Source organism: Rivihabitans pingtungensis (genome assembly GCF_003201855.1).
GTDB lineage: Bacteria > Pseudomonadota > Gammaproteobacteria > Burkholderiales > Aquaspirillaceae > Rivihabitans > Rivihabitans pingtungensis.
In genome coordinates this window covers 1-57,671 of the sequence record NZ_QJKI01000011.1, presented here as the reverse complement: position 1 = coordinate 57,671, position 57,671 = coordinate 1, and the positions used below count along the sequence as shown (strand labels likewise).

Below are 57,671 nucleotides of genomic sequence, written 5' to 3'. Positions count from 1 at the left end.
GATCAGCATGGCTTCAAAGAACACGTAGAACAGGATCGCATCCAACGCGGCAAACGCGCCGTTGATCAGGCCCGACATGATCAGGAAGGCAGCCATGTACTGCGCCACACGTTGCTGGATCACTTGCCAGCCAGCCAGCACCACCATGACGGTGGTGAAGCTGTTGAGCACCACGAACAGCATCGAGATGCCGTCCACGCCCAGGTAGTAGTGAATGTTCAGGCTGGCAATCCATGGCGCTTTCTCCACGAATTGCATGCCTCCGTTCAGCGACTGGAAGCCGGTAAACAGGGGGATGGAGACGACAAAGCCGGCCAGCGAGCCCAGCAGCGCTACCCAGCGCGCCAGACCGGCATTTTTGTCCCCTCCTGTTGCCAGCACCAGCAACCCGGCCACGATAGGCGTCCAGATTGCCAGACTTAACAGATTCTCAACCATAAGCCCAACCTAACTGTTTTTCTGAATGTATCCGTCGGCATCTCAGTGGGCGATCAGGCCAGAAAACCAGATCGTCATGAGACCAAGAACGCCAATAATCATCGCGGTCGCGTAGCTGTAGATGAAGCCGGTTTGCAGCTTGCGCACCACAGCCGAGAACGCCCCCACCACCTTGGCCGAACCGTTGACCAACAGGCCATCGATCAGCAGCTGGTCGCCCACCTTCCACAGCAGGGTGCCCAGGCCGCGCGAGCCCTTGGCGAACACGCCAAAGTAGATGTCGTCGAGGTAGTATTTGTTTTCCAGCAGGGTGTGGATGGCGCCCAGCTTGGCCTTGAACATCGCCGGAATCTGCGGGGCCTTCATGTAGAACAGCCATGCCGTGGCCACACCGCCCAGCGCCAGCCAGAACGGCAGGGTGCTCAGCGAATGCACGCCCATGCCAACCGCACCGTGGAACTCGTGCGCCAGCTCTTCCATCACCGGATGGGCTTCGTGATTGATGAAGATCACGTTCTTGAAGAAGTCGCCGAACAGCATCGGTTCGATGGCGATGAAGCCAATGATCACCGACGGGATGGCCAGCAGCACCAGCGGCAGGGTCACCACCCACGGCGATTCGTGCGGCACATGGGCATGACCGTGGCCGTGATCGTCGTGATGACCATGATGGTCGTCATGATGCACGTGGCGGAAACGCTCTTCACCGTGGAACACCAGGAAGTACATGCGGAAGGAATAGAAGGCAGTGATGAACACGCCAGCCACCACAGCAAAGTACGCAAAGCTGCTGCCCGGAATATGCGAGGCGGCCACGGCTTCGATGATCGAATCCTTGGAGTAGAAGCCGGCAAAGAACGGGGTGCCAATCAGCGCCAGCGAGCCCAGCAGCGAGGTGAACCAAGTCACCGGCATGTATTTCCACAGACCGCCCATGCGGCGCATGTCTTGTTCATGGTGCATGCCCATGATCACCGAACCGGCGCCAAGGAACAGCAGGGCCTTGAAGAAGGCGTGGGTCATCAGGTGGAACACGGCCACCGGGTAGGCGGACACGCCCAGGGCGACGGTCATGTAGCCCAGCTGCGACAGCGTGGAGTAAGCCACCACACGCTTGATGTCGTTCTGGATGATGCCCAGAAAGCCCATGAACAGCGCGGTGATCGAACCAATCACCAGGATGAAGGACAGCGCGGTGTCGGACAGCTCGAACAGCGGGCTCATGCGCGACACCATGAAGATGCCGGCCGTCACCATGGTGGCGGCGTGGATCAGCGCAGAAATCGGGGTCGGGCCTTCCATCGAGTCCGGCAGCCAGACGTGCAACGGAAACTGTGCGGATTTACCCATCGCGCCGATAAACAGCAGGATGCAGGTCACCGTCATCAGCGACCATTCGACGCCAGGGAAAATCTGCACAGTCTTCGTAGCCAGGCCAGGCGCAGCGGCAAACACGTCGGCGTAGTGCAGCGAGCCGCCGAAGTAGGCCAGCACCATGCCGATGCCCAGCAGGAAGCCAAAGTCACCCACGCGGTTGACCAGGAAAGCCTTGAGGTTGGCGAAAATCGCCGTCGGCTTCTTGAACCAGAAACCAATCAGCAGATAGGACACCAGACCCACCGCTTCCCAGCCGAAGAACAGCTGGATGAAGTTGTTGCTCATCACCAGCATCAGCATCGAGAAGGTGAACAGCGAGATGTAGCTGAAGAACCGCTGATAGCCCGGATCTTCATGCATATAGCCGATGGTGTAGATGTGCACCATCAGCGACACGCTGGTGACCACCACCATCATCATGGCGGTGAGGTTGTCGATCAGGAAACCGACCGAATAATCAATGCCGCCGACCGTCAGCCAGGTGTATACCGGGCCATCGAAAGTGGGCGCCCCGTTGAGCAGACCGTTGAGCACATAGACAGCGCCCACCGCCGACACCGCCACGCCACCAATGGTGACGAGGTGCGCGGCAACGCGGCCGATCGCCCAACCCAATAACCCCGCAATGGCTGAGCCCGCAAGGGGCGCCAGCGCAATCAGCAGGTACAAGCTTTTCATTTCCATGCTTATCGAGCTTCTTTTCTTAGGATTCCGGTTGGTCTTTAGCCTTTGAGGCTGCCTAGGTCTTCAACGTTGATCGTGCGCAGATTGCGGAACAACACCACCAGGATGGCCAGACCAATCGCCGACTCAGCGGCGGCAACGGTCAGGATGAAGAACACGAAGATCTGACCCGCAGTGTCGGACAGATAGTGCGAGAAGGCGATGAAGTTGTAGTTCACGGCGAGCAGCATCAGCTCGATCGCCATCAACAGCACAATCACGTTCTTGCGGTTCAGAAAAATACCCAGCACGCTGATCGCGAACAGAATCGCGGCGAGCACCAGGTAATGCGTCAGAGTCAACACGGTACCCCCTTTGCTTGGATTAGGGCTTGCTGCGGTCAGGCCGCTGCGTTGTCGTTATTGGTGTCGCCGCCGCGATCTTCCACACGCGGTTCGGCAGCCATCTGGATCATGCGCACGCGATCATTGCGACGCACTTTGACCTGTTCGGCCGGATCCACCCACTTGGTGTCCTTGCGCTTGCGCATGGTCAGCGCAATCGCCGCGACAATCGCCAGCAGCAGCAGCACGGCGGCGAGTTCAAACGGATACAGATAGGTGGTGTAAATCTGACGACCCAGGTCCTTGACGTTGCTGTAGTCCGCCGCCAGCGCCGCCGGCTCCTTGAAGCCGTTCAGATTGGACTCCGGACTGGTCAGGATCAGCACCATCTCCGCCACCATGATGGCGGCCACCGTGCCGGCCACCGGCAGATTGCGCCAGAAGCCTTCACGCAGCTGCTCGAAGTCGATGTCGAGCATCATCACCACGAACAGGAACAACACCATCACCGCGCCGACATACACCAGCACCAGCGAGATGGCCAGGAACTCCGACTGCAACAGCAGCCAGTGGCCCGAGGCGGTAAAGAACGCCAGCACCAGGAACAGCGCAGCGTGCACCGGGTTTTTGGCCGTGATCACCCGCACCCCGGCAAACACCAGGATGGCGGAGAGCACGTAGAACACAAATGCTTGGAACGACATGTGGCCCCCTTAACGGTACTTGGCGTCGAGCTCGCGGTTTTTCGCGATCTCGGCTTCATATTGGTCACCGACGGCCAGCAGCATTTGCTTGGTGTAATACAGGTCACCGCGCTTTTCGCCGTGGTATTCGAGGATGTGGGTTTCCACAATCGAATCCACCGGGCAGGACTCCTCACAGAAGCCGCAGAAAATGCATTTGGTCAGGTCGATTTCATAACGCGAAGTGCGGCGGGTGCCATCGTCGCGCTGTTCCGACTCAATGGTGATCGCCATGGCCGGGCAGACCGCCTCGCACAGTTTGCAGGCGATGCAGCGCTCTTCCCCGTTGGGGTAGCGGCGCTGCGCATGCAAACCGCGAAAACGCGGGCTTTGCGGCGTTTTTTCTTCCGGAAACTGCACAGTGATCTTGCGCTGGAAGAAATGACGACCGGTCAACGCCAGGCCCTTGACGAGCTCGACGAGAAGGAATGTCTTGAAGAAATTGCGGATCGTTTCCATGCCACTCACTTACCGGTTATTTCCACAGCGTGTACGGGGACATCATCCAGAAACCGACGACAACCAGCCACACCAGGGTCACAGGAATGAACACTTTCCAGCCCAGACGCATGATCTGGTCATAGCGGTAACGCGGGAAGGTCGCGCGGAACCACAGGAAGCAGAAGAGGATGAACGCAGCCTTGATCGCCAGCCAGTGGAAGCCGCTTTCACCCAGCACCGGCACCGAAGCCGGCAGCGGGGACAGCCAGCCGCCCAGGAACATCAGCGCGGTCATCGAGGCGATCAGGATCATGTTGGCGTATTCGGCCAGGAAGAACACTGCGAACGCCATGCCCGAGTATTCCACGTGGAAGCCGGCCACGATTTCCGATTCGCCTTCGGCTACGTCAAACGGGGCGCGGTTGGTTTCCGCCACACCGGAGATCAGGTAGACCAGGAACATCGGGAACAGCGGCAGCCAGTTCCAGGAGAACACCGAACCACCGGCCAAGCCCTGACCTTGCTGGTTGACGATTTCCACCAGGTTCAGCGAACCGGACAGCATCAACACGCCCACCAGGGCAAAGCCCATGGCGATTTCGTAGGACACGATCTGGGCCGCCGAACGCATGGCGCCCAGGAAGGCGTACTTGGAGTTGGACGCCCAACCGGCGACGATCACGCCGTACACGCCAATCGAGGTCACCGCCATGATGTACAGCAGCGAGGCGTCGATATTGGCCAGCACCAGCTTGGGCATGAACGGCACCACCGCCCAGGCGGCCAGCGCCGGGGCAATCGACAGGATCGGGCCGACCAGGAACAAGGTTTTATTCGCCTTGGCCGGCAGCACGATTTCCTTGAGCATCAGCTTGATGCCGTCAGCAATCGGTTGCAGCAGACCCTTGGGGCCGACCCGGTTCGGGCCGATCCGGATCTGCATATAGCCGATCACCTTACGTTCGGCCAGCGTCAGGTAGGCCACAGCCCCCATCATCGGCCCGACAATTGCCACGATCTTCAGCACGGTCCAAACTGCCAGACCTGCATCCGCTCCGAGGAGATTCTGAAAGAATTCCATGCTTTACCCCTGCGCCAGTTCAATGCTGTTGAACATACCGCCCAGCGCCACGGTTGCCGGGTGGGCAGCGGCCAGACGAACCACGCCAAGCGGCAGGCTGTCATCAGCATCAATGGCGATGCGGATGGCGGCGCCTTCCTGCTTGAGGCTGACTTCCTGACCGGACTGCACGCCAGCGGCGGCCAACACGCTCGAATGCGCGCTGGCGCGCGGGGCGCGGGCATCGGCGGTGGCTTGCAGCGACGGCGCGCGACGGCACAGCGCGTCGGCCTGATACATCGGCACTTCGCCCACGCGCACCAGACCGCTGGCCGAAGACGGCGTCGCCAGCGTCAGGCTGCTCAGGCCATTGTTCAGCTTGCTCTTGAGCTCACCGCCCAAGCCAGCCAGCCATTCCGCGCGAACCTGCTCGGCGGATTCAAACTCGAAGCCCGGCGCGCCAAGCATATTGCCCAGCACGCGCAGCACCTTCCAGGCCGGACGGGCGTCGCCCAGCGGCTTGACCACGCCGTTGAACGCTTGCAGCAAGCCTTCCATATTGACGAAGGCGCCGGACGTTTCGGTGAACGGGGCAATCGGCAGCATCACATCGGCGTATTGCAGCGCGGCGTCCGAACGGAAGGCGGACATCGCCACCACCATCTCGGCTTGCTCCACGGCCTTCAGCGCGCGATGCGGGTTGTGGCTGTCGCAGTCCAGTTCGGTGTTCAGCAGCACATAGGCCTTCTTCGGCACCGAGAACATCTGGCCGGCGTTGGCGCCCTTGCCGCTGGGCTTGAAGGTGAGTTCCGCGCCGACGCTGTTGGCGGCTTCGCCCAGCACGGCCACGCGGCCGCCGGTGAGGCGGGCCAGTTCGTTGGCCAGGGTCAGCAGGTCGCCAAAGTGCGGGCTGTGCTGCGCCAGATTGCCCAGGGCAATCACGGCGTTGTCATTGTTCACCAGACTGTCGGCGATGGCTTCGGCTTGCGCACACGGGGTGATCGACACCACGTCCAGCGTCGAGCTGGCGTCGGCCTTGCGGGCCAGCACGGCCTTGAGCACGGCTTTCAGCGAATCCAGCATGGCCACCGGGCTGACGGTCAGGCGGGCGTGCACATGGCTGAGCAGGTTTTCCTGAATCGGGCTGATCACGCTCAGCGCCATGCCCTTCTTGACCGACTGACGCAGGCGCGCGGCCAGCAGCGGCTGCTCTTTGCGCAGCACCGAGCCGACCACCAGCAGCGCATTGGCGGCGGCCAACTCGACGATGCTGGAGCCCAGCCACAGCGCGCCCTGCTGGGCGGCGTCACGGCTGAAGTCGGCGTGGCGGGTGCGGTAGTCCGTGCTTTCCACGCCCAGCGCGCCGGCCAGTTTCTTGGCCAGGTAGAGTTCTTCCACCGTGCTGTGCGGGGTGGCCAAAAAGCCAATCGCGTCAGCGCCGTGGTCGCGGGTGACGCCGCGCAGGCCCTTGACGATGTATTCCAGCGCGGCTTGCCATTCGGTTTCGATCCACTGGCCGCCTTGCTTGACCATCGGACGGGTCAGACGGGCGTCGCTGGACAGCGCTTCGTAGGAGAAGCGGTCGCGGTCGGCCAGCCAGCATTCGTTGATGGCTTCGTTTTCCAGCGGCAGCGCGCGCATCACGCGGTTGTGCTTGACCTGCACGATCATATTGGCGCCCAGGCCATCGTGCGGGCTCACCGTCTTGCGGCGCGACAGTTCCCACGGACGGGCGCTGTAGCGGAACGGCTTGCTGGTCAGCGCGCCCACCGGGCACAGGTCGATGACATTGCCGGAGATTTCCGAGTCTACGGTTTTGTTCAGGAAGGGCAGAATCTGCGAGTGCTCACCACGGTGAGCCATGCCGATTTCCTGATAGCCGCCAATTTCTTCGGTGAAGCGCACGCAGCGGGTGCAGTGAATGCAGCGGCTCATTTCCGCAGCAGACACCAGCGGGCCCATTTCCTTGGCCGGCACGGCGCGCTTTTCTTCCTGGTAGCGCGAGCTGACGCCGCCATACCCCACGGCCAGATCTTGCAGCTGGCATTCGCCGCCCTGGTCGCAGATCGGGCAATCCAGCGGGTGGTTGATCAGCAGGAATTCCATCACGCCCTGCTGCGCCTTCACCGCGGTGTCGGAGTGGGTGTGCACCTTCATGCCGTCGGTCACCGGCGTGGCGCAGGCGGGCAGCGGTTTGGGCGCTTTTTCCACTTCCACCAGGCACATGCGGCAGTTGGCGGCGATGGACAGTTTTTTGTGGTAACAGAAATGCGGGATGTAGGTGCCATTGGAATGGGCTGCATCCATCACGGTGCTCCCGGTGGGCACCGTCAATTTCTTACCGTCGATTTCGATTTCTAACATAGCGTTGCGCTACCTGTAGCAAGCGATCCCAGGGGATCAGCACCATTTGTGCTCGACCAGACATTTCTTGTGTTCGATGTGGTATTCGAACTCATGGCGGAAATGTTTGGTGAAGCTGCGGACGGGGAAGACAGCGGCATCGGCCAGCGCGCAAATGGTGCGGCCTGCCATGTTGTTGCCCACCGAAGTCAGCAGGTCGAGGTCGTCGGGACGGCCCTGGCCATGCTCGATGCGGTGAATCACCCGATACAGCCAGCCCGTGCCTTCACGGCATGGGGTGCACTGCCCGCAGGATTCTTCGTGGTAGAAGTAGGCCAGACGCTCCAGCGCCTTGACCATGCAGATGTCTTCGTTCATCACGATCACGGCGCCCGAACCCAGCATCGAACCAGCCTTGCTGATGCTGTCGTAGTCCATGGTGCAGTCCATCATGATGTCGCCCGGCAGCACTGGCGCCGACGAGCCGCCCGGAATCACCGCCTTGAGCTTTTTGCCGTTTTTCATGCCACCGGCCATTTCCAGCAGCACCGAGAACGGGGTGCCCAACGGGATTTCGTAGTTGCCCGGACGGTTGACGTGGCCAGACACCGAGAACAGCTTGGTGCCACCATTATTCGGCTTGCCGGCTTCCAGGAATTTCTGGCCGCCGTCGCGAATGATGAACGGCACCGAAGCGAACGACTCGGTGTTGTTGATGGTGGTCGGCTTGCCGTACAGACCAAACGAGGCCGGGAACGGCGGCTTGAAGCGCGGCTGACCTTTTTTGCCTTCCAGCGACTCCAGCAGCGCGGTTTCTTCACCGCAGATGTAGGCGCCGTAGCCGTGGTGGGCGAACAGGTCGAAGGTGAAGCTCGTGCCCAGGATGTTTTCGCCGAGGAAGCCGGCGGCGCGCGCTTCGTCGAGCGCACGCTCGAACAGCACGTAATCCTCGAAGATTTCACCGTGGATGTAGTTGTAGGCGCGCTTCACGCCCATGGCGTAGCCGGCGATGATCATGCCTTCGATCAGCGAATGCGGATTGAAGCGCAGGATGTCGCGGTCCTTGAAGGTGCCCGGCTCGCCTTCATCGGTGTTGCACACCAGATATTTGTCGCCCGGAAAATTGCGCGGCATGAACGACCATTTCAGGCCGGTCGGGAAGCCTGCGCCGCCACGGCCGCGCAGGCTGGAGCCCTTGACTTCAGCAATCACGTCATCTTGCGAGATGCCTTGCTGAAGGATGCGCTTGAGCGCTTCGTAGCCTCCGCGCTTGACGTAGGCGTCCAGCGTCCAGCAATTCGGGTCAGAGGTATCGACGCCTTCGAAAATCACGCCTTGAGTGAACACGGCCATGTTATTTCAACTCCGCCAGTTTCTTGTCGATTGCCTCGTGGCTCATGAAGCTGCACATGCTGTGGTTGTTCACCAGCAGCACCGGCGCATCGCCACATGCCCCCATGCACTCGCCTTCCACCAGGGTGAACTTGCCATCCGGGGTGGTTTCGCCAAAGCCAATGCCCAGCTTGTGCTTGAGGTAGTCCGCGCAATCGACCCCGCCGCCCAGCGCACAGGGCAAATTGGTGCAGACGGTGATCTTGTATTTGCCGACCGGCTTGAGGTCGTACATATTGTAGAAAGTGGCCACTTCATAAGCCGCCACCGGGGGAATGCCCAGGTAGTTGGCGACGAATTCGATGGTCTCGGTGGACAGCCACCCGAGTTCGGTCTGGGCAATGCGCAGGGCGCCCATCACCGCCGACCGCGCCTGATCCGCCGGATATTTGGCGACTTCGCGGTCAATCTGTTTCAGTGCATCTGGCGACAACATCAGCGGTCAATCTCCCCAAACACGATATCTTGCGTCCCGATGATGGACACCACGTCAGCAATCATGTGGCCGCGGGTCATTTCATCCAGACCGGACAGGTGGGCGTAGCCCGGCGCGCGAATCTTCAGGCGGTAAGGCTTGTTGGCGCCGTCGGACACCAGATAGATGCCGAATTCGCCCTTCGGATGCTCGACCGCAGCGTAAGCTTCGCCTTCCGGCACGTGCATGCCTTCGGAGAAGAGCTTGAAATGGTGGATCAGCTCCTCCATATTGCTCTTCATGTTCACCCGCGACGGCGGAGCCACCTTGTGATTGTCAGTGATGACCGGGCCAGGATTCTTTTTCAGCCATTCCACGCATTGCTTGATGATGCGGTTGGCCTGACGCATTTCTTCGACGCGCACCAGGTAGCGGTCGTAGCAATCGCCATTGACGCCCACCGGGATGTCGAAATCGACGCGGTCGTAGACTTCGTACGGCTGCTTCTTGCGCAAGTCCCAGGCAATGCCGGAGCCGCGCAGCATCGGGCCGGTGAAACCCAGCGCCAGCGCGCGCTCGGGGGTGACCACGCCGATGCCGACGGTGCGCTGCTTCCAGATGCGGTTGTCGGTCAGCAGGGTTTCGTATTCGTCAACATAGGTCGGGAAGCGGTTGGCGAAGTCTTCGATGAAGTCCAGCACCGAACCCTGACGGTTTTCGTTGAGCTTGGCCAGCTGGCTGGCGTTCTTGATCTTGGAGACCTTGTACTGCGGCATGGCGTCCGGCAGATCGCGATACACGCCGCCCGGACGGTAGTAGGCCGCGTGCATGCGCGCGCCCGACACCGCTTCGTAGACGTCCATCAGATCTTCCCGCTCGCGGAAGGCGTACAGGAACATGGTCATGGCGCCGATGTCCAGCGCGTGCGCGCCGATCCACAGCAGGTGATTCAGAATGCGGGTGATTTCATCGAACATCACCCGGATGTACTGGGCGCGAATCGGCACTTCCACGCCGACCAGCTTTTCGATGGCCATCACATAGGCGTGCTCGTTGCACATCATCGACACATAGTCGAGACGGTCCATATACGGCACGGATTGCAGGAAGGTCTTGTATTCGGCCAGTTTTTCGGTGCCGCGATGCAGCAGGCCGACGTGCGGGTCGGCGCGCTGAACCACTTCGCCGTCCAGCTCCAGAATCAGGCGCAGCACACCGTGCGCCGCCGGGTGTTGCGGACCAAAGTTCAGCGTGTAGTTACGGATTTCAGCCACCGTAGTTCTCCTCGCGAATGATGCGCGGCGTATTTTCGCGCGGCTCGATGGTTACCGGCTGGTAGATCACGCGCGCCTGAACCGGGTCGTAGCGCATTTCCACGTGGCCGGACAGCGGGAAGTCCTTGCGGAACGGATGGCCCACAAAGCCATAGTCGGTCAGCAGGCGACGCAGGTCGGGGTGACCGTCGAAAATGATGCCGTACAGGTCGAACGCTTCGCGCTCGAACCAGTTGACGCCAGGCCAGACATCGACCAGCGAGGGAACCACCGGAAAATCGTCATCAGTGGCAAAGAAACGCACGCGCACGCGCTGGTTGTTGGCCACCGACAGCAGATGGCAAACCACGGCAAAGCGGGAGCCTTCCCACACGCCGTCGCGATAGGCGCTGTAATCCATGCCGCACAGGTCGACGCACTGCTCGAAACGCAGCGACGGCGTGTCGCGCAGCAGGGTACAGGTTTCGATGATGGTGTCAGCGCGACACACCAGCGTCAGCTCGTGACGGTCGATGGTCGCTGAGAGGATGTTGGCGCCCAGCGCGGCTTCTGCCGCCGACTTGAGCGCTTCCAGCGTGGAGGCCATGGGCTTAACCTTTAGCGGGCGATAGTGTAAGTACGTTTGATCTTGTTCTGCAGCTGGATGATGCCGTAGAGCAGCGCTTCAGCCGTGGGCGGGCAGCCCGGAACATAGACATCAACAGGCACCACCCGGTCACAGCCGCGCACGACGGAGTAAGAGTAGTGATAGTAGCCGCCGCCATTGGCGCAAGAGCCCATCGACAGCACCCAGCGCGGTTCGGCCATCTGGTCGTACACCTTGCGCAGGGCCGGCGCCATCTTGTTGCACAGCGTGCCGGCAACGATCATCAGGTCAGACTGACGCGGACTGGGGCGGAACACGACGCCAAAGCGGTCCAGGTCATAGCGCGAGGCGCCAGCCTGCATCATTTCCACCGCACAGCACGCCAGACCGAAGGTCATCGGCCACAGCGAGCCGGTGCGGGTCCAGTTGATAACCTTGTCAGCCGTGGTGGTGACAAAGCCTTTTTCCAGAATGCCTTCTACTCCCATTCCAGCGCTCCTTTTTTCCACTCGTAGATGAAGCCGACGACGAGAATCGCGAGGAAGACCAGCATGGCGACGAAGCCGAACATGCCGATTTCCTTGAGCACGACTGCCCACGGGAACAAAAAGGCAATTTCGAGGTCGAACAGGATGAAGAGGATGGCAACGAGGTAGTAACGGACGTCAAACTTCATCCGGGCGTCTTCGAACGCCTCAAAACCACACTCGTAGGGAGAAAGTTTCTCAGGATCGGGACGACGAGGCCCCAACAAGAAACCAATCAACATGGGTCCTACACCAACCAGGAGCCCGATGATGACGAACAGCATGATGGGAAAGTAATTCTCCAGCATTTCCCGATTACCCCTAAAAAAAGGAGGCCAGAAGCCTCCTTTGTTTTAAAAATAGGCCGCAGAACACGACCTATTCGAATATGGTGCCGACAGTGAGACTCGAACTCACACAGCTTTCGCCACTACCCCCTCAAGATAGCGTGTCTACCAATTTCACCATGTCGGCTTTATTCTTATCAGTCCGGGATCTGGCCCGGCTTGTTTTGACCATTCGGCTGCGCGGCAGGAGAGGCCGGCGCAACGGTTTCCACTTGCCCGGACATCACGCCCAGCGTGTTGCTGGGGGTCGGCGTGGAGAGAAACACCAACGCCAGGCAAGTCGAAAAGAAAATAGCGGCACACACTGCGGTGGTGCGGCTGAGGAAATTGGCCGAGCCGGATGCGCCAAACAGGCTGCCAGAGGAGCCGCTGCCAAAAGCAGCGCCCATGTCCGCGCCCTTGCCGTGCTGCATCAAGACGAGCACGATCACTGCCAGGGCGGCAGCCATATTCACAATCCAGACCAGCGTTTTGAGAATTTCCATATTTTATCTATTTGGCAGCGCCGTAGCAAACCTTGCTGAATTGCTCCGCAACCAGCGAAGCCCCACCTACCAGCACGCCATCTACTTCGCTCAAAGCGAGGATGTCCGCCGCGTTATCTGCCTTCACGCTGCCGCCGTAAAGAACCAGAATAGTACACGAGGAAGCCAATTTTTCCAAGAGGCAGGCCCGAATCTTTTCGTGCATTGCGACAATTTGTCCCAAGGAAGCGGTCAGCCCGGTGCCAATCGCCCAGACCGGCTCATACGCCACCACCACCCGCTCACTGCCTTGCAATGCAGCAATCACGCCGTCGATCTGCGCAGCCACCACTGCCTCGTGCTCGCCCGCCTCACGCGCGGCCAGGCCCTCTCCCACGCACACCACCGGCAGCAAGCCGGCCTCGCGCGCATGACGGATTTGCGCCGACAAGACTTCGTCGCTTTCCGCAAAATACTGGCGGCGTTCGGAATGCCCGACCAGGGTAAAGCTCGCGCCCAGATCAGCCAGCATGGCGGCGTTGACCTCGCCGGTGTAGGCGCCGTCGGCGGCAAAGCGGCTGACCGCCTGCCCGCCCCACGCCATCGGCTGTCCAGACAAGGTCTGCGCCACCTGCGCCATATACACGGTCGGCACGGCCAGGCCAACATGGGCGACGTTCACCTGGGCGTCAGTCAGCAAGGCCGCCAGCAGGGCCTGATTGCTGGCCAGCCGGCCATTCATTTTCCAGTTGCCCAGCACCCATTTGGTTCCGGTCGCGACATTCAGCATGAAGCACTCTCTAAAACGTGAAGATTTTCTGCCGCCACACCCCATTGCGCAACAGCAGACACCGAGCGGCATTATAGGTATGCGCCGCGTCTGGTCAAGCCATCGTCGCCCAGTCAGGGCAAAGATGAAACCGTGTTGTAATATATCTGCAATTTTGAAGCGCTACGATGGCTACCGCTTTGCAATAACTCATTCATCCCCTGGGAGCACCGCATGAAATCCACCATTCGCCTGGTTGCCACCATGACGCTGAGCAGCGCCATGTTCTCCGGCTACGCCGCTGCCGCCGACATCACCGGCGCAGGCGCGACCTTCCCGTATCCGCTGTACGCCAAATGGGCGGAAACCTACAAGGCCAAGAGCGGCGTGGGCATGAACTACCAGTCGATCGGTTCGGGTGGCGGCATCAAGCAAATTCAGGCCAAGACGGTGGATTTCGGCGCTTCTGACAAACCGCTGACCCTGGATGAGCTGAACAAGGCCGGCCTGACCCAGTTCCCGGCTGTGATGGGTGGCGTGGTGCCGGTGGTCAACCTGCCGGGCGTGGCGCCGGGCCAGCTGAAAGTCACCGGCCCGCTGCTGGCTGACATCTACCTGGGCAAGGTCACCAAATGGAACGACCCGGCCATCACCAGCATCAACCCCGGCGTGAACCTGCCGGCACAGAACATCACCGTGGTGCGCCGCTCGGACGGCTCGGGCACCACCTTCATCTGGACCAACTACCTGTCGCGCGTCTCCGAAGAATGGAAGACCAAAGTGGGTGAAAACTCCGCCGTCAACTGGCCGACCGGGGTGGGTGGCAAGGGCAACGAAGGCGTGGCCAACTACGTGACCCGCATCAAGGGCGCCATCGGCTACGTGGAATACGCCTACGCCAAGCAAAACAAGATTGCCCACGCTGCGGTGAAAAACCAGGCTGGCAGCTTTGTGCAGCCGGATGACCTGACCTTCAAGGCCGCCGCCGCCAACGCCAGCTGGAAAGCCGCTGATGGCTTTTATCAAATCCTGACCAATCAACCGGGCAAGGACAGCTGGCCGATCACGGGCGCCACCTTCATCCTGATGCACAAAAAGGCAGACAAGCCGGAACAATCGCTGGAAAGCCTGAAGTTCTTCGACTGGGCCTACAGCCAGGGTGACAAGCTGGCCTCCGACATGGACTACGTGCCGATGCCGGACAACGTCAAGAAGGTGATTCGCGACAGCTGGAAGCAAATCACCGACACCAGCGGCAAGCCGGTTTGGAAGTAATCCCGGCTGGCGCAAGTCCGGCCTGATACCGGGCTTGACCTGTCGACATTCAGAAGCCGGGGCGCCACCCCGGCTTTCGCATCATCAGGATAAGACGCTTTTATGAGCACTCAACTGTCTAGCTCGACGCAAAAGCCGCGCACCAACCTGGATCCGCTGTTCCGGCTGATCACGCGCTGCTTTGCCTTTCTGGTGCTGGCCCTGCTGGCCGCCATCCTGCTCTCGCTGATCCAGGGCGCCACGCCGGCCATCAAGCACTTTGGCCTTGGCTTTCTCACCAATGCCTCCTGGGACCCGGTGGCGCAGGAGTTTGGCGCACTGGTGCCGATTTTCGGCACGCTGATTACCGCCACCATCGCCCTGATCATCGGCGTGCCAGTCAGCTTTGGCATCGCCATGTTCCTCACTGAACTATGCCCACTGCAACTGCGCCGTCCGTTGGGCGTGGCCATTGAGCTGCTGGCCGGCATCCCGTCGATCATTTACGGCATGTGGGGCTTGTTCGTGTTTGCCCCGTGGTTTGCCGACCATGTGCAGCCGTGGATGATGGAAACCCTGGGCGCCATCCCTGGCATTGGCCTGCTGTTTCAGGGCCTGCCGATGGGCATTGGCGTGTTCACCGCCGGCCTGATTCTGGGCATCATGGTGATTCCGTTCATCGCCTCGGTGATGCGCGACGTGTTTGAAGTGGTGCCGCCGATGCTGAAAGAATCCGCCTACGGCCTGGGCGCCACCACCTGGGAAGTGGTGCGCCATGTGGTGCTGCCCTACACCAAAACCGGTGTAGTCGGCGGCATCATGCTCGGCCTGGGCCGCGCGCTGGGCGAAACCATGGCGGTGACTTTCGTCATCGGCAACGCCTACCAAATCTCCGCTGGTCTGTTCAACCCGTCCAACTCGATTGCCTCGTCGCTGGCCAATGAATTTGCCGAAGCGGAAGGCGAACTCTACCTGTCGGCCCTGATTGAATTGGGCCTGATCCTGTTCTTCATCACCTTTGTCGTGCTGGCCTGCTCCAAGCTGCTGCTGCTGCGTCTGAAGGCTGGCGAAGGCAAGGAATCCTGAGCCAAAGAAGAACAAAGGACCTGAACCATGGATAACGCACTGTACCGCCGTCGCCGGCTGGTAAACAGCTTCAACAAAACCATGTCCTTCCTGACCGTGGCCTTTGGCCTGTTCTGGTTGGTGTGGATTCTTTACACCCTGCTCAAACTTGGCCTGGGCGGCCTGAGCCTGGACGTGTTCACCCAGATCACCCCGCCGCCGGGCAGTCAGGGCGGCCTGGCCAACGCCATTTACGGCAGCCTGCTGATGACGCTGTTTGGCACGCTGATCGGCACCCCGGTGGGCATTCTGGCCGGCGTTTACCTGGCGGAATTTGGCAACCGTGGCTGGCTGGCGCCGACCACGCGCTTTATCAACGACATCCTGCTGTCGGCCCCGTCCATCGTGATTGGCCTGTTCATTTACGAAGTGTACGTGGTGTCGGTGGGGCACTTCTCCGGCTGGGCGGGTTCGCTGGCCCTGTCGCTGCTGGTGATTCCGGTGGTGGTGCGCACCACGGAAAACATGCTGCGCCTGGTGCCCAACAGCCTGCGCGAAGCCGCCTCCGCCCTGGGCGCGCCGCAATGGAAGGTGATCATGTCGGTCACCCTGCGCGCCTCCAAGGCCGGCGTGATCACCGGCATCCTGCTGGCGGTGGCGCGGATTTCCGGCGAAACCGCCCCGCTGCTGTTCACCGCGCTGAACAACCAGTTCTGGAACTCCAATATGAATGCGCCGATGGCCAACTTGCCCATTGTGATCTTCCAGTTCGCCATGAGTCCGTATGAAGACTGGCACACCCTGGCCTGGGCAGGCTCGCTGCTGATCACCTTCAGCGTGCTGACCCTCAACATCCTCGCCCGCTGGTTCGGCAGCCAGCAAACTTCTTCGCACTAAGGCGTGAACACCATGACAGACTCCATCAAGCTCCAGGTCAAGAATCTGAACTTTTACTACGGCGCTTTCCACGCCCTGAAGAACATCAACATGAACATCCCGGCCGGCAAGGTGACTGCGTTCATCGGCCCGTCCGGTTGCGGCAAATCCACCCTGCTGCGCATCTTCAACCGCATGTTCGAGCTGTACCCGAACCTGCGCGCGGAAGGCGAGCTGCTGCTGGACGGCAAAAACATCCTCGGCCGCGACATCGACGTCAACCTGCTGCGCGCCAAGGTGGGCATGGTGTTCCAGAAACCCACCCCGTTCCCGATGTCGATCTACGACAACATCGCCTTTGGCATCAAGCTGTACGAGCGTCTGCCCAAGAGCGAAATGGACGACCGCATCGAATGGGCGCTGAAAAAAGCCGCGCTGTGGGAAGAAGTCAAAAACAAGCTCAAGCAATCCGGCCACTCGCTGTCCGGCGGCCAGCAACAGCGTCTGTGCATCGCCCGCGCCGTGGCCAACCGCCCGGAAGTGCTGCTGCTGGACGAACCGACCTCGGCGCTGGACCCGATTTCCACCGCCCAGATCGAAGAACTGGTGCATGAGCTGAAAGAGAACTACACCATCGCCATCGTCACCCACAATATGCAGCAGGCGGCGCGGGTGTCTGACTACACCGCCTATATGTACCTGGGCGACCTGATCGAATTTGGCGAAACCGACGCAATCTTCACCGCGCCCAAGCAAAAGGCCACCGAAGACTACATCACCGGCAAATTCGGCTGATCCCGCGCGATCCGCTCCCCGCAAAGCACAAACGCCCAGGGCTCACACCCTGGGCGTTTTGTCTGGCGACGGCGGCGCCGAGCATTCAGCGCGTCAGCGCAACGCGCGCGAGCAGGCCCACGAAACATGGCCAGGAGGGTTGTGTAAATCGCGCTTAAGAGCAGCTCACAAAACCCAGCGCAGCGGTCCTGGCGAGGCGCACGACCGCAGACAGTACAAGAACGCCAGGCGGGTTTTGTGGGCCGCGCTTAGCCCGGCAAATGCCCCATGCGCGCCTGCTTGGTGGCCAGGTACGCGGCATTATCCGTCACCTCCTCGCCCCAGAACGGCACGCGCCCCACCACCGACACCCACGGCGCCAGCGCATCCAGCTTGCCCGGATTATTGGTCAGCACCCGCACCGACTTCACCCCCAGATAGGCCAGCATCGGCTGGCACACCGCGTATTCGCGGGCGTCGCCCTGATGGCCCAAGGCCAGATTGGCGTCCAGCGTATCCAGGCCGGATTCCTGCAAGATATACGCCTTGACCTTCTCCAACAGGCCAATGCCGCGCCCTTCCTGGCGCAGGTACAAAATCACCCCACGCCCCGCCTCGGCCAGCACCGCCATGGCGCGTTCCAATTGGTCGCCGCAATCGCAGCGGCGGCTGTGAAAGGCATCGCCGGTCAGGCATTCAGAATGCACGCGCAGCAACACTGGCTCGTCGCTGTCCAGATCATCGCCCACCACCAGCATGGCGTGCTCCTTGCCGGTATGCGGCTCGCTGACTGCGTACATGCGGAACTCGCCCCAACGGGTGGGCAAACGGGCCGGGCCGGCAAACGCCAGCGCCTCATCGGCAACTGCGGAAATAGACATGGCGGTCATCATACAAAAGCGCCCTCGCGGGCAGGATCAACAGAACCTGCCCACCAGGGCGCATGGCCGGGGAGAACAGGCAATCAGGCGGTCAGCAGGGCAATCTGCTGTTCAGCCGCCGCCAGCGCGGCAGCGCGATTGGCGTCGCCCATATTCAAACCTTCGGCGTAGACAAAAGTCACGTCATCAATGCCGATGAACGACAGAAAATCCTTCAGGTAAGCCGTCTGGCTATCCTTGGCCGTGCCCTGATACATGCCGCCGCGCGCCGCCAGCACATAGGCTTTCTTGCCGCTCAGCAGGCCCACCGGGCCGGTTTCGGTGTATTTGAACGTCACCCCGGCGCGCGCCACGCGGTCGAAATAGGCTTTCAAGGTGGACGGAATGCCAAAATTGTACATCGGCACAGCCAGCACCAGCACATCCGCTGCCGCCAGCTCGGCCACCAGACCATCCGACACCGCCACCAGCGCCTGCTGCTCGGCGCTGCGCGACTCAGCCGGCGTGAAAAACGCCCCGACCTCAGCCGCATCCAGATGCGGCAGCGGCTGGGCCGCCAGATCGCGCACCGTCAGCTTGGCGTCCGGCTGCTTGGCCAGCAAGGCGGCAACCAAGCGGTTGGCGAGTTGGTCGGACTGCCCTTGCGGGCTCAGGCTGGCGTTCAGTTGCAGGATGGTGGTCATGGTCAAATCTCCTGTACAACGCCGCAGACGCCCCATACGCCAGCAACGTGTGTATTACTTGATGACCATCAGGATATACCGCCGCTGCATCCAACCATATCGGAATGTTCTGTCAGGTTTGTTCAGTTTTTTTGAATTCAAGCCCCGGCCACAAAACACCCGCATGGCATCGCTGTAAAAACGACAAGCCCGCCAAAGGCGGGCTTGTCGTTTATAGGGTAGGCAACAAAAAACAGGTAGTGTTTAGCCATCTTTTGCCAAGACGTCAGGGCTTTGCGCTTAGCCGGGTTTGGGGCCCCATAAAGCCCGCTGAGCATCGCAGGAAACCGGGGAGAAGTCCGCCACGGCTAAGCGGCGGCGCAGCCGACGCGCCATTCCGTGGCGGCCCCGGTTTTCGAGAAGCGCAAGGAACCACCGACGCCGTAGGCGGCGGACGGGCGGGCGTCCTGGGGTCGCCTTTCTTTGCCTACTTTCTTTGGCGAAGCAAAGAAAGTAGGTCGGCCGCGGGACGAACTCCCGCCCAAAATCAAACCCCAGCCCCTGCGCGCCGCAGGCGCGGCACACATCACTGGCAGCCCAATCGGCTTACCGGCTTACCACACCCCCAAATACCCCAACATCCCTTCCGCGGCCTGACGGCCTTCATACACCGCGCGCACCACCAGATCCGCGCCGCGCACCTGATCGCCGCCGGCAAAAATCTTCGGGTTGCTGGTCTGGTGCTTGAACGCCTGGCTGGCCGAGGCCACCGTGCGGCCGCGCTCGTCGGTCTTGATGCCGGCGGCTTCAAACCAGTTTTCCGGCTTCACCTGGAAACCAAACGCCACGATCACCCGATCGCACTCGATGATCTCTTCCGAACCCGGCACCACTTCCGGCGCACGACGACCCTTGGCGTCCGGCGCGCCCAGCTGGGTGGTCACCAGCTTCACGCCCAGCGCGCCATTGTGCTCCAGGATTTCCACCGGCTGGCGGTTCCACAGGAACTCGACGCCTTCTTCCTTGGCGTTGGCCACTTCGCGCTTGGAGCCCGGCATATTGGCCTCGTCACGACGATAGGCGCACACCACGCGCGCCGCGCCCTGACGAATCGAAGTGCGGTTGCAGTCCATGGCGGTGTCGCCGCCGCCCAGCACCACCACGCGCTGACCTGCCGCGCTGTCGAACGGCTGGTCGCCCAGCGTGCCCATGCTGTTGCGCACATTGTTGATCAGGAAAGGCAGCGCCTCGCTGACGCCCGGCAGGTTTTCGCCGGGGAAGCCGCCCTTCATGTACTGATAGGCGCCCATGCCCATGAACACGGCGTCGTATTCGCCCAGCAGTTGGCCGATGGTGATGTCGCGGCCGACTTCGGTGTTCAGGCGGAACTCAACGCCCATGCCTTCCATCAGCTCGCGGCGGCGCTTGACCACCGATTTTTCCAGCTTGAATTCGGGGATGCCAAAGGTCAGCAGGCCGCCGATTTCTTCGTAACGGTCAAACACCACCGGCTTGACGCCGTTGCGCGCCAGCACGTCGGCACAGCCCAGGCCAGCCGGGCCAGCGCCGATAATGGCGACTTTTTTGTCGGTCCACACCACTTTGGACACGTCCGGACGCCAGCCGGCCTTGTAGGCCTCGTCGGTGATGTATTTTTCCACCGAGCCGATGGTCACGGCGCCAAAACCGCCCTGGTTCAGCGTGCACGAGCCTTCGCACAGCCGGTCTTGCGGGCAGACGCGACCGCAGATTTCCGGCAGGCTGTTGGTCTTGTGCGACAGCTCGGCGGCTTCAAACAGCTTGCCTTCCTTGACCAGCTTCAGCCAGTTGGGGATGTAGTTGTGCACCGGGCATTCCCACTCGCAGTAGGGATTGCCGCAGCCCAGACAGCGGCCAGCCTGCTCGCCGGCTTCGCCGGTGTTGAGCGGCTGGTAGATTTCAAAAAACTGCTGCTTGCGCACCTCGGCGGCGATTTTTTCGCCGGGGTTGCGCTGCAGATTCATAAACTGGAATACGTCACCCATCATGTTCCTCGCAAACGCCGCGCCAGCTGGGGGGCGGGCGGCGCGCTAATGCGTTGTCGGCCGGGCGGCGGCGTGCGCCGCCCGTCGTCATCAGTCCTTGAGCAGGCTGTCGAGCTTGGCGGCCTTCGGCTTGACCAGCCAGAAGTAATCCACGTAATCGTCAAAATTGCTCACCATCTCGGCGGCCAGCGCGCTGCCGGTCAGCTCGGCGTGGCGGCTGAGCTTGTCCAGCAGGAAGGCGCGGTACTGGCCCATCGCCTCGCCGTTGATGAGGTTGATGTCGATCAGCTCGTTGTTGTAGCGGTAGGCGAATTTTTCTTCGCGGTCGTACACGAAGCCAAAGCCGCCGGTCATGCCTGCGCCAAAGTTATAGCCGGTTTCGCCCAGCACGATCACACAACCGCCGGTCATGTATTCGCAGCAGTGGTCACCCGCGCCTTCAATCACCGCCAGCGCGCCAGAGTTGCGCACGCCAAAACGCTCGCCGGCCAGGCCAGCGGCGTAGAGCTCGCCGCCCGTGGCGCCGTACAGGCAGGTGTTGCCGACGATGATGGCTTCGTTGCTGGCGAAGGCCGAGTTTTTCGGCGGGTAGATCACCAGCGAACCGCCGGCCATGCCCTTGCCCACGTAATCGTTGGCGTCGCCTTCCAGCTCCAGCGCCAGGCCCTTGGCGTTCCACACGCCAAAGCTCTGACCGGCCGAACCGGTGAACTTGACCTTCAGCATGCCGTCCGGCAGGCCGTCGGCGCCGTGGCGGCGGGCGATTTCGCCGGACAGGCGCGCGCCAATCGAGCGGTTGATGTTGCGGATCGGGTATTCCAGCACCTGGGCTTGCGTGCAGGACAGCGCCGGCTCGGCGTCCACCACCATTTGCTCGGCCAGCTCGCCCTTGTCAAAGCTCGGGTTGCCGGCGGTCACGCAGAAGCGCGGTTCGTCAGCCGGGATATTGCCCTGGGTGAGCAGCGCGCTCAGGTTCAGGCCTTGTTGCTTGCTGGTCACTGCGCCGTCGATGCTCAACAGATCCAGGCGGCCGATCAGCTCTTCCATGCTGCGCACGCCCAGCTTGGCCATCCACTCGCGGGTTTCGCGGGCGATGAAGGTGAAGTAATTCATCACCATTTCCGGCAAGCCGATGAAGTGCTTCTGACGCAGCTTGACTTCCTGGGTGGCCACGCCAGTGGCGCAGTTGTTCAGGTGGCAGATGCGCAGGAATTTGCAACCCAGCGCCACCATCGGGCCGGTGCCAAAGCCAAAGCTTTCGGCGCCCAGGATGGCGGCCTTGATCACGTCCAGGCCGGTTTTCAGGCCGCCGTCGGTCTGCATGCGGACGCGGCCGCGCAGGCCGTTGGCGCGCAGCACCTGCTGGGCTTCGGTCAGGCCGAGCTCCCACGGGGTGCCGGCGTACTTGACCGAGGTCAGCGGCGAAGCGCCAGTGCCGCCATCGTAGCCCGAGATGGTGATCAGGTCGGCGTAGGCCTTGGCCACGCCAGCAGCGATGGTGCCCACGCCTGGGCCAGCCACCAGCTTGACCGACACCAGCGCGGTCGGGTTGACCTGCTTCAGGTCAAAAATCAGCTGGGCCAGATCTTCGATCGAGTAGATGTCGTGGTGCGGCGGCGGCGAAATCAGGCTGATGCCCGGCTTGGAACAGCGCAGCTTGGCGATCAGCGGGCTGACCTTGTCGCCCGGCAGCTGGCCGCCTTCGCCCGGCTTGGCGCCTTGGGCCACCTTGATTTGCAGCACTTCGGCGTTGACCAGATAGTGCGGGGTGACGCCAAAACGGCCAGATGCCACCTGCTTGATCTTGGACATCTTCACCGTGCCGTAACGGGCCGGGTCTTCGCCGCCTTCACCGGAGTTGGAGCGGCCGCCCAGGCGGTTCATCGCCTCGGCCAGCGCTTCGTGCGCCTCCGGCGACAACGCGCCCAGCGACATGCCGGCAGAGTCAAAGCGCTTGAGGATGGCTTCCACCGGCTCGACTTCTTCCAGCGGAATGGCGTTGCCGGCGTTCAGCTTGAGCAGGTCGCGCAGCATGGCCACCGGGCGGGTGTTCACCAGGTGCGCGTAAGTCTGGTAGGCGTCGTAGTCGCTGTTCTGCACCGCCTTTTGCAGCATCATCACCACGTCCGGGTTGTAGGCGTGGTATTCCTCGCCGTGGACGTATTTGAGCAGGCCGCCCTGGGCAATCGGGCGCATCGGATTGAAGGCCAGACGCGCTTGTTTTTTCTGGTCGGCTTCAAAGTCGCTGAAGCGCGAGCCGGACACGCGCGACACGGTGCCGCGCAGACACAGCTCGACCACTTCATCGTGCATGCCGACCACTTCAAACAGCTGAGCGCCACGGTAGCTGGCGATGGTGGAAATCCCCATCTTGGACAGCACCTTCAACAGGCCCTTGTTGATGCCCTTGCGGTAGTTGCGCAGCGCGTCCACCGGGTCGGCCTGGATCAGGCCGGCGTTGATCATGTCCAGAATGGTCTGGTAAGCCAGGTACGGATACACGGCGGTGGCGCCGTAGCCCACCAGGCTGGCGATCTGGTGCGGGTCGCGGGCCGAGCCGGTTTCGATCACCAAGTTGGCGCGACAGCGCAGGCCGGCGTCGATCAGCGCATGGTGCACGGCGCCCGTGGCGAACAGCGCGTGAATCGGCAGGCGGCCTTCGGCGATACAGCGGTCAGACAGCACCACAATCACCACGCCATCCTTGACGGCGGCGATGACGTCGGCGGTCAGCTTGCGGATGGCCTGCTCCAGATCCAGGCTGGCCGGATCGTAGTTCAGGTCAAAGCGCGCGGCGCGGAATTGCGATTCAGCCTGCGACACCACAAAGGTGAACTTCTCGTAGGACAGCAGCGGCGAGCGCACTTCCAGGCGCTTGGCGTGTTCCGGCGACTCCTGGAACATGCTGCGTTCCGGGCCAAAGCAGGTGTTCAGCGACATCACCACCGCTTCGCGGATCGGGTCGATCGGCGGGTTGGTCACCTGGGCAAACTGCTGGCGCAGGTAGTCAAACGGCGAACGCACCTGTTGCGACAGCACCGCCATCGGCGTGTCGTCGCCCATCGAACCCACCGCTTCCTGGGCGTCTTCGGCCAGCACGCGGATGATCTGGTCGCGCTCTTCAAAGCTCAGGCCAAACAGCTTTTGCTGGCGGGCCAGCTCGTCGCTGGCCATGGTCGGCATGGTGGAATCTTCTTCCAGCGAGATTTCCAGATGGCGCGCGTTATGGCGAATCCACTGGCGATACGGCTGGGCGTTTTTCAGGATGGCGTCGATGTCTTCCGGCAGCAGCAGCTCGCCGTTGTGCAGGTCCACAGCAACGATCTGGCCCGGCTTGACCCGGCCCTTTTTCACCACGTCTTCCGGCTTGTAGTCCCACACGCCGACTTCAGACGAGATGGTCAGGATGCGGTCTTTGGTGACCACATAGCGCGCCGGACGCAGGCCGTTGCGGTCCAGCAGACAGCCGGCGTAGCGGCCATCGGTCAGCACGATGCCGGCCGGGCCGTCCCACGGCTCCATGTGCATCGAATTGAATTCGTAGAAGGCGCGCAGATCCTTGTCGGTGCTGTCCACATTCTGCCAGGCCGGCGGCACCAGCATGCGCAAGGCGCGGAACAGCGGCACGCCGCCCATCAGCAGGCCTTCCAGCATGTTGTCCAGGCTCATCGAATCCGAGCCATTGGTCTGCACGATGGGGCGCACGGCGTCCATGTCCAGCAACTCGGACTGCATGATCTGTTCGCGCGCGCGCGCCCAGTTGCGGTTGCCCTGCACGGTGTTGATTTCACCGTTGTGCGCCAGGAAGCGGAACGGCTGCGCCAGCTTCCATTGCGGCCAGGTGTTGGTCGAGAAACGCTGGTGGAACACCGCCAGGCTGGATTCGAAGCGCTCGTCCTGCAAGTCCTTGAAGAACACCGGCAGGTTATCCGGCGTCACCAGACCCTTGTACGACAGGGTGTGCGGCGACAGCGTCGGAATGTAGAAGAACGGATCGTCGGCGTTGGCCTTTTCCGCCATGCGCCGGCCCATGTACAGGCCGAGCTGGAAGCGGGTTTCGTCCATGCCGAACGGGCAATTGACGAACACCTGGCGAATCGCCGGCAAGGTCTTGAGCGCGTATTCGCCACAGGCGGACACATCAATCGGCACCTCGCGATAGCCGGCGACTTCCAGACCCTGGGCGGTCAAGGCCTCGGTCAGGCGGGTCAGCGACACACGTTCGCCGTCCTGCGCGTTGGAAAACACCAGACCGGCCGCGTACACCGATTTCAGCGCAATGCCGGCCTCAGCCGCCACCTCACGCAGAAAACCATCTGGCTTGCGGAACAGCAAGCCGCAACCGTCGCCGGACTTGCCATCGGCAGCCACAGCGCCACGGTGGGTCAACTGGGCCAAGGAGCTGATGGCGGTTTTGACCAGCCAATGGCTGGGCTTGTCGTCCATATGGGCGATCAGGCCAAAGCCGCAGCTGTCCTGTTCAAAGTCCGGGCGGTAGAGCGTGCCCTGCAACCACTGCTGTCTTTCCATGCTTCGTAGCCTACAGAACTGATAAAGAAAATGTTTCGATTGTAAGACTTCACCCCCCATGCGGCAAATGGAATTTGTGCAACGCGTTATAGGAGCAAAATCAAACACTTGGGCAATATTTTAAACATCCATTCAGCATGTGCCGCGCACGGAAACCACCAACTTGTACAAAAACGCGCCAAAATTGTTCGCCAAAGCGACGATTTGACCCCACCGCCCGCGCCATGCGCGTTGCGCACTGCGGGCCGGCATCAGCAAATTTTGTACAAATCCGCCGCAAAACTGGCTGCACAAGATTCGACTATCGGATAGTGCGCGCATCACCCGGTGCGCACAAGGACAGTGGCAGACAAGGGATGGCGGATTGTGGCCGTTGCACGCAACACCGGACAGCAGCAGACAATCAGGCTGTGCTGGGGCCATAAAAACAGCCCATGTCCGTCTATGCGTACATGGGCCATCCATTCCATCAGTCATTCGGTCATGAGAGGTGGCTACCGGCCTCACCCTCACACCCAATCCTTCTCCACCAAAAACTCGCTCATCAGCCGCGCTTCGGCGCTGCCGGCTTCGGGTTGCCAGTTGTAGCGCCATTTCACCACCGGCGGCATCGACATCAGGATGGATTCGGTGCGGCCGCCGGATTGCAGGCCGAACAGGGTGCCACGGTCGAACACCAGGTTGAATTCCACATAGCGGCCACGGCGGTAGGCTTGCCAGTCGCGCTCGTGCTCGCCGTAGGGGCGTTGGCAGCGGCGTTCGACGATGGGCAGGTAGGCGGGCACAAAGTGTTCGCCCACCGCCTGGGTGAGGGCAAAGCAGTGGTCAAAGCCGCCTTCATTCAGGTCGTCAAAGAAAATCCCGCCCACGCCGCGCGGTTCGTCGCGGTGCTTGAGGTAAAAATAGCGGTCGCACCAGGCTTTGTATTGCGGGTGGTAGTGCTCGCCAAATGGGTGCAGCGCCTGTTGGCAGGTGCGGTGAAAATGCACGGCGTCGTCCACCTCGCCGTAATACGGGGTGAGGTCCATGCCGCCGCCAAACCACCATACCGGCTCCTGGCCTTCGGCGGTGGCGACAAAGTAGCGCACATTCATGTGGGCGGTGGGGGCGTAGGGGTTGCGCGGGTGCAGCACCAGCGACACGCCCATGGCTTCAAAGGCGCGGCCGGCCAGCTCGGGGCGGGCAGCGGTGGCCGAGGGCGGCAGCGCCGGGCCGGTGACGTGCGAGAAATTCACGCCGCCGCGCTCGAACACGCCACCGTTTTCGATCACGCAGGACAGCCCGCCGCCGCCGGTGGGGCGGGTCCAGCCGTCGCGGACAAAAGGCTGGCCGTCAACGGCTTCCAGCGCGGCGACAATCTTGGTTTGCAAGTCCTGTAGCCAGGTTTTGACAAGTTCGGGACGCATGACAGGCTCCAGTCAGGGGGGATTGGGCGGCCATTGTAGCGCGTGGCGGCCCCTGGATCACCGCAACCGGCGGACCATGCCGGCCAGGCGGGCAACCATCGCCATTCGCCGGGAGCGGCGAGACAGAAATTCACCCACGGCACTTGCTTTTTACCGCACGCCCCTCACACTGCACCGCATTCTGTTGCTGAGAACACATCATGCCGTCTATGCGTATGGCGCCGCGCCGGCGCGGCTGGGTCACCGCCCTGTTGACGGTGCTGGCGGTGCTGCTGTTTGCCCTGGAGCGCCTGATTGTCGATGACTTGCGCGCGCTGGGGCGCTGGCTGGCGCGCCGTGACTGGGTGGCGCGCGCCGAGGCCTGGGTGGGGCGCTTGTCGCCGTATCCGGCCTTGCTGTGCTTTGCGCTGCCGGGGCTGGCGATTTTGCCGGTGAAACTGCTGGCGGTGGCCCTGCTGTCGCAGGGTCATGTGCTGGCGGGGGTGGGGGTGCTGCTGGCGGCCAAGGCGGCAGGCACGCTGGCGGTCACGCGGATTTACCACGCGGCCGAGCCGGCGCTGCTCAGCCTGGCCTGGTTTGCCAGGGTGCGCGCCACGCTATTGCACTGGCGCAAGGTGGTGTACGACAGCGTGCGCCAGCAATACGCCTGGCGGCTGGCCCGCGTACAGTGGCGTGCCTGGCGGCACCGGTTGCGCGGCTGGCGCCAGCAGGGAGGCCAGCGCTGGCGACGGCGCTGGGCGGCCATCCGTCGCCGGCTGCGTCAGCTTAACGGCTGAACAAAAACCCGGAATCCCCCACCGACAAATTGCGCACCGGCTCGGAATAAATAAACGGCCCTTTCGGCTCGCCCGGCCCGCTTGGCGGGCGCAGCCGCGCCAGTTGGGCGCGCTGCGGCGGGCTCAGGCTGGCCTGAATGCGGGCAAAGGCCATGCCATAGCGCCAGGACAGGCGGCCATCCAATTCGCCATAGCGGCGCGAGGCCGCCAGCACCTTGGCCTGGTCGGCCGGCTCGCCGTTCAGCAGCTTGCGCAGCTCGCTGGCGATTTGTCGGCGCAGGCGCACAATCTCGGCCAGGTCGGCGCGCTGGGCGGCGGGCAGCTCGGTCAGCGCGCCGCGTTGCTCGGGGGTGAGCAGGGCCAGCAGCGCCTGGCCGCTGTCGCCGGTCAGCGCGGTGCTGATGGCGTAATCCGGGCGGCCGATGGCCGGGGCGGTTTTCATGCCAAAGCCGCCAAAATACATGCCGTGGCGCTCGGGGCAAAAATACACATCCGCCTCCAGCGAGCCGGCCGCCCAGGAGAACATCTCGCTGGCGTAGGTCATCACCAGCACATGCACATCGTGCGAAAACTGGCGCTTGTCCAATACTTCCGGCGCATTGGGCCAGGTGCGCGAATCGCCAAACTTCATGCGCGCCAGCGCCTGGCGCTGCTGGGCGTCCAGGCTGCGCACAATATGCGCCATCACCTTGGCGCGCTGATAGGCCAGCTTGCCGTCCAGCTCGTACAGCTCGGCGGAGTATTTCATCACCGCCGCCTGCGACAAAGCCCCCGGCCCGGACAACGGCCGGCCGTCCAGCTGCTGGCGAAACGCCTGAATCAAGGGCAAGCGGCGCTCGGCAAAGCGGCGCACCTCGGGCTGTTGCAGCCGCGCCAGCTCAATCAACAGCGTGCGCTGCTCAGGAGTGAGCAAGGCCAGCATGGCGTGGGCAATGCGGGTGAGAAACGCGCCTTGATGGCCGCCGCTGGCGGTGTCGATGTCGCGCATATACTGAAAGCCAAAATAATCCGACACCTTGCCCGGCGGCAAAAAAGTGTCGTTGGCAAAGTCCCCGGTCAAAAAGGCCAGGCCGCTGAAGGCGATGGTGTGCAGCTGCGCCTGGTCGGACAGCGCCTGCTCCAGCGAATAGCGCTGCGGACCCGGCGCGCCAGGCGGCGGGCCGCCAGCCGGGCCGCCCGGCGGCGGCGGCGGTGGGGTTTGCGCCAGGGCGGCGGTGGACAGCAACGAGGACAACAACAGGGCCAGCAGGGTGGGGCGCATGGGCACGCTTTCGGGATTAGTCAGGGCGAATATTTTGCTATCGGCATGCGCGCCCGGCGCTTGATGGGCTGATCAGCCGCCAGCGGGCGGCTGGCTGGCGCCCACCGCCCGAAAAAAATCTTCCAGCGTGCGCCCGGCTTGCGGGGTGAAGGTGTCGGTCTGCGGCGTGCAGGCCAGCATGCGGTCGATGCGAAAATTGCGGAACTCATCGCGCGCCTCGCACCAGGCGGCCAGCGTCCAGCTCACCCCCCAAAAAAACAGCCCCAGCGGGCGCACCCGCCGACGGCTGAGCGCGCCATCGGCGCGGCAATAATCCAGCTCGACATACTGGCGCGCGGCAATCGCCCGGCGCAGCGGCGTCAGCCGCGCCACCGGGTAATCGTGCAAATCCGGCACAAACAGCTGCGCCGCCGGCTGGCGCGCGGCGCTGGGCGGCAGCACGGCGTTGATCTTGGCCTGGGCATTGGCTGCCAGCTCGGCCAGCGCCGGGTCGCCCCAAGTGGACACCATGGCCATGCCCAGCCGCAGCGCGGCCAGCTCGTCGGCGCTGAACATCAGCGGCGGCAGGTGATGATGGCGCGACAGCCGGTAGCCGACGCCAGCCTCGCCTTCAATCGGCACGCCGCTGGCCATCAAGTCGCGCACATCGCGGTACACCGTGCGCTCGGAGACTTCCAGCCATTGCGCCAGCTGGGCGGCGGTGACGCAACGCCGCCCGCGCAGATGATCCACCAGCCGATACAGGCGGTCAGCGCGGCGCATGCTCGGCCTCGTTTGCCGCCAGCCAGCGCGCGGCCTCAGTCAGTTGCTGTTCATCAAACAGTGTCACCCCGGCCGTCGCCAGCGCGGCGGCGGCCACGCCCTGGCCGGCGCGCAATTGGCCGTCAAACTGGCCGCTGTACACCTGCCGACAGCCGCAGGACGGGCTGCGCGCCTTGAGGATGGCCAGCCGCACGCCGTGTTGTGCGGCCAGCGCGCAGGCGGCGCGGGCGCCAGCGCAAAACGCTGCGCTGAGATCCTCACCCGTTGCCGTGCGCACCTGCGCGGCGCCGGCCCACAGCGCGTGGCCGTCGCCGCCGCACAGCTCGGCCGGCGGGCGCGGGGTGGGCAGGCCGCCGGCCACTTCCGGGCAGATAGGCAATAGCCGGCCGGCGTCGGCCAGCGCGCGCAGCCAGGGGTGATCCTGGCGGCAGTGCTCGCCGTCGTAGCGCACCGGCGCGCCCAGCAAACAGGCGCTGATCAGGATGGGGGTGGACATGGCAGGGGCTTTCTTGTGGCGCGGGGTCGACGGCGGCCAGCATACCCGCGCAGCCAGCAGCGAGGCAAAAAAACGGCGCACCCAACAGGGCGCGCCGTTTCAGGCTCACGGGGTCACACAGGAAAGATCAAACGGGTGCTCACCAAACTCAGCGCAGCGTGCCTGCCAGGCACACGAGCAGACAGTACACGCAACACGGCTTGGTCAGCAGCGCTTAGCGGTCCAGACCACCGACCAGCAGGTATTTGATTTCCAGATAGTCGTCCATGCCGTAGTGCGAGCCTTCGCGGCCGAGGCCGGATTGCTTCACCCCGCCAAACGGCGCGGCTTCGTTGGAGATGATCCCGGTGTTGATGCCGATCATGCCGTATTCCAGCTGCTCGGCCACCCGCCAGACGCGGCCGATGTCGCGGCTGTAGAAGTAGCTGGCCAGGCCGAATTCGGTGTCATTGGCCATGGCCACCACATCGGCTTCGGTGTCGAACTTGAACAGCGGGGCCAGCGGGCCGAAGGTTTCTTCCTTGGCCACTTTCATCGCCTGGGTCACGCCAGTGATGATGGTCGGCTCAAAGAAGCTGCCGCCCAGGGCATGGCGCTTGCCGCCGGCCACCAGCTTGCCGCCCTTGGCCAGGGCGTCAGCGATGTGTTCTTCCACTTTGCCGACGGCTTTTTCGTCGATCATCGGGCCCTGGGTGACGCCGGCTTCAAAGCCGTTGCCGACCTTGAGCTGGGCCACGGCGGCGGCGAATTTTTCGGCGAAGGCGTCGTATACGCCGGCCTGCACGTACAGGCGGTTGGCGCAGACGCAGGTTTGCCCGGCATTGCGGTATTTGGAGATCATCGCGCCTTCAACCGCCGCGTCCAGGTCGGCGTCGTCAAACACGATGAACGGCGCATTGCCGCCCAGCTCCATCGACACTTTTTTCACCGTCGGCGCGCACTGGGCAATCAGTTCGCGGCCGATTTCGGTCGAGCCGGTGAACGAGAATTTGCGCACAATCGGGCTGGCGGTCAGCTCGCCGCCAATCGCGGCAGCGGAACCGGTCAGCACGCTGAACACGCCAGCCGGCACGCCAGCACGCTCGGCCAGCACGGCAATCGCCAGCGCCGACAGCGGGGTTTGCGAGGCGGGCTTGACCACAATCGGGCAGCCGGCGGCCAGCGCCGGGCCAGCCTTGCGGGTGATCATGGCGTTGGGGAAGTTCCACGGGGTGACGGCAGCGCACACGCCAATCGGGTCTTTCAGCACCACCACGCGCTTGTCGCCCTGATGGGTGGGGATGGTGTCGCCGTACACGCGCTTGGCTTCTTCGGCGTACCACTCGAAGTAGCTGGCGCCGTAGGCGATTTCGCCCTTGGCTTCGGCCAGCGGCTTGCCTTGTTCGGCGGTGAGGATGGCGGCCAGGTCGTCCTGGGCGGCCATCATCAGTTCAAACCAGCGGCGCAGGATGGCGCTGCGTTCTTTGGCGGTTTTGCGCTTCCAGGCCGGCCAGGCGCGTTCGGCGGCCTCGATGGCGCGACGGGTTTCGGCGGCGCCCATTTTCGGCACGCGCGCCACCAGTTCGCCAGTGGCCGGATTGGTCACATCCAGGGTGGCGCCATTGTCGGCATCCACCCAGGCGCCGTCGATATAGCACTGCTGACGCAGCAGCTCGGGGTCTTTCAGATTCAGCATGTCGGGCTTTCCGGTGATGACAGGCAAACGGCCCACCCAGTGGGTGGGCCGGCGGGCGGCAGAATCAGGCGGCGGCGTGGCGCAGCGCGGCTTCCATGATGCCCATGGCTTCATCGAACACGGCGTCTTCGATGGTCAGCGGGAACAGGAAGCGCATCACGTTGTAGTACATGCCGCAGGTCAGCAGGATCAAGCCGTGTTGCAGTGCGTATTGCTGGGCTTTCTTGGCAAAGTCGGCATCCGGGGTGTTGGTGCCCGGCTTCATGAATTCCACCGCCACCATGGCGCCCAGGCCACGGGCTTGGGCGATGTGCGGAATGTCAGCCTTCAGGCTGTCCAGCTTGGCCTTGAGCTTGTCGCCCAGCAGTTGCGCGCGTTCGCACAGCTTGTCTTCGGCAATCACGTCCATCACTGCTTCGGCGGCGGCCAGGGCCAGCGGGCTGCCGGCGTAGGTGCCGCCCAGGCCGCCAGCGGCCGGGGCGTCCATCACTTCGGCGCGGCCGGTGACGGCGGACAGCGGGTAGCCGCCAGCCAGCGACTTGGCCATGGTCATCAGGTCGGGGATCACGCCAGTGTGGTCCATGGCGAACATCTTGCCGGTGCGGGCAAAGCCGGATTGCACTTCGTCGGCGATCAGCAGGATGCCGTGTTCATCACAGATGGCGCGCAGCGCGGCCAAGAAGCTGTTCGGGGTGACATTAAAACCGCCTTCGCCTTGCACCGGCTCGATGATGATGGCCGCCACGCGCTTGGGATCGATGTCACACTTGAAAATCTTTTCCAGGCCCTTGAGCGCTTCTTCTTCGCTCACGCCGTGCATCGGGTTCGGGTAGGGGGCGTGGAACACTTCGCCCGGGAAGGGGCCAAAGCCCAGCTTGTACGGGGCCACTTTGCCGGTCAGGCCCAGGGTCATATTGGTGCGACCGTGGTAGCCGCCAAAGAAGGCGATCACGCCCGGACGGCCGGTGTGGCTGCGGGCGATCTTGATGGCGTTTTCCACCGCTTCAGCGCCGGAGGTGAAAAAGCAGGTTTTCTTGGCGTGGTCGCCCGGGGTGATGGCGTTGAGTTTTTCCGCCACCGACACATACAGCTCGTAGGGCACCACTTGATAGCAGGTGTGGCTGAATTTCTCGGCTTGGGCGGCCACGGCGGCGGCCACTTTGTCGTTCAGGTGGCCGGTGTTCAGCACGCCAATGCCGCCGGCAAAGTCGATGTAGCGGCGACCTTCGATGTCCCAGAGTTCAGCGTTTTTGGCGCGGTCGATGTAAAAACCGCACATCACGCCGACCCCGCGCGGGGTTGCGGCTTCTTTGCGTTGTTGCAAGCTGGCGTTGGTGGTGGTGCTCATTGTATGGGTTCTCCCGTGCGGCGGCGGCGCCGCCCCGTGTGTTGGGTCAAGACATCATGATGACAACGCGCGCGGCCACCCGGCTCGCGCGTGGGTTCCGGAGCCTTGCTGCTGGCTCATGCCGCCTGTGGCGGTCTACGGATACGCGCCGACCAGTTGGCCGGCGATTCCCTCTACAAAAAACCGACAAAAACAGTAAAACAACACTGGCTGCCCGGCGTCAGCGGCCCGCCACGATCCGGGCATAATCCTTGGCCCAGGTAGCATAGGGCACACAACGCGGCTGGCTGGCGCAATTGGCCTGTGGCGTGCGCCAGAAGTGCAAATCGGCAAACCGCTTGTGCTGGCTGTCGTCGCACACCGACTCACCCGCCGGCCCGCGCAAGGCGCACGCCTGGGCATTGGCCGGATTGGCGCCATACCATTCAGCCACCATGGCCTGCACACGCGGGCGCAGGGTATAGGCCATCCACTGATAGGCGCACACCGGGTGTGCGGCCTGACTGTGCAACATCCAGCTGTCCACCCAGCCAGTGGCGCCTTCGCGCGGAATCACTGCCCGCACGCTGATGCCCTGGCGCTGCAAGGCACGCGCCGTATACCCCCAGCCCGTGCTCAACGCCAGGGTCTGCTGGCGAAAATCATGCACCTGCTGTTCCGGGTCCTGCCAGTATTGCCACACCCAGTTGCGCTGCTGGCGCAACAGCGCCAGCACTTGGGCATACTGGGTGGGCGACAATTCGTATGGATCGACAATACCCAGTGCCGGGCGCTGTTTCATCAGATACAGCGCAGCTTCGGCAATGGCCATCGGCCCACGGTGCATCTGCACACGCCCCTGACTGGGCTGGCCATCAGCCAGGGTTTGCGGCTCAAACACGGCCGACCAGCCCGGCGCCTGCCGAAACTGCCGACTGTCGTACAACAGCATATTGGCGCCCCAGACAAAGGGCACACCATAGGTGGCGCCAGCCACCTGCAAGCCGCTGCCCTGCCGCAGGCGTGGCTCGATCTGCTCCCAGCCGGGCACACGCGCCGGATCCAGGGCGGCCACCTTGCGGGCAAAGATCAGGCGCAGGCTGGCGTCGCCTGAGGCGCTGACCAGATCAAAGCCCCCCTGATTCATCAGGTTGACCATCTCGTCAGAATTCAATGCCACCCGCACACTGACCTTGCAGCCGGTTTCCCGTTCAAACGGCGTCACCCAGTCGTAGCGCAGGTCGGTTTGCCCACGCTCGGCATAACCAGGCCAGACAATCAGTTTGAGCTGGCCTTCAGCCGGTTCGGCACGGGCCGCACCACACACACACAGCGCCAGCAGGGCAAGGCCAGCGCATGCATTCCAGTTCATGGCGATCTTTCATGGCTTCACTGGCGCCTACTATCGGGGAATTGCCGGTGGCTGCCAAGCAGGAATGTCCATGGAATCACGCCAGGGCGCGAGCACCAAGCCCACGCAGCCATCCGGGCGAGGATGAACGTATTTGATTGTAGGCGTGCGTTTAAGAAAATACCACAGGAAATCGCAAAAATTTAAACACTCTGCGGTAGAGGTGTTGAATTTTTTTGACACCCGATTGCACACAAGCCCGGCGCTCAGCCGTGCGCTTTCAAGTGGCTCGCAGAAGTGCGCAACTGCGCGCGAAACACCCCTTCACGCAGCGACAGGGACAATTCCAGCCCACACAGCCGTGCGGCGCGGCGGGCAATCGACAAGCCCAGGCCGCTGCCGCTGGCGCTTTGCCCGGCCGGCCGAAAAAATCGCTCGCCCAGGCGCGCCAATGTCTCGGCATCCAGCGTCTCCGGTGCGTCATTGGCCAGTGTCAGCCAGCCTTGGCCGGCGTCTTCCAGCCACACCCGCCCGCCAGCGGGGGTGTAGCGCACGGCGTTATCCACCAGATTACGCAGCAAAACGTCCGGCAGGGCCGGATTCACCGGATGCGGCCAGACAGGCAGGCTGTCTGGCCATTCGCAGCGCACATTGCGCGCGGTGGCGTCGTCGCTGGCGTCCAGCAAATGCTGACGGGCCAGCGCCACCAGCTCGGCATCGCCAGCCAGCGCCTGCGGATTATGGTCCAGACGCGCCAGGGTCAGCAGTTGGCTGACCAAGCGGGTGGCGCGGTCAATACCGGCCAACACCTGGCCCAAGGCTTTGCGCCGCGCCTCGGGGCCGTTGGCCAGTTGGGCGACTTCCACTTGCACGCGCAGCGCTGCCAGTGGCGTGCGCAGCTCGTGGGCGGCGTCGGCGGTAAAGCGCCGCTCGCTGTCCAGCGCTTCGTCCAAGCGTGCCAGCAAGGCATTCAGGGCGTGAACCAGTGGCGCGATTTCATCCGGCACCTGCCCGGCCGCCAGCGGCGTCAGCCGGGTAGGCTGCTGGCTGGCGATCTGGTCGGTGAGACTGCGCAAAGGACGCAAGCCCTGGCGCACGCCCCACCAGATCCAGCCCAACACCAGCGGCATGGTCAACAGCCAGGGGGTAAGCTGGCCCAGCGCCAGCACCCGCGCCAGACTGGTGCGCTCCTTGAGCTTTTGGCCCACGGCAATCGACAAATCCCTGGCGCGGTCGTTCAGGTAGTACACCCGCCACACAGTCTTGTCGATTTTCACATCGGCAAAGCCGGTGTAATCCATGCGCGCCGGCAGGGGCGTTTGCCGCACATCACTCAAGCGCAGATGCCCTTGGGCATCACGCAGCTGAAAGGCAAAATCATCAGCATCGATCTCGCCGCCGCTGTGATCATCGTCGAACAGGTCTTTGATTTCTTGTGGGCGATGCGGCAGGATTTCTGCCCCGGCCTGACGGGCGCGCAAATCCACCGAGGCCAGAAACTGGGCAAACAGCACCTGTTCGGTGTCGAAGAGTTCGTTGACTTCGTAGCGTGCAGTCATATAGGCCAGCCCGGCGCTGGCCAGCCACAACAGTGGCAGGCCCAGTGCCAGCAAGGCCAGCAGGCGGCGGTGGATGGAACGGTTCAGCCAGTTGATCAGGCGTCGGAACATGGGACAGGCTTTCGGCAGGATAAAACACAGGCAGAACCGCAATGATGCCAGCCCCACCCGTGCTCATACCATCACGGCCGACCGCCGGACGTCAGGCGCCCAGTTGATAGCCGACACCGCGATGGGTGCGGATGAAGTGCGCGCCCAGCTTTTTGCGCAGGTGGTGGATGTGAACTTCCACGGCGTTGCTGGCGACTTCTTGATTCCAGCCGTAGAGTTTTTCTTCGATTTGCTGGCGCGATAGCACTTTATTGCGGTTATCCAGAAACAGCTCAAGCAGCTGGAATTCTTTACCGGTCAGCTCGATGTCCTGCCCCTGATAACACGCCTTGTGTGCGCCAGGGTCCAGGCTCAGGCCGGCGTATTCCAGCGTTGGGCTGGCGCGGCCATGGGCGCGGCGCACCACGGCGCGCAAACGCGCCACCAGCTCGCCCAAGGCAAACGGCTTGACCAGATAATCATCTGCCCCGGCGTCCAGCCCCAGGATGCGGTCTTCCACCGTATCGCGGGCGGTGAGCAGCAGCACCGGCAAGGCATTGCCGGCGCGGCGGATTTCGCTTAACAGGTCGAGCCCGGACAGGCGCGGCAGGTTGATGTCCAGCACCATGCCGTCATAATCCACCACCTCCAGCGCCGAGCGCGCCGACACGCCGTCTTTGATCCAGTCTACCGTGAAGCCGGTCTGGCGCAGGCCGGCTTCGACCCCGTCGCCCAGCAAGAGGTCATCTTCTACCAGCAGGATGCGCATGGCGGCCTCCGACGCACCCACCGCCGGATCCGGCGAAAAGCGCGAACAAACAGTCAACAAAAGCTTTCATGCGGGCACTCTACGTGAAACGCAAGCGTCATGACTTGAGGCTGCGCAAGGTTTTGCCATCCTCTGCCACGCCAGATGCCAGGCGGCGGCAATGACAGAATTGCGCAGGATAGCGCGCCAAGATGAATCATGGCTTAAGACTCAAACGCCATCCAATGCATGAGGGGACACATCGTGTACGGCAGCGCAACGCACGTACTGCGGCGGGGTAAGACCGCAGGCTACGCGTGGCACGCGTCCGCACAGCGGCTGTCGGCGTAGAAAACGAAGAAGTGAGAGGCAAAAGGACGGTCGGCGACACACGGCGAGACCCGCACACAGGCCCCGCCGCGCCGCTACCGAATCTGCCCGATATGCAGCCGCCGCCAAGTGGCGGCCACTTCGTCCACGCTGATGTCGGCCACGGTCTGGCTGGCCGGCTGCAGGATTTTGAACGGCGCGCTGCCGCACGGCGCCCACACCTTGGCGTCGCTGTTGCCGAACAGGCACACCATCGGCTTGCCCAGTCCGGCAGCCAGGTGCATGGCGCCGCCGTCGCTGCAAATCACCGACTGACACACCGACAGGCCGCCAATCAGTTGCTCCAGCCGTTCGGTCGGGTAGGGCAACAGCGGCAGGTTGCGCTCCTGGCAGGCGGCGATGATCTCGCGCGCCTTGCGGTCGTCGCCGGGGTGTTGCGGGTGGTCTTCGTCGCCGGGTGACCAGAACAGCATGAAGGCCGCACCAGTGGCTTTGTTCAGCCGGGCGGCCAGTTCGACAAAGCGCTCGGCCGGCCAGCGCTGGCGGGGTTTGCGCGCGCTGATGTGCAGGCCGATCAGCGGTTTGCGCGGGCCGGGCTCGATATTGGCTTGCACCAGCGCCATGCGCGCGGCGGCGCGTTCTTCGTTGCGGGCAAAGGTGCTGGCCGGCGACAGCTTGCCGCGGCGCAGGCCCAGCGCCGGCAGCAGCTTGAGGATGCGCTCGGCTTCCAGCTGCGGCTTGTTGTCGGCCGGTACGGTGACATCCAGGCCCTTGGTCGGCGCAAAGCCGGCCACCTTGCCGGGCTTGATCATCCGCGCCAGCTTCAGCGCGTGCGCCTGGTCGCCGCCCGAGGGCAGCAGCACCAGGTCAAACTGCTTGGCGCGCAGGCTGCGCATCAAGCGCCAGGTGTCCCACCACACGCGCAGTTTCGAGCGTTCGCTGTGCTTGGCCTTGGTGTAGACAAACACATCGTCCAGCACCGGGTTGTCGTGCAGCGCTTCGGCGTTGTAGCTGTTCACCAGCGCCGCCAGATAGGCATTGGGCAAGGCTTCGCGCAGCGCCGAGAACAAAGGCGTGGTGCACACCAGGTCGCCAATATTGTCGCGGCGGATAATCAGCACCCGCTTCACGCAGTGGCTCCAAACAGTTGCGCATACCACGGTGCGGCGATATCCAGCCCTTCGGCCACGCGGTGTGTCGGCGCGTAGCCCAGCAGGCTGGCGGCCTTGCTGATGTCGGCTTGTGAGTGGCGCACGTCACCGGCGCGAAAATCGCGGTACACCGGCTGGCACTGCGCTGCCTCGGGCCGCCAACGCGCCACTTGCTCGCGGATGGCGGCGTACAGCTCGTTCAGCGTGGTGCGGTCGCCGACGGCGACGTTGAACACTTCGTGGCCCTCGGGCAGCGACGGCGCAGTGGCGGCCAGCAGATTGGCCTGCACGGCGTTGCCGACAAAGCAGAAGTCGCGGCTGGTTTCGCCATCGCCGTTGATGTACACGGTGTCGTTGTTCAGCAGCGCGGCAAACCACATCGGCATCACTGCAGCGTAGGCGCCGTTCGGGTCCTGGCGCGGGCCAAACACATTGAAGTAGCGCAGGCCCACCGCCGACACGCCGTAGGCGCGGGCAAACACATCGCCGTACAGCTCGTTGACGTATTTGGTCACTGCATACGGCGACAGCGGCTTGCCGATTTGCTCTTCCACCTTGGGCAGGCCGGGGTGGTCGCCGTAAGTCGAGCTGGACGCGGCGTAAACAAAGCGCTTGACGCCAGCGTCGCGGCTGGCGATCAGCAGGCGCAAAAAGCCGTTGATATTGTTGTCGTGGGTGTTCCACGGGTCGTCCAGCGAGCGCGGCACGCTGCCCAGCGCGGCTTGATGCAGCACGTAGTCCACGCCGTTCACAGCGCGCGCGCAGGCGTCGGCGTCGCGGATGTCGCCTTGGATAAAGGTAAAGCGCGCCCAGGCGGCGTCGCCCACCAGCTGACGCACTTCGTCCAGATTGCCTTGATGGCCGGTGGAGAAGTTATCCAGGCCAATCACCGTCTGGCCCAGGCGCAGCAGGGCTTCCAGCAGATTGCTGCCGATAAAGCCGGCGCAGCCGGTCACCAGCCAGGTGCGCGGCTGGGCGCTGAGTTGTTCACGCAGGGTGTCGTAAGCGGTCATGGTCATGCCGCCTCACAGACGCCAGAAGCGCAGGCCGGCGGCCTGGGCGGCGGCTTTGTCCACCACGCCCTTGACGTCGATCAGCACGCGGGCGTCGGGCTTGAGCAGCTTCTGGTAGCCGGCGATGTCCAGCGCGGCAAATTCGCTGTGCGCCACGCAGACAATCACCGCGTCGGCCGGGGCCAACTCGGCAAACGGGGTCAGCGACACGCCGTATTCTTCTTCGGCTTCGTCGTGTTCGGCCTGCGGGTCGCACACTTGCACTTGCACGCCAAATTCGCGCAGTTCCTGAATCACGTCGATTACCCGCGAGTTGCGCAGGTCAGGGCAGTTTTCTTTGAAGGTCAGGCCCAGCACGGTGACCACGCTGCCCGCCACCAGGCTGCCGCCGTGGATCATTTCCTTGATGGCGCGCTGGGCGATGAATTTGCCCATGCTGTCGTTGATGCGCCGGCCAGCCAGGATCACTTGCGGGATGTAACCGAGTTTTTCTGCTTTGTGGGTCAGGTAGTACGGGTCCACGCCGATGCAGTGGCCGCCGACCAGGCCCGGCTTGAACTTGAGGAAGTTCCACTTGGTGCCGGCGGCTTCCAGCACGTCCAAGGTGTCGATGCCCATTTTTTCAAACAGGATGGCCAGCTCGTTCATCAGGGCGATGTTGAGGTCGCGCTGGGTGTTTTCGATCACCTTGGCGGCTTCGGCCACCTTGATCGATGCAGCCTTGTGCACGCCAGCAGTCACCACCGAGGCGTAGACGGCGGCGACGATGTCCAGCGTGGCGGCGTCCTGGCCGGACACCACTTTTTTGATCTTGGTGAAGGTGTGTTCCTTGTCGCCCGGATTGATGCGCTCGGGGCTGTAGCCAACGGTGAAATCTTCACCGCAGCGCAGGCCGGAGAGTTTTTCCAGAATCGGTACGCAGATGTCTTCGGTGACGCCCGGATACACCGTGGATTCATACACCACGATATCGCCTTTTTTCAGCGCGCGCGCCACGGTTTCGCTGGCTTTTTCCACCGGGGTGAGGTCGGGCTGGTGGGCGTCGTCTACCGGGGTGGGCACGGCCACAATGTGAAAATCGGCTTCGCGCAGCACGTCGAATTGGTCGGTGTAGACAATCTGGGCGGCGGCCAGGTCGGCGTCTTCCACTTCGCCAGTGCGGTCGTGGCCGGTTTTCAGTTCGGCAATGCGGGTGGCGTTGATGTCAAAGCCGATGGTGCGCGCGTGCTTGCCAAAGGCGACGGCCACCGGCAGGCCCACATAGCCCAGGCCAACCACGGAGATGGTGCGATTGTGTGTCATGCTGAATCATCCTGGCGCAAGCACCGGTTTTGCCAGCGCCACGCCCACTGCGATTGAGAGAAAAAAACAAAAAATCGGGCCGGCGTTAAGGCCGGCGGTGTTGGCGCTATTGTGGCGTGAATCCGCCAGCCACGCCAGTTATGTCATCAGGGTTTTTACTGATCAAAACGGCAGCGGGCAGACCAGCGCCGTGCTGTTCTCGCCATTCACGCCATCGACAAATTGCGCGCCACGTGCCTGCCAGACGCCGTCTACCGCCACTTTGCTATGCTGAAACGCCAAATGTTTGCCCAGTGCGGCCTGCACTTCCAGCGGCGAGCCGCTAAGTTCAATGGCAAACTCGCCCCCCGGCTCGCTCAGGCTGAGCGTGCGCGTCAGCGCGGTGACTGCCACACCGTGCCAGTCGCCACGGGCAGCCACCCCCAGCAGCCAGGTGTCCTCGTTGATGGCCACCCGGTCCGGCGCGGCAAACGCCTCGCGCAGCTCGGCCGGAGCGGCCACCTGCTCGGGCTGGCGCACTTGCGCCGGCTCGCCCTCGCGCTGCCCCAGCGATTGCAGCAATGTCACCAGGGCCGGGCTGGCCTGGCAGGCGCTGGCCACGCTATCCAGCAGGCCATCCAGAGAATGCGCTTGTGCTAAACCACTGAGCATTGCGGCCGATAATAATAAAGTTCGCCATGCGCGCATCACTGGCCTGCCTTGTGCTTATTGGCCAGGCGCACATAGTGTGCGGCGGAATAGCGCAAAAATTCGCGCTCTTCGGCAGTCAATTCGCGCGCCTGCTTCACCGGCGAGCCCACATACAAATACCCCGACGCCAGGCGTTTGCCCGGCGGCACCAGGCTGCCGGCGCCGATGATCACGTCGGACTCCACCACGGCCTTGTCCAGCACGATAGCGCCCATGCCAACCAGCACGCGGTCGCCAATGGTGCAGCCGTGCAGATTGACATGGTGGCCAATGGTGACATCCTCGCCGATGGTCAGCGGCGCGCCGTTGGGGTCTTTGTCGTTCTTGTGCGATTCGTGCAGCATGCAAAAATCCTGCACATTGCTGCGCGCGCCGATGCGCACCGAATTGACGTCGGCGCGGATCACCGCCATCGGCCACACCGAGCAATCCTCGCCCAGCACGGCATCGCCGATGATCAGCGCGGTGTCGTCAACAAAACAGGATTCGGGCAGCTGCGGGTGGATGCCGTCAAACGGGCGAAGATTGCGTTTCATTCAGAAAGACCCCATATCAAAGCGTGGCGTGAACATTCGCTATCATAACCCGAAGCGCATGACGCCGCGCGCCGCCGCGCCGACCGGCGCGGCAATTGTGCCAAACGACTGATTTATTGAAGGATGCCTGAGGATGGATAACCCGCTGCTCGACTTTACCGCACTGCCCCGCTTTGCCGATGTCCGTCCCGACCATATCACCCCGGCGGTGGACCAGGTGCTGGCGAATGCCCGCGCCGTGGTGGCCGCCGTCACCCAGCCCGACACCCCGGCCAGCTGGGACGCCCTGATGGCGCCGCTGGCCGACGCCACCGAAAAAATCAGCTGGGTGTGGGACCCGGTGTCGCACCTGAACGCCGTGATCAACACCCCGGAGCTGCGCGAGGCCTACAACAGCAATCTGGCCAAACTCTCCGAGTTTTACACCGAGCTTGGGCAAAACCTGGCGCTGTTCGCCAAGGTCAAGGCGCTGGCCGCCAGCGCCGACTACGCCGGGCTGAGCGCGGCGCGCCGCCAGATCATCGAGCACCAGCTGCGCGACTTCCGCCTGTCGGGCGCCGAATTGCCCGACGCCGAAAAAACCCGCTTTGCCGAGATTCAGGCGCGGCTGTCCGAGCTGTCGGCGCGCTTTAGCCAGAATGTGCTGGACGCCACCGACGGCTTTGCCCGCTATATCGACGACGTGGCCGAGCTGGATGGCCTGCCGGATGATGTGCTGGAGATGATGCGCGCCGCCGCCGAAGCCGACGGCAAGCCCGGCTACAAGCTCAAGCTGCACTTTCCGTTTTATTTCCCGGTGATGCAGTACGCCAATAACCGCACGCTGCGCGAATCGATGTACCGCGACAACGTCACCCGCGCCTCCGAGTTTGGCCCGGCCGAGCTGGACAACACGCTGTTGATCAGCGAAATCCTGGCGCTGCGCGCCGAAGAAGCCAGCCTTCTGGGCTTTGAGAATTACGCCCAAGTGTCGCTGGCGCCCAAGATGGCCGACAGCCCCAGCCAGGTGATTGGCTTTTTGCGCGACATGGCCGCGCGCGCCAAGCCGTTTGCCGAGCGCGATCGCGCCGAGCTGGAAGCCTTTGCCCGCGAAGAACTGGAGCTGGACGAGCTGCACGCCTGGGATCTGGCCTGGGCCAGCGAAAAACTGCGCGTGGCGCGCTATGACTTTTCGGAACAAGAAGTGAAAGCCTACTTCAGCGAGGCGCGCGTGCTGGACGGGCTGTTTGGCATCATCGGCAAGCTGTTTGGCGTGACCATCGAGCCGACGCCGGCCACGCTGTGGCACGCCGATGCGCGCTTTTGGACGGTGCGCCGCCATGGCCAGCCGGTGGCGCAGTTCTACACCGACCTGTACGCCCGCGAAGGCAAGCGCGGCGGCGCCTGGATGGCCGACATCCGCGCCCGCCGCCAGTTGGCCGACGGCAGCGTGCAAATCCCGGTGGCGCTGCTGACCTGCAACTTCACCGCCCCGGTGGGCGACAAGCCGGCCTTGTTCACCCACGACGAAGTCATCACCCTGTTCCATGAGTTTGGCCACGGCCTGCACCATATGCTGACCGAGGTGGACGAGCTGGGCGTGTCCGGCATCAATGGCGTGGAGTGGGACGCCGTCGAGCTGCCCAGCCAGTTCATGGAGAACTTCTGCTGGGAGTGGGATGTGCTGTCGCACATGACCGCCCATGTGGACAGCGGCGAGCCGCTGCCGCACGAGCTGTTCGACAAGATGCTGGCGGCCAAGAATTTCCAGTCCGGCATGATGACCGTGCGTCAGGTGGAGTTCGGCCTGTTTGACATGCTGTTGCACGCCGAGCTGCAAGCCAAGGGCGAGTTTATGGCGGTGCTGGAGGCGGTGCGCGCCGAAGTGGCGGTCAATCCGACCCCGGCTTACAACCGCATGGCGCACACCTTCAGCCATATCTTTGCCGGCGGCTACGCGGCGGGCTACTACAGCTACAAGTGGGCGGAAGTGCTGTCGGCCGATGCCTACGCGGCGTTTGAAGAAACCGGCCACGCCAACCCGGCGGTGGGCGAGGCCTTCCGCCGCGAAATTCTGGCCGTGGGCGGCTCGCGCCCGGCGATTGAGTCTTTCCGCGCTTTCCGCGGCCGCGACCCGCAAATCGACGCCCTGCTGCGCCACAGCGGCCTGGTCGCCGAGCAGGCATAAGGCGGCCATCAGGCCGCGTGGCGATGTGGGCGCACCAGAAACCGGGGCGCCCACTTTCTATCCATCGACAGGCGCACCTGGTGGCGCAAGGCGCCTTCCTTGCCTGTGTCTACCGAGGTTTTTGTCTCTGGCAACGCGACGCGCCCCTTGAGGGTCACGCGTGCCGACAGCGACATGCTGCCCCCGGAGCAGGAAACGGCTTCAGGCGCGGGCGCGCCGGGGCGTGTGCTCACGGGCGGCATGCAGCGTGCCGACAGTTTCACGAATCACGTCCACCACCTGCTCGCGAAACCAGCGGCCTTCTTCGCCGTGGTGGGCGCGGTCGTGCCACAGCAGATAAAAGCGCACCTTGGGGAACTCCAGCGGTGATTCAGCCATGCACAGCTCACCCAGCGAACAGCAATGTTCGGCAAACAAGCGCGGCGCCGAGAACAAAATATCGTTTTGCAGCAGCACATACGGCGCCAGGCTGAAGTAGGGCACGCTGGCCACTACCTTGCGCTTGAGCCGCTCGCGCGCCAATTGCAGGTCGATCACCCCACGCTGGCCAACGGCATACGGGGTGGGCACCAGATGGTCGGCGTCCAGATAGTCTTGCGGGGTCAGCGTCCGGCCAGCCAGCGGGTGGCTTTTGCGCATCAGGCACACCACATCGTCCTCAAACAGCGGCGCCAGGCGCAGATGCTCGGGCGGGTTGGGCCAGTTGCCAATCACCACGTCCAGCTCGCCGGATTCCAGCGCGCGAGCGTAGTCGTGATCTGGGCCAAACGAGTGCAGCGCCACCTGGGCATGCGGCGCCAGCGCGCGCAGACGCGCCACCAGCCGGCCAATCAGAATGGCGTTGAGGTAATCCGGGGTGGCGATATTGAACACCCGTTGGGAGACGGCCGGGTCAAAGCGTTGCTGGCGCACGCCAATGGCTTCGATATGCGCCAGCGCCTCTTTGACCGGTTCCAGCAGCGCCTGACCGCGTTCGGTGGGAGTCATGCCGTTGCGGCTGCGCACCAGCAGCGGATCGCCGGTGATGTCGCGCAGGCGGCGCAGCGCAGTGCTGACGGCCGGTTGTGATTGATTCAGCCGGCGGGCGGCGTTAGAGACACTGCATTCGGTGAGCAGGGCGTGCAGCACCTGCAAGAGATGCACGTCGATGGATTCCCAGGAGCAGCTGACGGCCATGTTTCCCTCGTGTGGCGCTAATTCGGACGTCTGGGACAAGCAATAAGCGGGCCTTGTCTTTGGGCGCGGGCGGGCGTAACCGCTCACCAAACCTTCCGGACGTCGTTGCGCTGCTTGTATTGGCTGCGGCCGCACGCCTTACCAGAATCGCGGCGCGGGGTTGTGTGAGCGACGCTCAGCCCAGCAGCACGGCGCGCGGCTGGCGGGCCTGGCTGATGCGTTCGGCTACCGCGCCGATGTCGTATTCGGCCATCCAGCGCTCCAGCTCGGCAGCCGGCATGGATTTGGCCAGCCACCAGCCTTGCACATAGCCGCAACCCTTGGCCGCCAGGAAGGCAAACTGGGCGTCGGTTTCCACGCCTTCGGCCACTACGCTCAGGCCCAGCGAATGCGCCATGGCCAGGATGGCCTCGACAATCGGCGCGGCGTGCGGGTCGGTTTCCAGGTCTTTGACAAACGAGCGGTCGATTTTCAGCTCGCCAATCGGCAGGTGACGCAGATAGGCCAGGCTGGAGTAACCGGTGCCAAAGTCGTCGATGGAGAGTTGCACGCCCAGCTCGTCGAATTCGCGCAGGGTGTCGAGCATGGCGTCGATGTTTTCCATCAGCGCGCTCTCGGTCAGCTCCAGCTCCAGAAAAGCGGCCTCTACGCCGGATTGCGCCAGCGCCTGATACACATCGTTGAACAGCCCGGCGTGGCGCAGTTGCAGGGCAGACAGGTTCACCGCCACGGTCAGCGGCAGATCGCGGGCGTGCCAGTCGGCCATCTGCCGGCAGGCTTCTTTCAGCACCCATTGGCCAATCGGCTGGATCAGGCCGGTTTCTTCGGCCAGCGGAATGAATTTGGCGGGTGAAATCCAGCCCAGTGTCGGGTGACGCCAGCGCAACAGGGCTTCCACAGCGCTGACTTCCCGAGTGTCCAGATTCAGTTGCGGCTGATATTCCAGCAAGAGGTCGCCGCGCTCGATGGCGCGGCGCAGGTCTTGCTCCAGCGCGTGGCGTTCTTCTTCGCCTTCCTGCATGTTCGGGTCGTAGCACAGCGCGCGGCTGCCGCCGGTGCGTTTGGCCTGGCTCATGGCCAGCTCGGCGTGCTTGAGCAGGCGCGAGGCGCTCAGGCCGTGTTCGGGGTAGCAGCTGACCCCAACCGAGGCAGCAATTGACAGCTCGTAAGGGCCTACCCGGTATGGCTGGGCCAGCATGCCCACCATCATTTGCCCCAGCTGCTCGGCTTCGCCTGCGGAAACCTCCGGGGCAAACAGGATAAATTCATCTGCCGATTGCCGCGCCACCACCGCCAGTTCGCCCATCACTTCGGTAATGCGTTCGGCTACCCGGCGCAGCAGATCGTCGCCGACTTTATGGCCCATCATGTCGTTGATCGGCTTGAAGCGATCCAGATCGACAAACATCACCGCCAGCTGGCTGTCCGGGGCTGCGCTGTCCAGCCGCGCCTCCAGCCCTTGCATAAAGGCAAAGCGGTTGGCCAGGCCGGTGAGTTCGTCGTGTTCGGCCAGATAGCGCATGCGCTGCTCAGTGGCGATGCGCTCGCTGATGTCGGAGAACAGCGCGATATAGTGGCTGACCTGGCCGTCATCGCCCAGCGCGGGTGCGCAAGACAGCCACACCGGGAAGGTTTCGCCATTGCCCCGGCTCATCCAGTGTTCGCCCTGCCAGCGGCCATCGCGTTGCAGGGCATTGAGCATGGCGCTGTTGCGCGGGTCGCGGCCGCGCTCGAAGGCGGGGAGCACGCTGCCGGCCAGCGTCACCGTATCCTGGCCGGTATGCTGCACAAAGGCCGGATTGACCATGCACACCCGGAAATCCGGATCGGTGACCAAAATGGCCTCGGAGCTGCTGTCGTACACCGCCGCCGCCAGTCGCTGCTCGATGGCCGCTTGCTTGCGCTCGGATAAATCGCGCAGCAGGCACCAGCCGCCGCGCCGCACGCCCCGGCTGTCGGCCAGACGCATGCATTTGGTTGCCACGGCCGCTGGCTCGCCGGCAACGGTGAGCAGCTTGAGTTCGAATTCGTCGGTGTAGCCACGGCTTTCCAGCTGTTCACGCATCGGGCCGTTCCAGTCGGCGCGGCTGTCGTCATCCAGCAGGCGATGAAATGCCCGACCCACCAGCACATCCTGGCTCAGTCCGGCCAGCCGCCGGAAGGTGGGATTGGCGTCCACCACATCGCCCATTTCGTCGATCAGCACAATGCCGTCCAGGCTGGATTCAAACAGGGCGCGGTAGCGGGCGGAGGATTCCGCCATGGCCATTTGCTGGGCAGCCAGTTCGCGCTGGTGAGTGGCCAACTGGCCGGCCATGTCGTCCACCGCATGCGCCACTTGCGCCAGCTCGTCACGGCCGGGCAGCGCCATCCGGGTGGACAAATCGCCATCGCGCAGGCGGCCAATGCCGGTCAGCAGGCGCTGGATGCGGCGATTGAAAGAAAAATGGAACAGCAAATAAATCACACTGGCCATCAGGGCAATGGCCAGCCAGTCGGTGAGCGCCGACAGCAGGGAATCCCGCCCGGCCATCTGCTTGGCGCGCTCCAGATCGTAAAGCATCAGCAATACGCCTACCTGGCTGGAGCGCAGCTCGCCGGGTTCTGGGGCAAACAGCAGGCGGGTTTGCGCCACCACCCAGCGGCCACCGGGCGCCAGCCGGATGCGGCTGACGTCAGAAGTGCGGGCATAGCTCAATGCCTCGGGCAGCGCGCCGGGCACTTGCGAGAAAGGCGAGCCCACCCACTCGAAGCGGTTGGCGGCACGCACCACACCGTCGCCATCCACCACCAGCAGCATGCGCACGTCGGCGTCGGCGCTGGCCATGGATACCATGTGCTGCACGGCGGGCAAATCGTCGGTCAGCAGGCTGTCGGCAATCAGGCCGTGCAGTTGATCCAGTTTTTGGGTGACTTGCCCGATGGCCTGCTGTTCGATGCGTTGTCGGCCCTGATAAAGATTGTGTCCCACCGTCAACGCCAACGTGCCGGTCAGCATGACCAGCAGCGTCAGCGGCAGCGCCAGCCGCAGCGAGAAGCGGTGAAACACATTCATCCTGGCAAATCCTCGACAATCCTGCTATCTAGATGGTTGACCGGCTCAAGTGGCCGGTTGATCAGGCCCAGCTCGCGCATCCCCAGGCTCAGCCGGCCAAATACCGGCGCCAGCCCGGGATGTGCGCCCAGCAAGGCGCTACGGTTGCGGGTGATGTCTTGAAACTCCAGCAGGCCCAGCGCCTCGTCCAGCATGCGTGGAGACAGTTTTTGCCGGTGGGCCATGGTCAGCATGGCCAGCGGCTGCCGATCGGCTACGCGGCCAACGCCGTCAAACCAGGCCAGCGCCAGCGCCTGCAAGGCCTTGCCATGCTGCTTATGCTGCTCTTCGCGGTACACCAGCACATCGACAATCTCGCCGGGCATGGCACGACTGTCGAACAATACCTCTCCACCGCGCTCGCGCAGATGCGCCAGCACCGGATAAAACGTCACCACGGCATCCACTTCGGCACGAGAAAACGCACTTTCGTGTTGATCCAGCGGGGTGGGGACGATGCGGACGTCGTGCACCGACAAATCAGCACGTTGCAGCGCCCTCCCCAGCAAATACGCGCCAACCGCCAGGCTTTCCACACCGATGGTTCGCCCCTTGAGTTCGCTCAGCCGGCGGATGCCCGGGCGCGCCACCAGCGCATCCGCACCATCCGAGGTATCCAGCACCAGGCCAATGCGCAGGCTGTTGTCGTTTTCGGCCAGACTGATGGCTTCATCCAGCGTGACGGCGGCGGCTTCGATGGCCCGGCTGCGAAAGGCGCTGAGCACCTCGCTGGCCGAAGCATATTCCACCAGCCGAACGTTCTCGGGCAGGCTGCCAGCCTGACGTGCCACATAAAAGGGCTCATAGCCCAGCCAGATATTGGTGCCCACCCGTAGCGGCGCTTCGCCGCCAGGGGCGCAGGCCACACACAGCAGACACAGGCACAGCAACAGCCAGCCGCGCAGGGGTTGCAACATGAGGGGAGCGCCAATCGCAGTGTAGTCTGCGGGATTCTACTGTAGTCTTTGGCCGAATTTCCAATATTTAAGCCAGTTTGGCGTGCAGGGGTCCACACATTTCATGCAGTATGAGTGCCTTGCCGCGCACGGCATCCATCCAGACGCCAGGCCGGCCACGCGGGCCGGATGCATCCGGCCAGTGGCCTAACGCCGGCGCTGCCCCCAGCGCCACACCCGCCAGCCCAGCAACACCGCCAGCGCCAGCGCGTACAGCAGCGGCTGGGTGAGGTCTTTTTTCACCAGCCAAAAATAATGCAGCACCGCCAGTGCCGCCGCCGGATACACCAGCTGGTGCAACTGCCCCCAGCGCCGCTTGAGCCGGCGCATCCAGCCATCAGTTGAAGTGATGGCCAGCGGAAGCAGCAGCACAAACGCCGCCATGCCGACGGTGACAAACGGCCGCTTGAGCACATCGCGCCAGATCGCCGCCGCCTCCAGCCCCTGATCCAGCCAGACATACAATACGAAATGCGCCACGGCATAGGCAAAAGCCGATAACCCCAACAAACGACGCACACGCAGCCACGCCGCCCAGCCGCTGAGCTGCCGCAAGGGGCTGACCGCCAGCGTCGCCAACAGCCCCGCCAGCGCCCACGTGCCCGTGCCTCGGGTCAGAAACTCCACCGGGTTCACCGCCTGCGGCAAGCGCCAGCACAGCGACACCGCCGGCAGCGCGCACCCCACCGCCACTGTGGCTTTCAGCGCCCAAACACGCCAATCACGCGCCGCCATCAAAAAAACTTCCGCAAATCCATGCCGCGATACAGCCCCGCCACCTGCTCGGCGTAGCCATTGAACATCAGTGTTTTGCGCTTGAGAAACTCGCCAATCCGCCGCTCGCTGGCCTGGCTCCAGCGTGGATGATCCACCTCCGGATTCACATTGCTGAAAAAGCCATACTCGCGCGGATTGGCCTGCATCCAGCTGGTCAGCGGGGCTTTTTCCACCAGCCGGATGGCGACAATCGACTTGATGCTCTTGAAGCCATACTTCCACGGCACCACCAAGCGCACCGGCGCGCCATTCTGCCGAGGCAACACCTCGCCATACAAACCAAAGGTCAGCAAAGTCAGCGGATGCATCGCCTCGTCAATGCGCAGCCCCTCGCGATACGGCCACTCCAACACGGGCTGGCGCTGGCCAGGCATCTGCTTGGGGTCGTGCAGGGTGACGAACTCGACAAACTTGCCCGCCGCCGTCGGCAGCACCTGCTTGAGCAAGGCCGCCAGCGGAAAGCCAATCCACGGAATCACCATCGACCACCCCTCAACACAGCGCAGCCGGTAAACCCGCTCCTCCATCGGCGCCAGCTTCATCAGCGCATCCAGATCAAACGTGCGCGGCGACTGCACTGCCCCCTCCACCCGCACCGTCCACGGCGAAGTGCGCAAACTGCCGACATTCACCGCCGGATCCGCCTTGTCCACGCCAAACTCGTAAAAATTGTTGTAGCGGGTGATGTCCGACAACTTGTTCAGCGGCTCGTCAGTAGACAGCGGGCTTTTCTGCGCAGCCAAACCCGCCTGCGCCGACTCCGCCAACCACGGCAAAGTCGCCAGAGCCAGCCCGGCCTGCATGAAACGCCGACGGTCACGGTAAACCTCCGGCGGGGTGATCTCGGAAGGAAGCGGGGCGGAAGGATCGGGGAGATGGATGAGGGGCATGATCGGGCTCCAGAAGCACGGCGGCGCGGCAGAAGAGGACAATGCCATTCTGTCGCGCCAACCAGACAAAACCTTACGCGCCGCCATGGCACGTAAGGTTACGTTTGGAGAATAGCCCACACGCAAGGTTCCGCTTATCTGCTTACCACCACCAGAACATCCACCCCCAGGCCATGCCCACCCAGGCCAGCGCCGCCAGTATCGGCAGGCAGGCCAGGGCGCGCCGGGCCCCGTGGCTCCATTGGCCGAGGATGCGCCAGGCCAGCCAGGCGGACCAGGCGCTGGCGGCGGTGAGCAGGGTCAGGCGCAGGGTGTTGGCCCAGTGCATGTCCACGCCTTCGGCCTTGAGCAGGGTGACGGTCAGCGCCGACAGGCCGAGAAACACGCCGCAGCCGGCCAGCGGAATCAGGCTTTGCGCCAGGTGATGCAGGCGCTGGCGACGCCAGCCGCCGGCCAGCGCGACAGCCGCCGCCAGGCACAGCAGCAGGCCGCCGCCCATGGCCAGTGCGGTCAGCGCCACGTAGGCCAGCAGGCTGGCGCCGTCCAGCCAGGAGAATACGTCGTTGTATTGCGGGTAATGGGTGAGCAGCCACCAGGGGATGTCGGTGTCCAGCGGCCAGAGGATGTCGTGTTCGATCAGCCATTCCGCTGCGCCCTGCTTGAGGGCGACAAACCACGGGCTGACCGTCCAGTGAAACGCGCCGATGGCCACGCCCAGCAGGCCAAACACAATCAGCGCGGTTTGCCAGCCGTCGGCTTCTTTGGCGGCCACCCGCAGCACTTCGTCGGCGGGCGAGCGGGCTTGCAGCTGGATGGCGTCGCGGTGGTCGCTACAGCGGCCGCACATATGACAGCCGCTGCCGCCCTGCATATGGCGCAGGGGTTGCAGCGGCGCGCAGTTGACCGCGCTGTGCGTGTGGTGGGCAGAGGCGGCCCAGCGGGCTTCGTCCACCCGGTAGGCCATCGGCGCCAGTTTGGCCAACAGGGCGAACACGCCATTCACCGGGCACAGATGCCGGCACCAGGCGCGCTTGCCCTTGGTGTACACCCAGCCCACCGCCACAGCGGCAACGGTGGAGCCGCCCAACACCAGCAGCGCCGCTTGCGGGTATTGATAGACGCTGACCATCTGGCCATACACCGTGGTCAGCACAAAGGCGACAAACGGCCAGCCGCCCCAGCGCATCCAGCGCGGAATCGGCCGGCCCAGGCCTTTTTGCGCCGCCCATTCGGTCAGCGCGCCTTCCGGGCACAGCACGCCGCACCAGATGCGGCCAAACAACACCATCGACAGCAACACAAACGGCCACCAGATTCCCCAGAACACAAACTGGGCGAAGATGGTCAGGTTGTTCAGCATGCGCGCGCTGTCGTCCGGCAGCGGCAACAGCGCCGGAATCACCAGCAAGGCGGCGTACACCAGCACCACCGCCCATTGCAGCCGACGCAGCAGCGTGGCGTGGTCGCGCAGCCAGCGGCCCACCGTCGCCAGCCGCCCGGTGGATGGGGCTGGGGCGGCGGGCATGGCCAGGATGGGGATGACCGTGCGCGCTTTCATCGCGTTGCCGCCTGCCGTTTGCCGCGCGCCATCAGCGTCGCCATGGCCAGCCAGAAGCCGGCGTAGGCCAGCACGCTGGTCAGTGCCGGCTGGGCGCGATAGCCCACCAGCGCCGCCAGCACGCCGCCGGCGGGGGACATATCATCAATCAGCGCGCTGCTGTCCCACACCGGGTCGAGCAGGGCGGGCAGGTAGTCCATGGAAATCAGTTTTTCTACGCCAGACAGAAACAGCGAAGCGCCCAGCAGCAAGAGCAAAATCTCTGTCACCCGGAAAAACAGCCGCCACGACAGCACACGCCCCCCCAGTTGCAGCACATAAAAGGTCAGCAAGGCCAGCGCCAGCCCGCCCAGGCCGGCCAAGGCCAGCGGGGCGCTGTCGGCGGCGCTGGCGTTGCTCAGGCTGCCATACAGAAACACCACGGTTTCGCTACCTTCGCGGGCAATGGCGATGGCCGCCAGCGCGGTTACCCCCCACCAGTTGGCCTGTTCGGCGCGCGCGGCCAGGCCGCTTTCCAGCTCGCGCTTGAGCGTGCGGCCATGGGCCCGCATCCACAACACCATCTGCACAATCAGCGCCGAGGCGACAAACACCATGCCCGCCTGAAACGCATCCTGCGCCGCGCCCATCCAGCCGCTGGCGACAAACAGCAACACCGCCAGCGCCACTGCCAGCAACAGGCCCAGCGCCACCCCGCCCCACAAATAGGGTTTGCCAGAACGCCCTTGCGGGTTCTGGTTCATCCAGGCGTGCAGAATGCCCACCACCAACAATGCCTCGACGCTTTCACGCCAGACGATAAACAAAACCTGTTCCATGCTTGCGCCCTACCTGCTGCGCGCTCAGCGTCGCTGACACACCCCATTTTGCTGTCGCTTGCCCGTCAGGCAAGCGGCGCCGGGTGGCGGGCGGCGCTTATTTGGCGACGATCACGCCTTGCGCGGTGTTCATGTGAAATTCGTCAAAAAACTTGTATTCGCCCGGCGTCAGCGGCTGGATCACCACCGACGATTGCGCGCCGGGGGCCAGCACTTTTTCTTTGCGCAGCTGAGTGCTTTCAAACTCCACCGGCGTCTTGCCGGTGTTGACGATCTCCAGCCGGAACTTCACCCCGGCCGGGGCCTGGATGCGCGCCGGGTTGAGCACGCCGTCCTTGAGCTCCAGCCGCAGGGTGGGCATGTCCGCCGCCTGTGCGCCCAGACAGGCCGCGAGGCCCAGGCCGCCAATCAATAAGGATGCAAATTTCATTTGTGTGCCCTCCGGTGCGGCGCATCAGGGCGCGCCGCGCGGCGTCAAGCGGTCAATCGAAACTCAGGCTTACCCACACCGGCGCAGCGCCCCTGGCTGGGCGCGCTGCCGCAGACAGTCGCCCCAACACGCCAGGATGCGGTGCTGAATAGCGCCTTAGTAGCCGCCTTTTTTGCCAATGCCGGCAAACGCAAACTCATAGCTCAGCTCAAACGGCTTGAACCACGGGCCCACGCCAGTTTCCTTGTCCACATGACGGCCAAAGTGGCCGTGCGGGTTTTGCGAGGGTGGCAGCACGGTGAGCTTGAGCTGATACTTGCCCGGCCCTTGCAACTTGATGTTGTCGCCGTAGTGCGGGCCATCGTTGGCCACCATCGGCATCATGTCGCCCTTGATCACTTCCTTGCCGCCCACCTTGCTGATTTCGTACTTGATCAGCAAATACGGCATCCAGGCGCCTTCTTCAAAGCCGTTGGGGTTGTTTTTCACCGCGTGGATGTCGGCTTCCAGATGGATGTCGGAATCTTCCGCCTTGCGCATCATGCCTTCCGGTTCCATTTTGGTTGGCTGCAAATACACCGCGCCGATTTCCATGCCGTTCTTGATGGCCGGTTTGCCGATCGGGTATTCCTTGGCCAGTGCGCTGGCGCCAGCCGAAGCCAGCAGCGCGCCCAGAATGAGTTGACTTGCAAAGTGACGCATGGCGTAGCCTTTCTTGGACAAGATAAAAATCATCATCTGACGCATGTGGCGCGGCGCGTGGGCGCGCATGCTGACAACGCAGTCAGTAAACATGAAAATCATTCTCGTGTATCTTACTTGATAAGTATTTTGCTTTTCAATATAAGACGCACTCTCAATAACTAGAAAAACTAGCTCCTTGCTGCACAGGCTGTGTCGGAAACCGTCTCATGTTGCACAGCAGCAATTTACGCGCCAGGCGCACAAGCGCGCTCTGGCGTGTCCCCAGCCAACCGATTTGGCGGATGATGTCTGCTTTGCCACAGCCGCTAAGCCACAAACCGACAACGCCGCCCGGCAATGCCATCGGTGGCCCACGCGCAAAAAAGCGGCAGGAATGCGCCCGCCGCTGTGTTTTGTCCGTCTGTTTGCCTGACTCACATCGCCGGCACAAACACCCGCAAGCGATGGCCGTCCGGGTCGGCGGCGGTCATGGTCAGGCCAAAGTCCATCTGCGTCGGCGGCTGAATCACCTCCACACCCAGGCCACGCCAGCGCGCCCAGCAATCGCGCAGCGCGGCTTCGTCGGCCAGCGCCGCCGCCAGCTCAACGCTGCCGGGCTCGGCCGTTACCGCCGGGGCCACGCCTTCGCGCTGCCACAGGCCCAGCTTCAGGCCGGACGGCAGCACAAACATGGCGAAGGTGGCTTGGCATTCCACCGGCTCGATACCCAGCAGCGATTGATAAAACCGTGCGCTCACCAGCGGGTCGGCAACGGCCAGGATGGTCATGTCGGGGGACAGCATGGGCAAACTCCTTGTCACAGTCAGGTTCAGAATCATCCGCGTCAAACACCGCCACACGGCTGTGTTTGATGTCGTGACTGTGATGGTAATACCCCCCTACTGACAGCATGGTGTCAGGAGTGTGCCAAGCCCCCATCTGACATGCCGCCGCACACAACTCACGCCGCCCGGCAACACCTCACACACGGCGCGCCGCCAGCCGCGCCTTGCCGCCGTGGGCGCATATACTCGCTATTCCGATTACCGATGCGTCGCCACCGCCAGCTTGTTGCATACTTGCCAGCGCGCACACCCTGCCACCCAGCCGCGTATGGCCGCAGACACGACAACGCCCCAAGCCCAGCCGGAGCGGCTGAGCCACGCCCCATCTTGAGGAACCCCCATGACCCCCGCCATCGACCCCGCCCTGCACCTGGCGCTGACCATGCCCAAGGCCGAACTGCACGTGCATATCGAAGGCACGCTGGAGCCCGAGCTGGCCTTTGCCCTGGCCCAACGCAATGGCATTAGCCTGCCCTACGCCGACCAAGCCGCGCTGGCCGCCGCCTACAACTTTGACAGCCTGCAATCGTTTCTGGATCTCTACTACGCCTGCGCCGACGTGCTGCGCACCGCCGACGATTTTCGGGATTTGATGCTCGCCTACCTTGAGCGCGCCGCCGCCGACCATATCATCCACACCGAAATCTTTTTCGACCCGCAAACCCACACCGCGCGCGGCATCCCCTTCGCCACCGTGCTGGACGGCCTGGAAGACGGCCTCAAACAAGGCCGGGCGCGCTGGGGCATCAGCGGCCGGCTGATCTTGTGCTTTTTGCGCCACCTGAGCGAAGAAGACGCCCTGGCCACCCTGGCCGAAGCCGAACCGCACCTGGCGCGCATCGACGGCTTTGGCCTGGATTCCTCAGAACAAGGCAACCCGCCCAGCAAATTTCAGCACCTGTTCGCCCGCTGCCGCGCACTGGGCAAGCCGGTGGTGGCGCATGCCGGCGAAGAAGGCCCGCCGGACTACATCATCCAGGCGCTGGACCTGCTGGGCGTCAAGCGCATCGACCACGGCGTGCGCGCCAGCGAAGACCCCGCCCTGCTCGCCCGCCTGGCCGCCGACGGCGTGGCGCTGACCGTCTGCCCGCTCTCTAACCTGAAACTGCGCGTCTTTCCCGACATGCACGCCCACACCCTGGGCCAACTGCTCGCCGCCGGGGTGAAAGTCACCCTCAACAGCGACGACCCCGCCTATTTTGGCGGCTACCTGAACGACAACATCCGCGCAGTGCAAGCCGCGTTTCAATTTGACGCCGCCACCTGGAAACAACTGGCGAAAAACAGCTTTGAGGCGAGCTTTGCCAGCAAGGCGAAGAAGGCGGGGTGGGTGGAGAGGGTGGAGGTGTGGTTTGGGGGGAGGGAAGGACATGATGGGCAAATTTTATGCCAATGAACCACTTGGAAGTGCATGAGCATATCTCTAGAGAAAAGTTTGAATAGCAGTTTTCTCATTCTGTGAAAGCAAGCAATCGACAAAGTCTTGATTTGCATATTTCTGACGGTTGAACGGCAGCTTTCAGGCTGGAGTAGTTGCCAATGAACTAATCCCTGCGGCAGAGCATCGGCTCGAGCGGAAGTTAATGCCCATGTGCTATTATCATTACTGCTGGCTAGCAACGAATGGTCAATGATGTGAGCTCAGTCAGTCACTCAGATATTTTTGGAAGAAAAACATGACGCTATTAGCACAAATTCTCAATGGTCGAATTCAAGCCTCAAACCCTGGCAACAGGACGCTGTGCGGCGCCTTTTCCAGAACACCTTGGACAATGGAGCCCTCGACGATCTCTATGCGATGCTAAAGAGCAGCGTCGGACTGGTGGACCCTTATGGCAGAACACCGGCACCACTCTGTCAAGACCATCTGCCTGTAACGGCTGCCAAGAATGATGCCGCAGTCTTAGTTGCACTGAAGGACATAAGGAATGTCAACAGGCTGGCCGCCAATCAGAACCTTAACTTTTCTAAACAGGGCGTCACCGTTATTTATGGAGCTAACGGCGCTGGAAAATCTGGCTACTCTCGCGTGCTGAAGCGCGCTTGCCGGGCACGCGATGTCAGCGAGGATGTGAGACCGAACGTGCTCGACAAATCTAAGGCCACCGCAATCCCCGAAGCAAGCTTCGATATTGAGCTCGGAGCGAAGCCGGTCACCGTCAATTGGAAGAAGAACGGGCATGCCCCGGTCGAACTTGCCACCATTGCGGTATTCGACACGCACTGCGCGCGCTCTTACCTCGACTTGCAGCAGGAAGTTGCATACCTGCCTTATGGGCTGGACGTCGTGGAGAACTTGGCACGAATCGTTTTGCCGAGAATCACAGAAAAACTGAACGCGGAGATCGCTGCAACGCCAACCACGAAGGAGGCGTTCAGCCATTTGGCGCGACCTACCAAAGTATCCGAGCTTATCGATTCGCTAGAGCATGTTCTGAACCATCCCAACAACATCAGGAAGGTGCGGCAGCATCAACATGGCAAACGCCACGTAATGTAATCCAGCCAGCGTCTGCGGCAGCTTCTCGTAAGCTCTGGCCAAACGCCGGAAGCG

The 57,671-nt window shown here is 63.0% G+C and carries 51 protein-coding genes and 1 tRNA gene (1 of these 52 running past the window's edge); 8 read left to right on the top strand and 44 right to left on the bottom strand.

What is annotated here, in order from left to right; translation table 11 throughout:
* The 16 genes from DFR34_RS09690 to tpiA form a co-directional block, all read right to left on the bottom strand.
* Window positions 1–438: the 5' end (the start) of an NADH-quinone oxidoreductase subunit M gene (locus DFR34_RS09690; protein ID WP_110390945.1), read on the bottom strand. 1,059 nt of this gene lie to the left of the window's left edge; the window shows 438 of its 1,497 coding nt (coding positions 1–438); the start codon lies at window positions 436–438; the stop codon falls past the left edge of the window.
* Window positions 439–480: 42 nt separating this feature from the next.
* Complete coding sequence (gene nuoL, locus DFR34_RS09685; protein ID WP_110390944.1) at window positions 481–2,499, bottom strand: NADH-quinone oxidoreductase subunit L; 2,019 nt, start codon at window positions 2,497–2,499, stop codon at window positions 481–483.
* Between the two features lie 38 nt (window positions 2,500–2,537).
* Window positions 2,538–2,843: an NADH-quinone oxidoreductase subunit NuoK gene (gene nuoK, locus DFR34_RS09680; protein ID WP_077299944.1), complete on the bottom strand. Its 306-nt coding sequence runs from the start codon at window positions 2,841–2,843 to the stop codon at window positions 2,538–2,540.
* Window positions 2,844–2,878: 35 nt separating this feature from the next.
* Entirely contained in the window at window positions 2,879–3,526 is a 648-nt protein-coding gene (locus DFR34_RS09675; RefSeq protein ID WP_110390943.1) for an NADH-quinone oxidoreductase subunit J, read from the bottom strand.
* A gap of 9 nt (window positions 3,527–3,535) precedes the next feature.
* The gene (gene nuoI, locus DFR34_RS09670) at window positions 3,536–4,024 is read right to left on the bottom strand and encodes an NADH-quinone oxidoreductase subunit NuoI (RefSeq protein WP_110390942.1); all 489 of its coding nucleotides are present in this window, start codon (window positions 4,022–4,024) and stop codon (window positions 3,536–3,538) included.
* A gap of 16 nt (window positions 4,025–4,040) precedes the next feature.
* Entirely contained in the window at window positions 4,041–5,087 is a 1,047-nt protein-coding gene (nuoH, locus tag DFR34_RS09665) for an NADH-quinone oxidoreductase subunit NuoH (protein ID WP_110390941.1), read from the bottom strand.
* Between the two features lie 3 nt (window positions 5,088–5,090).
* Complete coding sequence (nuoG, locus tag DFR34_RS09660; protein ID WP_110390940.1) at window positions 5,091–7,430, bottom strand: NADH-quinone oxidoreductase subunit NuoG; 2,340 nt, start codon at window positions 7,428–7,430, stop codon at window positions 5,091–5,093.
* Window positions 7,431–7,466: 36 nt separating this feature from the next.
* Complete coding sequence (nuoF, locus tag DFR34_RS09655; RefSeq protein WP_110390939.1) at window positions 7,467–8,762, bottom strand: NADH-quinone oxidoreductase subunit NuoF; 1,296 nt, start codon at window positions 8,760–8,762, stop codon at window positions 7,467–7,469.
* Between the two features lies 1 nt (window position 8,763).
* Complete coding sequence (nuoE, locus tag DFR34_RS09650; protein WP_110390938.1) at window positions 8,764–9,237, bottom strand: NADH-quinone oxidoreductase subunit NuoE; 474 nt, start codon at window positions 9,235–9,237, stop codon at window positions 8,764–8,766.
* On the bottom strand, window positions 9,237–10,490 hold the full coding sequence (locus tag DFR34_RS09645; RefSeq protein ID WP_110390937.1) for an NADH-quinone oxidoreductase subunit D: 1,254 nt from the start codon (window positions 10,488–10,490) through the stop codon (window positions 9,237–9,239). The genes nuoE and DFR34_RS09645 overlap by 1 nt, the downstream gene beginning before the upstream one ends.
* Complete coding sequence (locus tag DFR34_RS09640) at window positions 10,483–11,076, bottom strand: NADH-quinone oxidoreductase subunit C (RefSeq protein ID WP_110390936.1); 594 nt, start codon at window positions 11,074–11,076, stop codon at window positions 10,483–10,485. Before DFR34_RS09640 ends, DFR34_RS09645 begins: the two co-directional genes overlap by 8 nt.
* Window positions 11,077–11,087: 11 nt before the next feature.
* Window positions 11,088–11,564, bottom strand: a complete 477-nt coding sequence (locus tag DFR34_RS09635) for a NuoB/complex I 20 kDa subunit family protein (protein WP_110390935.1) — start codon at window positions 11,562–11,564, stop codon at window positions 11,088–11,090.
* A complete protein-coding gene (locus DFR34_RS09630) occupies window positions 11,555–11,911 on the bottom strand; it encodes an NADH-quinone oxidoreductase subunit A (RefSeq protein ID WP_110390934.1) in 357 nt (118 codons plus the stop codon). The genes DFR34_RS09635 and DFR34_RS09630 overlap by 10 nt, the downstream gene beginning before the upstream one ends.
* A gap of 81 nt (window positions 11,912–11,992) precedes the next feature.
* Window positions 11,993–12,077: transfer RNA gene (locus DFR34_RS09625), tRNA-Leu, on the bottom strand.
* Window positions 12,078–12,087: 10 nt separating this feature from the next.
* A complete protein-coding gene (gene secG, locus DFR34_RS09620; protein ID WP_110390933.1) occupies window positions 12,088–12,435 on the bottom strand; it encodes a preprotein translocase subunit SecG in 348 nt (115 codons plus the stop codon).
* Between the two features lie 7 nt (window positions 12,436–12,442).
* Window positions 12,443–13,204, bottom strand: coding sequence for a triose-phosphate isomerase (gene tpiA, locus DFR34_RS09615; protein ID WP_110390932.1), 762 nt, complete (start codon window positions 13,202–13,204; stop codon window positions 12,443–12,445).
* Between the two features lie 213 nt (window positions 13,205–13,417).
* Here tpiA and pstS point away from each other — a divergent pair, with 213 nt between their 5' ends.
* The 4 genes from pstS (at window position 13,418) to pstB (ending at window position 17,173) form a co-directional block, all read left to right on the top strand.
* Window positions 13,418–14,458 (top strand): phosphate ABC transporter substrate-binding protein PstS, encoded by a 1,041-nt coding sequence (gene pstS, locus DFR34_RS09610; RefSeq protein ID WP_110390931.1) that lies wholly within the window; start codon window positions 13,418–13,420, stop codon window positions 14,456–14,458.
* 102 nt (window positions 14,459–14,560) lie between these two features.
* Complete coding sequence (pstC, locus tag DFR34_RS09605) at window positions 14,561–15,523, top strand: phosphate ABC transporter permease subunit PstC (RefSeq protein ID WP_110390930.1); 963 nt, start codon at window positions 14,561–14,563, stop codon at window positions 15,521–15,523.
* A gap of 27 nt (window positions 15,524–15,550) precedes the next feature.
* Window positions 15,551–16,399 (top strand): phosphate ABC transporter permease PstA, encoded by an 849-nt coding sequence (gene pstA, locus DFR34_RS09600; protein ID WP_110390929.1) that lies wholly within the window; start codon window positions 15,551–15,553, stop codon window positions 16,397–16,399.
* A gap of 12 nt (window positions 16,400–16,411) precedes the next feature.
* Entirely contained in the window at window positions 16,412–17,173 is a 762-nt protein-coding gene (pstB, locus tag DFR34_RS09595; protein ID WP_110390928.1) for a phosphate ABC transporter ATP-binding protein PstB, read from the top strand.
* A gap of 248 nt (window positions 17,174–17,421) precedes the next feature.
* Here pstB and ribA read toward each other — a convergent pair whose 3' ends face one another.
* The 5 genes from ribA to hemF form a co-directional block, all read right to left on the bottom strand.
* A complete protein-coding gene (gene ribA / locus DFR34_RS09590) occupies window positions 17,422–18,033 on the bottom strand; it encodes a GTP cyclohydrolase II (protein ID WP_110390988.1) in 612 nt (203 codons plus the stop codon).
* A gap of 83 nt (window positions 18,034–18,116) precedes the next feature.
* A complete protein-coding gene (locus DFR34_RS09585; protein WP_110390927.1) occupies window positions 18,117–18,716 on the bottom strand; it encodes an FMN-dependent NADH-azoreductase in 600 nt (199 codons plus the stop codon).
* Window positions 18,717–19,309: 593 nt separating this feature from the next.
* Window positions 19,310–20,719, bottom strand: a complete 1,410-nt coding sequence (locus DFR34_RS09580) for a glutamate synthase small subunit GltD family protein (RefSeq protein WP_110390987.1) — start codon at window positions 20,717–20,719, stop codon at window positions 19,310–19,312.
* A 90-nt stretch (window positions 20,720–20,809) separates the two neighbouring features.
* The gene (gene gltB, locus DFR34_RS09575) at window positions 20,810–25,249 is read right to left on the bottom strand and encodes a glutamate synthase large subunit (RefSeq protein WP_110390926.1); all 4,440 of its coding nucleotides are present in this window, start codon (window positions 25,247–25,249) and stop codon (window positions 20,810–20,812) included.
* Window positions 25,250–25,758: 509 nt separating this feature from the next.
* Window positions 25,759–26,655, bottom strand: a complete 897-nt coding sequence (hemF, locus tag DFR34_RS09570) for an oxygen-dependent coproporphyrinogen oxidase (RefSeq protein WP_110390925.1) — start codon at window positions 26,653–26,655, stop codon at window positions 25,759–25,761.
* Between the two features lie 200 nt (window positions 26,656–26,855).
* Between hemF and DFR34_RS09565 the strand changes: the two genes are divergently transcribed.
* Window positions 26,856–27,431: a hypothetical protein gene (locus tag DFR34_RS09565; protein ID WP_146215113.1), complete on the top strand. Its 576-nt coding sequence runs from the start codon at window positions 26,856–26,858 to the stop codon at window positions 27,429–27,431.
* Here the strand turns inward: DFR34_RS09565 and DFR34_RS09560 are convergent.
* The 13 genes from DFR34_RS09560 to DFR34_RS09500 all read right to left on the bottom strand — a co-directional run bounded on the left by DFR34_RS09560 (window position 27,421) and on the right by DFR34_RS09500 (window position 41,722).
* Window positions 27,421–28,692 carry a hypothetical protein gene (locus DFR34_RS09560; protein ID WP_110390923.1) on the bottom strand — a complete coding sequence of 424 codons (1,272 nt, stop codon included), beginning with the start codon at window positions 28,690–28,692 and terminating at the stop codon, window positions 27,421–27,423. The genes DFR34_RS09565 and DFR34_RS09560 overlap by 11 nt on opposite strands.
* Before the next feature lie 72 nt (window positions 28,693–28,764).
* Complete coding sequence (locus DFR34_RS09555) at window positions 28,765–29,454, bottom strand: helix-turn-helix transcriptional regulator (protein ID WP_110390922.1); 690 nt, start codon at window positions 29,452–29,454, stop codon at window positions 28,765–28,767.
* Window positions 29,441–29,950, bottom strand: coding sequence for a 2-thiouracil desulfurase family protein (locus tag DFR34_RS09550; RefSeq protein ID WP_110390986.1), 510 nt, complete (start codon window positions 29,948–29,950; stop codon window positions 29,441–29,443). Before DFR34_RS09550 ends, DFR34_RS09555 begins: the two co-directional genes overlap by 14 nt.
* 214 nt (window positions 29,951–30,164) lie before the next feature.
* Window positions 30,165–31,625 (bottom strand): NADP-dependent succinate-semialdehyde dehydrogenase, encoded by a 1,461-nt coding sequence (gabD, locus tag DFR34_RS09545; protein WP_110390921.1) that lies wholly within the window; start codon window positions 31,623–31,625, stop codon window positions 30,165–30,167.
* Window positions 31,626–31,689: 64 nt separating this feature from the next.
* Window positions 31,690–32,973, bottom strand: coding sequence for a 4-aminobutyrate--2-oxoglutarate transaminase (gene gabT / locus DFR34_RS09540; RefSeq protein WP_110390920.1), 1,284 nt, complete (start codon window positions 32,971–32,973; stop codon window positions 31,690–31,692).
* A gap of 220 nt (window positions 32,974–33,193) precedes the next feature.
* Entirely contained in the window at window positions 33,194–34,324 is a 1,131-nt protein-coding gene (locus DFR34_RS09535; protein ID WP_110390919.1) for an extracellular solute-binding protein, read from the bottom strand.
* A 245-nt stretch (window positions 34,325–34,569) separates the two neighbouring features.
* Window positions 34,570–35,973: a histidine kinase dimerization/phospho-acceptor domain-containing protein gene (locus tag DFR34_RS09530; RefSeq protein ID WP_110390918.1), complete on the bottom strand. Its 1,404-nt coding sequence runs from the start codon at window positions 35,971–35,973 to the stop codon at window positions 34,570–34,572.
* Window positions 35,974–36,064: 91 nt separating this feature from the next.
* On the bottom strand, window positions 36,065–36,721 hold the full coding sequence (locus tag DFR34_RS09525) for a response regulator (RefSeq protein WP_110390917.1): 657 nt from the start codon (window positions 36,719–36,721) through the stop codon (window positions 36,065–36,067).
* Between the two features lie 404 nt (window positions 36,722–37,125).
* Entirely contained in the window at window positions 37,126–38,160 is a 1,035-nt protein-coding gene (locus DFR34_RS09520; RefSeq protein ID WP_110390916.1) for a glycosyltransferase family 9 protein, read from the bottom strand.
* Window positions 38,157–39,194 carry an NAD-dependent epimerase/dehydratase family protein gene (locus tag DFR34_RS09515; protein WP_170121692.1) on the bottom strand — a complete coding sequence of 346 codons (1,038 nt, stop codon included), beginning with the start codon at window positions 39,192–39,194 and terminating at the stop codon, window positions 38,157–38,159. Before DFR34_RS09515 ends, DFR34_RS09520 begins: the two co-directional genes overlap by 4 nt.
* A gap of 12 nt (window positions 39,195–39,206) precedes the next feature.
* Window positions 39,207–40,496 (bottom strand): nucleotide sugar dehydrogenase, encoded by a 1,290-nt coding sequence (locus DFR34_RS09510; RefSeq protein WP_110390914.1) that lies wholly within the window; start codon window positions 40,494–40,496, stop codon window positions 39,207–39,209.
* Between the two features lie 162 nt (window positions 40,497–40,658).
* A complete protein-coding gene (locus DFR34_RS09505) occupies window positions 40,659–41,147 on the bottom strand; it encodes a hypothetical protein (protein ID WP_110390913.1) in 489 nt (162 codons plus the stop codon).
* 35 nt (window positions 41,148–41,182) lie between these two features.
* A complete protein-coding gene (locus DFR34_RS09500; RefSeq protein ID WP_110390912.1) occupies window positions 41,183–41,722 on the bottom strand; it encodes a gamma carbonic anhydrase family protein in 540 nt (179 codons plus the stop codon).
* 133 nt (window positions 41,723–41,855) lie between these two features.
* Between DFR34_RS09500 and DFR34_RS09495 the strand changes: the two genes are divergently transcribed.
* A complete protein-coding gene (locus DFR34_RS09495) occupies window positions 41,856–43,889 on the top strand; it encodes a M3 family metallopeptidase (RefSeq protein WP_110390911.1) in 2,034 nt (677 codons plus the stop codon).
* 201 nt (window positions 43,890–44,090) lie between these two features.
* Here DFR34_RS09495 and DFR34_RS09490 read toward each other — a convergent pair whose 3' ends face one another.
* The 10 genes from DFR34_RS09490 to DFR34_RS09445 form a co-directional block, all read right to left on the bottom strand.
* Window positions 44,091–45,065 (bottom strand): LysR family transcriptional regulator, encoded by a 975-nt coding sequence (locus DFR34_RS09490; RefSeq protein WP_110390910.1) that lies wholly within the window; start codon window positions 45,063–45,065, stop codon window positions 44,091–44,093.
* Window positions 45,066–45,240: 175 nt separating this feature from the next.
* Window positions 45,241–48,120 carry a bifunctional diguanylate cyclase/phosphodiesterase gene (locus DFR34_RS09485; RefSeq protein ID WP_110390909.1) on the bottom strand — a complete coding sequence of 960 codons (2,880 nt, stop codon included), beginning with the start codon at window positions 48,118–48,120 and terminating at the stop codon, window positions 45,241–45,243.
* Window positions 48,117–49,076, bottom strand: a complete 960-nt coding sequence (locus DFR34_RS09480; RefSeq protein ID WP_110390908.1) for an ABC transporter substrate-binding protein — start codon at window positions 49,074–49,076, stop codon at window positions 48,117–48,119. The genes DFR34_RS09485 and DFR34_RS09480 overlap by 4 nt, the downstream gene beginning before the upstream one ends.
* Window positions 49,077–49,262: 186 nt before the next feature.
* A complete protein-coding gene (gene msrQ, locus DFR34_RS09475; RefSeq protein ID WP_110390907.1) occupies window positions 49,263–49,850 on the bottom strand; it encodes a protein-methionine-sulfoxide reductase heme-binding subunit MsrQ in 588 nt (195 codons plus the stop codon).
* Complete coding sequence (msrP, locus tag DFR34_RS09470) at window positions 49,850–50,782, bottom strand: protein-methionine-sulfoxide reductase catalytic subunit MsrP (protein ID WP_110390985.1); 933 nt, start codon at window positions 50,780–50,782, stop codon at window positions 49,850–49,852. Before msrP ends, msrQ begins: the two co-directional genes overlap by 1 nt.
* Before the next feature lie 142 nt (window positions 50,783–50,924).
* Window positions 50,925–52,340, bottom strand: a complete 1,416-nt coding sequence (locus DFR34_RS09465; RefSeq protein ID WP_245906854.1) for a 4Fe-4S binding protein — start codon at window positions 52,338–52,340, stop codon at window positions 50,925–50,927.
* Complete coding sequence (locus tag DFR34_RS09460; RefSeq protein ID WP_110390906.1) at window positions 52,337–53,158, bottom strand: FTR1 family iron permease; 822 nt, start codon at window positions 53,156–53,158, stop codon at window positions 52,337–52,339. The genes DFR34_RS09465 and DFR34_RS09460 overlap by 4 nt, the downstream gene beginning before the upstream one ends.
* Window positions 53,159–53,255: 97 nt before the next feature.
* Window positions 53,256–53,588 carry a cupredoxin domain-containing protein gene (locus tag DFR34_RS09455; protein ID WP_110390905.1) on the bottom strand — a complete coding sequence of 111 codons (333 nt, stop codon included), beginning with the start codon at window positions 53,586–53,588 and terminating at the stop codon, window positions 53,256–53,258.
* 156 nt (window positions 53,589–53,744) lie between these two features.
* Entirely contained in the window at window positions 53,745–54,383 is a 639-nt protein-coding gene (locus DFR34_RS09450) for an iron transporter (RefSeq protein ID WP_245906853.1), read from the bottom strand.
* A 323-nt stretch (window positions 54,384–54,706) separates the two neighbouring features.
* Entirely contained in the window at window positions 54,707–55,075 is a 369-nt protein-coding gene (locus DFR34_RS09445; RefSeq protein ID WP_110390904.1) for a VOC family protein, read from the bottom strand.
* A 382-nt stretch (window positions 55,076–55,457) separates the two neighbouring features.
* Between DFR34_RS09445 and DFR34_RS09440 the strand changes: the two genes are divergently transcribed.
* Complete coding sequence (locus tag DFR34_RS09440) at window positions 55,458–56,513, top strand: adenosine deaminase (RefSeq protein WP_110390903.1); 1,056 nt, start codon at window positions 55,458–55,460, stop codon at window positions 56,511–56,513.
* 267 nt (window positions 56,514–56,780) lie between these two features.
* The gene (locus DFR34_RS17375; RefSeq protein ID WP_211309353.1) at window positions 56,781–57,617 is read left to right on the top strand and encodes an AAA family ATPase; all 837 of its coding nucleotides are present in this window, start codon (window positions 56,781–56,783) and stop codon (window positions 57,615–57,617) included.
* Window positions 57,618–57,671: the final 54 nt, after the last annotated feature.

Bases quoted from the DNA above. Each gene is read 5' to 3' on its own strand.
- nuoL (WP_110390944.1), bottom strand. From the start codon at position 2,499: ATGGAAATGAAAAGCTTGTACCTGCTGATTGCGCTGGCGCCCCTTGCG.
- DFR34_RS09675 (WP_110390943.1), bottom strand. From the start codon at position 3,526: ATGTCGTTCCAAGCATTTGTGTTCTACGTGCTCTCCGCCATCCTGGTG.
- nuoI (WP_110390942.1), bottom strand. From the start codon at position 4,024: ATGGAAACGATCCGCAATTTCTTCAAGACATTCCTTCTCGTCGAGCTC.
- nuoH (WP_110390941.1), bottom strand. From the start codon at position 5,087: ATGGAATTCTTTCAGAATCTCCTCGGAGCGGATGCAGGTCTGGCAGTT.
- nuoG (WP_110390940.1), bottom strand. From the start codon at position 7,430: ATGTTAGAAATCGAAATCGACGGTAAGAAATTGACGGTGCCCACCGGG.
- nuoF (WP_110390939.1), bottom strand. From the start codon at position 8,762: ATGGCCGTGTTCACTCAAGGCGTGATTTTCGAAGGCGTCGATACCTCT.
- nuoE (WP_110390938.1), bottom strand. From the start codon at position 9,237: ATGTTGTCGCCAGATGCACTGAAACAGATTGACCGCGAAGTCGCCAAA.
- DFR34_RS09640 (WP_110390936.1), bottom strand. From the start codon at position 11,076: ATGGCCTCCACGCTGGAAGCGCTCAAGTCGGCGGCAGAAGCCGCGCTG.
- DFR34_RS09635 (WP_110390935.1), bottom strand. From the start codon at position 11,564: ATGGGAGTAGAAGGCATTCTGGAAAAAGGCTTTGTCACCACCACGGCT.
- DFR34_RS09630 (WP_110390934.1), bottom strand. From the start codon at position 11,911: ATGCTGGAGAATTACTTTCCCATCATGCTGTTCGTCATCATCGGGCTC.
- secG (WP_110390933.1), bottom strand. From the start codon at position 12,435: ATGGAAATTCTCAAAACGCTGGTCTGGATTGTGAATATGGCTGCCGCC.
- tpiA (WP_110390932.1), bottom strand. From the start codon at position 13,204: ATGCTGAATGTCGCGACCGGAACCAAATGGGTGCTGGGCAACTGGAAA.
- pstS (WP_110390931.1), top strand. From the start codon at position 13,418: ATGAAATCCACCATTCGCCTGGTTGCCACCATGACGCTGAGCAGCGCC.
- pstC (WP_110390930.1), top strand. From the start codon at position 14,561: ATGAGCACTCAACTGTCTAGCTCGACGCAAAAGCCGCGCACCAACCTG.
- pstA (WP_110390929.1), top strand. From the start codon at position 15,551: ATGGATAACGCACTGTACCGCCGTCGCCGGCTGGTAAACAGCTTCAAC.
- pstB (WP_110390928.1), top strand. From the start codon at position 16,412: ATGACAGACTCCATCAAGCTCCAGGTCAAGAATCTGAACTTTTACTAC.
- ribA (WP_110390988.1), bottom strand. From the start codon at position 18,033: ATGTCTATTTCCGCAGTTGCCGATGAGGCGCTGGCGTTTGCCGGCCCG.
- DFR34_RS09585 (WP_110390927.1), bottom strand. From the start codon at position 18,716: ATGACCACCATCCTGCAACTGAACGCCAGCCTGAGCCCGCAAGGGCAG.
- DFR34_RS09580 (WP_110390987.1), bottom strand. From the start codon at position 20,719: ATGGGTGACGTATTCCAGTTTATGAATCTGCAGCGCAACCCCGGCGAA.
- gltB (WP_110390926.1), bottom strand. From the start codon at position 25,249: ATGGAAAGACAGCAGTGGTTGCAGGGCACGCTCTACCGCCCGGACTTT.
- hemF (WP_110390925.1), bottom strand. From the start codon at position 26,655: ATGCGTCCCGAACTTGTCAAAACCTGGCTACAGGACTTGCAAACCAAG.
- DFR34_RS09565 (WP_146215113.1), top strand. From the start codon at position 26,856: ATGCCGTCTATGCGTATGGCGCCGCGCCGGCGCGGCTGGGTCACCGCC.
- DFR34_RS09560 (WP_110390923.1), bottom strand. From the start codon at position 28,692: ATGCGCCCCACCCTGCTGGCCCTGTTGTTGTCCTCGTTGCTGTCCACC.
- DFR34_RS09555 (WP_110390922.1), bottom strand. From the start codon at position 29,454: ATGCGCCGCGCTGACCGCCTGTATCGGCTGGTGGATCATCTGCGCGGG.
- DFR34_RS09550 (WP_110390986.1), bottom strand. From the start codon at position 29,950: ATGTCCACCCCCATCCTGATCAGCGCCTGTTTGCTGGGCGCGCCGGTG.
- gabD (WP_110390921.1), bottom strand. From the start codon at position 31,625: ATGCTGAATCTGAAAGACCCCGAGCTGCTGCGTCAGCAGTGCTATATC.
- gabT (WP_110390920.1), bottom strand. From the start codon at position 32,973: ATGAGCACCACCACCAACGCCAGCTTGCAACAACGCAAAGAAGCCGCA.
- DFR34_RS09535 (WP_110390919.1), bottom strand. From the start codon at position 34,324: ATGAACTGGAATGCATGCGCTGGCCTTGCCCTGCTGGCGCTGTGTGTG.
- DFR34_RS09530 (WP_110390918.1), bottom strand. From the start codon at position 35,973: ATGTTCCGACGCCTGATCAACTGGCTGAACCGTTCCATCCACCGCCGC.
- DFR34_RS09525 (WP_110390917.1), bottom strand. From the start codon at position 36,721: ATGCGCATCCTGCTGGTAGAAGATGACCTCTTGCTGGGCGACGGGGTC.
- DFR34_RS09515 (WP_170121692.1), bottom strand. From the start codon at position 39,194: ATGACCGCTTACGACACCCTGCGTGAACAACTCAGCGCCCAGCCGCGC.
- DFR34_RS09510 (WP_110390914.1), bottom strand. From the start codon at position 40,496: ATGACACACAATCGCACCATCTCCGTGGTTGGCCTGGGCTATGTGGGC.
- DFR34_RS09505 (WP_110390913.1), bottom strand. From the start codon at position 41,147: ATGCTCAGTGGTTTAGCACAAGCGCATTCTCTGGATGGCCTGCTGGAT.
- DFR34_RS09500 (WP_110390912.1), bottom strand. From the start codon at position 41,722: ATGAAACGCAATCTTCGCCCGTTTGACGGCATCCACCCGCAGCTGCCC.
- DFR34_RS09495 (WP_110390911.1), top strand. From the start codon at position 41,856: ATGGATAACCCGCTGCTCGACTTTACCGCACTGCCCCGCTTTGCCGAT.
- DFR34_RS09490 (WP_110390910.1), bottom strand. From the start codon at position 45,065: ATGGCCGTCAGCTGCTCCTGGGAATCCATCGACGTGCATCTCTTGCAG.
- DFR34_RS09485 (WP_110390909.1), bottom strand. From the start codon at position 48,120: ATGAATGTGTTTCACCGCTTCTCGCTGCGGCTGGCGCTGCCGCTGACG.
- DFR34_RS09480 (WP_110390908.1), bottom strand. From the start codon at position 49,076: ATGTTGCAACCCCTGCGCGGCTGGCTGTTGCTGTGCCTGTGTCTGCTG.
- msrQ (WP_110390907.1), bottom strand. From the start codon at position 49,850: ATGGCGGCGCGTGATTGGCGTGTTTGGGCGCTGAAAGCCACAGTGGCG.
- msrP (WP_110390985.1), bottom strand. From the start codon at position 50,782: ATGCCCCTCATCCATCTCCCCGATCCTTCCGCCCCGCTTCCTTCCGAG.
- DFR34_RS09465 (WP_245906854.1), bottom strand. From the start codon at position 52,340: ATGAAAGCGCGCACGGTCATCCCCATCCTGGCCATGCCCGCCGCCCCA.
- DFR34_RS09460 (WP_110390906.1), bottom strand. From the start codon at position 53,158: ATGGAACAGGTTTTGTTTATCGTCTGGCGTGAAAGCGTCGAGGCATTG.
- DFR34_RS09455 (WP_110390905.1), bottom strand. From the start codon at position 53,588: ATGAAATTTGCATCCTTATTGATTGGCGGCCTGGGCCTCGCGGCCTGT.
- DFR34_RS09450 (WP_245906853.1), bottom strand. From the start codon at position 54,383: ATGTTTACTGACTGCGTTGTCAGCATGCGCGCCCACGCGCCGCGCCAC.
- DFR34_RS09445 (WP_110390904.1), bottom strand. From the start codon at position 55,075: ATGCTGTCCCCCGACATGACCATCCTGGCCGTTGCCGACCCGCTGGTG.
- DFR34_RS09440 (WP_110390903.1), top strand. From the start codon at position 55,458: ATGACCCCCGCCATCGACCCCGCCCTGCACCTGGCGCTGACCATGCCC.